This is a genomic window from Lentilactobacillus raoultii, from assembly GCF_900411375.1.
GTDB lineage: Bacteria > Bacillota > Bacilli > Lactobacillales > Lactobacillaceae > Lentilactobacillus > Lentilactobacillus raoultii.
Genome location: NZ_LS422984.1, coordinates 427,632 through 484,003 on the forward strand (window position 1 = coordinate 427,632; position 56,372 = coordinate 484,003).

The following is a 56,372-nucleotide window of genomic DNA, read 5'->3' on the forward strand; positions in this document are numbered from 1 at the left end:
GAATCCAAGCCCCAAAGAGGGTGTCATTGACCCAGTCACTGCCAATCGTGCCGATGGTTTGAATGGATAAATAATAAACTGCCCACATGACCAAGACAAAAATTGGTAAAGCCAACCAGCGATTGGTGACGATTTGGTCCACCCGGTCGCTAATCGAAACTGAAAAATCTTTTAAATCGACAACGGCCAATTGGATGATCTTGGCAATTAAATCATAACGGGCGTTTACAATAATACTGTCGCTGGAATCGTTGAAAATTTTTTCCGTACTTGCGATGATTTTTTCGATTTCATTTTTCTGATGAGGTGTCAGATGAAAGGCCTGCCAGGCAATCTGGTCCCGCTCAAAGAGTTTAATCGCCCAAAATCGGCGTTGACTTTGCAACAAACTGGTTGGCAGCAGGTCTAAAATCATCGAGAGGGCTGATTCAATCCGTGGGTCGTATTGCGGATAAGGATAGGCCTTGGTGGATGGTTCTTCAGTTGCCAAGTGGGTTAAATTATCCAAATGTTGGTGTTTTAACGCACTGATACTCACTGTCGGCACGCCGAGTATGTAGGCTAATTTTTGCAGATTAATTCGCCGACGATGCTGCTTTTTAACAAGGTCGATCATATTCAAGGCCAAAACTATTGGGACACCGGTTTCCATCAACTGCAGCGTTAGATACAGATTTCGTTCGAGATTGGTTGCGTCAATGACATCAATTAGGCGATCAGGCATTTGCTCAGTTAGGTAGCGTCGTGTAATGAGTTCTTCGGTACTGTATGGGGAAAGTGAATAAATTCCGGGAAGATCCTGGACCGTTACGTGTTTGTCCTCTTTTAGTTGACCGCTCTTTTTTTCAACGGTGACCCCTGGCCAGTTACCGACGTGTTGATTAGCACCGGTCAACACGTTGAATAAGGTGGTTTTGCCGCTGTTGGGATTACCAACTAGGGCGATTGAAATTGTTTTTGGCATGGTTACATCTCCTTAATCAAAACGCAACTGGCGTCATTTTTGCGCAAGCTTAATTTGTAATCGCGAATGAGCAATTCAATGGGATCCCCTAATGGTGCAATTTGGTTGACCTTGACCAGTGTGTTGTTGGTCAACCCCATATCTAATAATCGTCGGCGAAGTTGTTGGCTACCGACAATCTTTTTAACCATCCCCGACGCACCAATGGCCAAATCAGCCAAGGGGCGTAATTGGGTACTGGTTGGGGCATTAACTCCGGTTACGATCACACGTTGGGCAATGTCTTGACTCATAGCGAAGCGTTGTCCTTGGAAGTACACAACCATGCCATTGGTTTGATGAACTGGTGACATAACGGTTAATTGTTTGCCGGAAGTCAGGCCCATTTCAGCTAACCGGTGGACCAAGCGCTTCTCGCCTAAAACTTGTTGAATCAAATAATCACCACGTTGGGTGAGTTCTGCTAGTGATTGCATCAAATCACTCCTTATTTTTGTAAAAAGTAATTGTTACTATTTACATTTTGCTTGGTTTGATCGATCTTGTCAACATCAAGTTATTAGAATCGAAAATAAATTCTGATAAATCGCTAAAAGTTAGGATTGATCACTAAAAAATTGTAAATGGAAAACACCAATCACCAGCCGGAAAGAAATTCTTGCTATACTGGGATAAAAGAAATTAAGGAGGAATTGCAAGATGGATTATACAATTTCAAAGGAAACAGCCTTTCCGACGGTGACACTTCATTTAAAGAAGGGGGAACAAATCCAATTGGAGCGTGGCGCAATGATTGCGCATAATGGCCAAGTGAGATTGGAAGGTCATATGAATAGTAATGGCAAAAAAGGCCTTGGCGGTGTTTTAAGTGCGTTGGGCCGGTCAGTTACAAGCGGTGAGAGCTTCTTTATTACGACTGCAACTGGCGAAACCGATAATGGTCAGTTATTAATCGCACCAGCTAATCCTGGGGCAATTCGTGAATTACATACGGATGGGACAACTCAATGGCGACTTAATACCAGTGCTTATTTGGCTTCCGATGAAGGAACCGGTTATCAGATGGTTCGTCAAAAATTATCCGGGGCGTTTTTTGGTGGCACGGGTGGCTTATTTGTGATGGAGACCCAGGGAACGGGGACCTTTCTGGTTTCCGGTTACGCGGACATCATTTCGGTTGAGTTACAGGGAAATGATGAGTACGTTGTTGATAATAGTAACGTGGTCGCTTGGAGTCAGAACCTGGATTACAATATCGAAGTTGCTGGTGGCACCTTGGGCTTTAAAACGGGTGAAGGCTTAGTGAATCACTTTAAAGGGACCGGAACCATTTTGATTCAAACTCGGAGTATTGAAGGCTTAGCTAACTTATTGTTGCCCTACATGCCAGATAACAGTAGCAATAATTAAGCGGGGGAATTAACAATTAGAGACAAGTAAAGTAAAAAAGAATCAGTTTAAATCGAAAATCCGGTTTAAACTGGTTCTTTTAACTTTTTTGAACAGGTAGCTTAAAAAGCTGACTAGTTAAGGGTGATCCGACCGTTTTGATCGACAGTGCCGTTGACAAAGCCTGAAAGCGGTCGATGGCCATCTTCAGGATCGGTAACAGCGGCGTGTTGATCTTTTGGGTGTTCCAGTTGTGCCAAGTAGGCTTTCCCCTGGCTGGTTAGCCAATGGGTGCCTTGTAAGGCAAAAGTGATGTATTTGCGGGGAAAAGTTTGATAAACTTCAAGATTTAACATAACGTCGTGAATGGCGTCCAAGTTTTCCAGTTCTTTTAAAATATCTGAATCGGTGTAGTGCGCCTTTTTAGCAGCCGAAAAAAGTGCTTGAAGTTGTGCTTTCCCAGGTTGAGTCTGGTCATTATCCAAAAATTTTAGAATGAATAATTTGCGCTTTTCGTGAAGATCCAGTTTTGGTCCAAACAATCCCATAATGATTCCTCCATTTTATTATTCGTTTTAATGATAGAGCTAATTTAATCACCAAGCAAAATTGACTTGCAAAGGTAAGCATGATTGTGCCATTTGCCATGTCCCTGTGCTATTGTGAAAACAGGAATTGTTGGGAGGGATTTCTTTGGACAACAAAAAGTTATTCAATCGTGAAAAATCATTTCGTTATAATGGTGAGGATCATCTCAAACTAAAAAAGAAACCGACTGCCGCAACGGACGAACATTTAAGCAAGTCGGAGATTAAAGCCCGAATTGAAAATAATATTCTGACACTGCAGGATTTGCAGGGCAAACTTTATGCGCAGAATCGCTTCGGCATTCTGGTTATTTTTCAGGGAATGGACGGTTCTGGTAAAGACAGTATGATTCGCCATATTTTAAGTGGTGTCAATCCTCAGGGTTGTGAAGTCACAAGCTTTAAGGTGCCAACTTCAATTGAGCTGAATCATGATTATCTCTGGCGAGTTCATCGGCATATGCCGTCACGGGGAATTATCGGTATTTTTAATCGTTCCTATTATGAAGATGTGTTGGTTAGCCGGGTACATCCTCAGCTGATTTTGGATGCTCATATTGGCAACATTAGTAAAATAAAGCAGGTGAATGATCAGTTCTTTGAGGGCCGTTATCAGGATATCAAATTTTTGGAAGACTACCTTACCCGAAATGGCTTTATGGTGTTGAAATTTTCCCTGCATATGTCAAAGGATGAACAAAAGAACCGGTTTCGACGCCGAATTGAAATGCCGGATCATAATTGGAAATTTTCGGCGGCTGACATTAAAGAGCGTCAATACTGGGATGACTATGTCGACGCGTATGAGAAAGCTATCAAAAAAACGGCAACCAAGCAAAACCCTTGGTATATTATTCCATCAGATGATAAGTGGTATTCCAGATTGTGTGTCTCGGATATTATTGATCGCAGAATGAAGGAGTTACCATTAAAATATCCGGATTTGGATGCGGCAAATAAGGCCCAGCTGGAAAACGCGTTGGATGAGTTGGAAAAAAATTAGTGAGCGGATTCAAGCGATTAGACTTCGGAGTGTAAGGCGTTGATTCGGAAAATCCGGGGCTTGGATTTTTTGAATCAATCCCTTATGCGCAGAAGTCTGCTTGAAGGAGCTGTCCTAAAATTAGTGAGCGGATAAAAGCGGTTAACACCCGGAGGATAAGGCGTCGATTGGGAAAATCCCGGTTTTGGATTTTTTCAATCGATCCCTTATCTGGAGTGGTGTTGCTTTTGGTAGCTGTCCTAATAGAGTGAGCGTAACCAGGCGATTAATATACGAAGGCTAAGGCGTCAATTATGACGCACAAAAATGACCACCAAGTTGTTAGTTTGGTGGTCATTTTGAATTGCTTATTAGCGACTAAGAGCCAGCACTTTTAAATTAATCAACCGTTTTTAGGAGGGTTGTGTCGAAAATAGATCACGCCTAAAAAATCAACCAGCATGGTGCCAACAGCTAGAATGATGGCTGACAGTGACAGCCACCAATCAAATGAGCCGGTTGGTGAATGGCGAGAGAGCGGCACAAAAATGAGCATCAAAATTGTAAACAAACTGCCCCAGAATAATGGCTTTTGGTAAAAATGACGTTGCTGACGCATTATTCTCATCCCCTTCGGATTTGACCATTCAAATATATCCTGTCCCAATCATTATAAAATAAGTGTCATCAAAAACACATTAAAACGCTTACCAAAATCCCCTTAAAAAAGTTTGTAAAAAAAGCGTAATGACAACGTTTTCAGTGATTCTTTCGCTTGCAATTAATCATAACCTGATTACAATGAAAATTGGTAGATGAGATAAGAGTCTCATTTACATATCCCGGTTTTTGATAGAGAGAAAGAGAAAGGAAGCTTTATTATGGCTAAAGAAACTGAAAGCGAATGGAAAGAATCGTTGAAGTCAAAGGAAGCCTTTCGAGACTTTATCAGAGAATACTTTTCAAACCACAAGGAAATGAAGGGTCATTATGATGACTCCTATTACTTCGAGGACTATGATATCCATCTGGACAGTCGTGATGGCTTGGTTGTAACTTTGACAACTGGTTCATACAGTGGTCAAGGGGTACCAATTAAGGATACCGAGCACATTTCAATTGAAGACTTCCGTCAACTACTGCTTAACAAGCGATTTGCCAGCAAGGGTGTTTCATTGGCAAATGCCTTTCACATGGCAGCTGATTTAATTGCTTAAATATAGAAAGCTACTTTTGATTGAATTAAACTCATTTTCAAAAAGAGGTTGAGGCTTAAAAACGCCCACCTCTTTTTGTTTTGGAATTAACTGGGTCTCCTTTGATACAGCGAGCGGCTGCCATTTGTGAACGAACGTTCGTCAAATTGTGTTACAATAGGATTAATCAGGTAGTCGACTTGTTTGGATCGGGGGTGTCGATTTGAAACAGCAATCATTATTTTCTGGAAATGATTTAGCCAACCAACCACTTGCCTATCGGGTGCGGCCTAAAACACTCGACGAATTTGCTGGTCAACAACACTTACTGGGCAAGGGCAAGGTGTTACGGGAAATTATTGAAAGCGACCAACTTCCTTCAATGATTTTTTGGGGCCCACCCGGTTCTGGAAAGACGACGTTGGCGGAAATTATTGCCAGAAAAACGCAAGCTAAGTTTGTGACCTTTAGTGCGGTAACCAGTGGCATTAAAGATATTCGAAATTTAATGAAGGATGCTGAAGCTAATCGGGAAATGGGTGGTAAAACCATTGTGTTTGTTGACGAAATTCACCGCTTCAACAAAGCTCAACAAGATGCCTTTCTGCCGTTTGTCGAAAAGGGCAGCATTACCCTAATCGGGGCAACAACTGAGAATCCATCTTTTGAGATTAACTCGGCATTGCTTTCCCGCTGTAAAGTATTTGTGTTAAAGCCGCTTCAGGTTGCTGAGATTATCCAGTTAATCAAGCATGCGTTGGTTCATCCAGATGGTTTTGGTAAACAATCTGTTAACATCACTGACTCAGCAATTAAGCAGATTGCCGAGTTTGCCAATGGGGATGCCAGAGTGGCTTTAAATACCCTGGAAATGGCGGTTAACAATAGTGAAAAAGTTAATGGGCAAATTAATGTTTCAACCGATAATCTTCACCAATTGATGGCAACCAAATCATTTCTGTACGATAAAAATGGTGAGGAACATTATAATTTGATTTCTGCCCTTCATAAATCAATGCGAAACAGTGACGCGGATGCGGCTGTGTATTGGTTGTCTCGAATGATGAACGGCGGTGAAGACCCGCTCTATATTGCTCGGCGATTGGTCCGATTTGCCAGTGAAGACATTGGCTTGGCAGATACCAATGCTTTGAACGTTGCTGTAAATGTTTTTCAGGCCTGCCAATTTATTGGGATGCCTGAATGTGATGTTCATCTCACAGAGGCCGTGATTTATTTATCATTGGCGCCAAAATCCAACGCTGTCTATAAGGCAAAATTGAAGGCGGCTGAGGATGTCAAACATTCGGTAAACGAACCGGTGCCACTGCAATTACGGAACGCCCCGACGTCGTTAATGGCCAACCTGGGTTATGGTAAGGGGTATCAGTACGCTCATGAAGCTAAAGATAAGTTAACCACGATGCAGACGTTACCGGATTCGCTGATTGGTCATACTTATTACGAACCGACTGACCAGGGAAATGAGGGTCGGTTTAAACGGCGGCTAGCGCAAATTAAACAGTGGGAAGCTCAGCATCGAAATTAACAATTCTTAGTTGCCGTTAACTTTCCGGGCGTTATTTCCATGAACAAACTGCCTTTCAGCTATAATAATGAGCGAAAAAGAAAGGAGTCTTAACTCATGGAATTATCACAGACTGATTTTGACATCTTAAACGCCATTAAATCCGGCCGAGTTGAATCCGGGACGTTGATTAGTCATTTTGTTGACTACTGCGATAACGCGATTGGTGGGAACCCACGCCCATTGATCGAGGCTGGTTTGATTAAAAGCGAAAATGACTCGGTAGAGGGCTTAACCGAAGCAGGTTTGAAGGCGTGGGAGAATTATAAGAAGAAGTGAGCGGACAAAAGTCATTCCTAAGAATCTTTCCTACCCAAAAAATTAAGAACCGGATCAATTGTCAAAGGAAACTTTGCGATTGGTCCGATTTTTGGCTAAACTATTAATATTGATAATTTGAAAAGAGTTGGGCGGGAAATGATGTTTGCTTTGGTAGTTTTGATTGCATTGTTTGGGGCTTTGGTCCGGACAGTTTTTGGGTTTGGCGAGGCACTGGTAACGATGCCTTTATTGGCGCTCATTTCTTTTGATTTGAAAACGTCGGTGGCGTTAATCGGGGCCTTAGGACTGATTGTCGCATTACCGGGAGCAGTTCGATACCGGGTTCACATTAACTTTGCGATTGTTCGGCGGCTGGTAATCGGGTCACTTCTTGGTGTGCCGGTTGGGATCTTGGTGATTAAATATGTTAATCGGACAATCGTCATGCGCTTCTTAAGCCTTTTTCTAATGGCCTATGGCAGCTATTGTCTGATTAAGATTTTACGGCAAAAAATTGGTAAACCACATTTCCAGTCGCCGTTCTTTGATTATTTGGCTGGACTAATTTCCGGTGTCATGGGAAGTGCTTACAACAGCCACGGCGTGCCAATTGTCGTTTATGGGACGTTAAAAAAGTGGCCAGTGATGGCGTTACGTGGAATTTTGCAGGCTCACTTTCTGTTTGTGGGCTGTCTAGTGGTTGCCAGTCAGGCTGTAGCTGGTTTCTGGCAAAGTGAGGTTTTTGTTTTGCTGGCGGTAATTGTGCCGTTACTACTAATTGTGATCCCACTGGGAAACTGGCTGGCGGATCATATCGATAATGCGCTAATGGTTAAATACGTTTATGGATTACTAATTGTTTTTGGTGTGCTGCTATTTTTAAAAGCCTGAAAATGGATTGCCTAATGATAAAAATTGCGGTATCAATCACCAATCTGGTGATCGATACCGCAATTAATTCATTAAATCAGTGAATGACTGTTGTTTGTTAATCAACCTACCTCAGCACGAAAGCCAACTTTGTCCTCGGCCTCTTCATAATAACTGTTCAAGGCATCGATTCGTAGTTTATCTTCAATTGCCAAATCGAATTCTGCATCGGTATCAAACGGATCTTTGTCTGCTCGCTTCTTGAGCTTAACGAAGCGTTTACGGGCATCTTCTGGATAATTTGGTGCGAATAAGACTTTCTGACCACTTACTTTCAATACAAAAGGACGAACTTTCACCATGCTAACTTGAGTCATAGGAATGCCTCCGTTTCAAATAGGTTGAAGAAATCAATTTCCCTAAAAGTCTTGATGGCTTTAGGGAATTTCATTGTATTTCAAACTTGGTGAAAGTGCAAGCTGCTTTATCAATTTTTTGAAAAAGTTTCAGATCGGATAGAAATTAATGATCATTGTTTTCAAAACACCTTGACCAGTATTACGATAAATGTGTTTGCCGGTTGAATCAAACCGGGTCGTATCATCGGGGTTTAAGACTAAAGTTTGGCCGGAAACTTCCAAGGTGAGTTGGCCATTGAGGACCATAATGTATTCCTCTGAATGGCCAGCGGCGTTGGCTTTGGAATGGCCGATCGATGTGTAATCGGCTGCTTGATCCAGTTCCATTTGAAACAGCTCAAGATTGTGATGAGCTGAATCCGGATAGTAGCAATAAATGCGATAGTGGCCATCGGCTGAGGTCTGCTGCGCAGTGGCTGCTTTTGGGATGACAGTCATACTTTGAACTTGGCCTTCTAACAATGCGGTGTAGGGCACACCTAAGCCGGCACAAATTTTCCAAATAGTATTAATGGTTGGACTGGTTCCGTTATTTTCGATTTGAGACAACATTCCCTTACTGACACCGGCAAGTTCTGATAGTTTTGTTAAACTGAATCCTTTTTCAAGCCGAATTTTCCTTAAATTTGCGCTCACAATTGTACCGATATCCATTGCAAAAGCCCCCAAATGGTGTTGACATCAAATGAAAAATGCATTAAAATTCTTTTAATGTTCAATATATTATACGTTCGTCTCTTATTTTAAACAATCTTTGGAATTAAAGTCAATAATCAGTGTTGTTAAGCGATGCATGATAAAGCATTTTAGGGATCATTGATAATCTTCTAAATTAATAATGAAATGGGGGAATGGTGCATGGATAATGAACTGACAGTTTCCAGTGCAGCCAAGGAGACGTTGCCGACCGTATTTGGTTACATAGGAATTGGGTTGGCGTACGGTATTGTGGGTAAGGCTTCAGGAATCAGCCCATTGATGATCACGTTAATGTCGTTAATTACATATGGTGGTGCTTCGCAATTTATTATTGTCAGTATGTTGGTAACCCATAGTCCGATGGTGTCAATTATTTTGTCAGCATTCCTGGTCAATTCACGAATGATTTTGATGAGTACGACGTTAGCACCCTATTTTAAACAAGAAAGCTTACTGAAGAATATTATTCTTGGTGGTTTGGTAACCGATGAAAGCTTTGCTCTTGGAATGAATAAGTTAAACTATACCGGTCGAAAATTAAACTTTTCCTGGTTTAATACGGTGAACTGGTTTGCCTATTCAGCTTGGGCTTTGGCATCGCTGGTTGGTGCCTTGCTGGGAAATTTCATTAGCAATCCGGAAAAATTCGGCTTGGATTTTGCCTTGGTTTCCATGTTTATTGGCCTGTTATATTTGCAACTGATTAGTGATAAGTCAATCAAGTTTAAGTTGCAATTATTAGTAGTGGCGTTTGTTTTGGTGGCAACCTTTGTGGGAATTATTTTTATTCCGGCCAATCTATTAACATTAGTGGTGACACTTTCAGCTTGTGCGTTTGGGGTGGTGATGAAGCATGCCTTCTTCTAGTTTTGTTTTTTTAACCATTTTGGGATCCGGCATTGCGACTTGGTTGTCGAGAATTCTACCGTTTGTCATTTTAAAAAAATTTAGGCTGTCTTCGGGTGTGATTGAATTTTTAAGCTTTGTCCCAATTGCGATTATGTCGGCGCTGTGGTTTGAAAATCTGTTTATTCAGCATTTAGGACAATTACCCTCTCTAAATATCCCGAATTTAATCGCATCATTGCCAACTATTTTGAGTGCGATAATTTCTAAGAGCTTGTTAGTAACTGTTGTGGTTGGGGTAATTTCGTTGGGCTTTTTGAGACTGGTGATGGGAATGTAGAGTGAGCGAAGCCCGGCGGTTAACACCCGGAAGATAAGGCGTCAGTCAAAAAATTATCCCCAAGTTATGTAACTGGTTACTGGTATAATAGACTTAACTAACAACTTGGAGGGATGCCCATGCTTACATTAAAACCCATGTCACAAAAGGATTATGATGCTTATTTATCAACGGCAGTGACTAATTATGCCGGTGAAAAGGTTAAAGCTGGCACTTGGACGGAACAATTGGCGTTTCAAAAAGCAAGTGAAGAATATCAACGTTTGCTGCCAAATGGGATTCAAACCCCAAATAATTATTTCTATCGAATTGATCAGGACGATACTAGGGTAGGGGTCATTTGGTTGGCCAAGAGCCAGGACAATCCGGAAACCGCGTTTATATACGATATTCGAATTGTTAAGGATTACCAGAATCAAGGAATCGGCAAACAGGCTTTGAAGTTAGTTGATGCCGAAGCGGTTAAGCTGGGTTTTAAAAATATAGCGTTACACGTTTTTGGTGATAACCAACGGGCACGCCATTTATATGAAGAAAGTGGGTTTAAAGTAACGGATATTAACATGGAAAAAAAGTTATCAAACTAAGTTGACTTTAAAATCAATCCACTTGATCCAAAAGCGCCGATTAGTAGTCTTTTTTGCTGGACATACTAATCGGCGCTTTTGCTTTAATTAAAGGCTTGGACAATTTGTTTTAAACTTTTGTTGGTTGCTTTTTGGGCGACTTGTTTAACTTTAGCTTGAACTTCTGTATCGGTTGCCGGGTCCTTGATATTTTTGCCGGCGGCCTTTTGCTTTTGATATTGTTTTTGCAAATTATTGTTTAGCTGACGTTCATAATTTTTAAGTAAAACTGGTCGGGTGTGGCGGTTAGCTAAACGACTTGCTGGTGATTTAGCTGATTTGGTGAATGTATAGGTTTTACCACTGGTACTTGGCAGATAACTTTGGCCAATTTTGGCAAGTTTAACCCGATATTTGGTCTGGCTTAGCTTGGTCAATTTAAAGGAACGGGTCTTTTTAGTACTTGAAAGTTGGTACTTAGAAGTTAAAGTCCGTTTATTGGCACTAAGACTGTTCTTCAGTGGGATCCCGAGCTGAATCTTAGGTGTATTAAAGTCGCCAAAAAAGATGACGGTGTGAATGCCGCTGTTGGTTTTAATGTTTTTCCAATGAAAGGCAACCCCTTTGGTATCATTGGCAAAGTAACCGGATGGTCCGCTGACTTCGTTTTTAGAAAAAGTATTTGACGCGTGACTGATAGTTGGCGATTGAAAAACGCCTAAAAATAATGTTCCTAAAACAATCCCGCCCGTGATGAATTTACGAATATGCATGATAATACCCCTTTGTTTAGATTGATAAACACTAGTTGTTCTTAGTCTACACCATGTTGTAGTTTAACAAAAGCACTCAAATTATCGTTTACCCCAGATTTTCCAATTTTTAGACAAGTGGTGTAACTGACTGTCAATGAAATTTGACAATCAAAATGAGCACCCGTTTGATTAATCAGGGTGCTCATTCTGTCTTTTAAGGAGGTAACTATCCAATTTCCTTCCGCCTAATAAAACCAGGAAGTGGGAATGGCGGAAGGAGGATGCCGACTTCCCTTAATCTTTCGGGTGTTAAGCGCTGTGCTCCGCTCACTAATATTAGGACAGCTCCTTCAAGCAGACTTCTGCGCGTAAGGGATTGATTCAAAAAATCCAAGCCCCGGATTTTCCGAATCAACGCCTTACACTCCGAAGTCTAACCGCTTGAATCCGCTCACTAATATTAGGACAGCTTCGCCCAGCAATGTTCTGCATGTAAGAGACTGATTTTAAAAATCCAGAAGCGGGATTTCCAAAATCAACGTCTTACACTCCGAACATTAAGCGCTGTGCTCCGCTCACTATTTATAGTGCCGGGTCAATTAAAATCTTAACCTGTGATTTATCGGTTGCTAATGCCTTGATTCCTTGATCTAAAGCATCGTCAAGGCTGACTTTCTTAGTGACAATTTTCTTGAAGAGGTCTTTATGGTTATCGATAATTCCCAAAACATTTGGGAAAGAATTATTGTAACAGAGGGTGGTGATAATATCGAGCCCCTGCATAATTAAGTCATCGGTCATATTCATGGTTAATGGTTTGCCATAAAGTGCGACAATTTGTAAGGTCCCGGTTCGCTTGGTGATCTTTAATGCTGTATCGAAGGTCGCTTGAACCCCGGCACATTCAAATGTAATGTCGACGCCGTTTGGAAAGTCCTTTTTAATCTCTTTTTCAACGTCTACCTGAGTTGGATCAAGCGCATTTTCCAAACCAAGTTCTTTGGCTTTGGCAAGTCGAACCTTTGAAACATCCACAATGTAGACTTTAGTCGCGCCGGCAAGCTTTGCCAAGAGGGCTTCAAGTAATCCGATTGGGCCGGCACCCATTACACCAACACTTTGACCTTCACGCAGATGACTCTTTTTGATCGCTTCATAGACAACAGCGGTTGGTTCAGCCAATGCGCCAAGTTCAAAACTCATGTCTTCTGGCAGCTTGTGAGCAAAGACACCTTGGACGTTGGCATACTGTGCCATGCCACCATCTTCTGAGAAACCAAGGAAGTTACCAGCGCCATCCGTCGAAACAGCTCGGTTACAGAAGTTATAGTTGCCGGCCCGGCAGTTTTCACATTTGCCGCAAGCCAGTAGTGGTTCAACGGCAACGTGATCACCAACTTTCAGGTTGTCGACGTCTTTGCCGACCTTGACAACCTCACCTGAAAATTCGTGGCCTAAGGTAATTGGTACCGTTTTGCCGGTTAATGGATAAGGCACAGTTGGCAGTCCCCAACCTTCCAAGTAGGCATGCAAATCACTGCCACAAATACCACAATATTTAACCTTTAACTGGACCTGATCATCCTTGGGTTCCGGAATCTCAACATCTTCAACCCGAATATCTTTTTCACCATAAATCCGTACTGCTTTCATCATTAAACGGCCTCCTAAGTGAAAATGTTCTTTTTCTGTACACCTTTATTTTACAACTTTTAGAAAGCGCTAACAATAAAATACTTGGAGTTACTAGATAAAATTCACAAGGTAGTTCTGAGCGTTTATGAACGTTATTAGTTGTCCGAACGCATATGAAAAGGGTATCATGTGAATAAGCAGATTTGCACAAATTAGACTGGAGTGATCCATTATCGTTGAAAAAATTACTTGTGCCCAGACATTGGCTGTCCATGAAAGTTACATTTTTCCTGCTAACACCAATAATAGTCAAATTCAATTTGGTGGCCGGACTTTAGAAATTCTTGATGCTAATGCGGGGTTGGCAGCGGTCAAATTTTTGCCGAGTCACTTATCGTTTGTGACTGCCGGCTATGACTATACCCAATTTTTGTCGCCCATCGGACCGAGTGACATCAGTAAGTGTCTATCATATGTGACCGGTGCTGACCAAAAAGCAGTTGAAGTGTTTACCAAATTTGAAGCGTATGACCAACAAACCAAGAAAACCAGATTGGCGTTTATGTCATTTTGCACATTAGTTGTGACGAACCCACTTGAGGAAATTCATTTTCCAAAGTTGATGCCGGAAACCGACGAAGAAATCTATTTGGTTAGTCATTATCAGCAGCGACTGAAGCAGCGACAAAAGACCTTACGTGAAAATCGTGAGTTAATTACTCATCTAAATAATTAACAAGCATAAAAATGCACGTCATAGGAGTAATCCCGGATGTGCAATTTTAAGAATTAACTGATTTAGTCTGAAATGCCATGGTTAATAAGCAGTCCAACCGCCATCAACGGGGACAATCGCACCGTTAATGTAGCGGGCACCATCTGAAACCAGGAACAGGGCAACGTTGGCAATTTCGTCAGGAGTTCCCGGCTTTGGAGATGTTTGCATGCCGGTCATTTGACGCTTCATCCCGAATTGATTGACGTTTCCCATGCTTTGACTGATGTTGGTAGCAATCCCACCAGGGGCAATGGCGTTGACGCGAATGCCTTCGTTAGCGTACATATACGCTGTATTTTTCGTCAGACCAACAACCGCGTGCTTTGAGGCAGTATAGGCAGCACCGGCCCGGGCGCCATTTGTACCGCCAACTGAAGCAATGTTTAGGATAACACCGGTGTGCCGGGGAAGAAATTCTTGAATAGCGGCCCGCATGCCATACATCACACTATTGGTGTTAACGGTCATGACCTTTGTCCATTCATCGTCTTCCAAGTCACCCACGGCAGCCATATTATCCATAATACCGGCGTTATTAACCAAAATATCGACTGGTCCGTACTGTTCCTTGGCAGATGAGAACATGGCTGAAATGTCGGCTTGGTTGGCCACGTTAGCCTTGACTGCGATGGCCTGATTACCTGCTTTTTGAATATCACTAACGACTTCGTTTGCACGATCGAGATTTAAATCGGCTGCAACGACTTTGGCCCCTTCTGATGCGAACAGTTTGGCCATTGCGGCACCCATGCCTGATCCGGCGCCAGTAATGATTGTCATTTTTCCTGCTAATAATGGTTTATCCATTGAAATGACCTCCTTGATAATAAGTGATTTAACCCACATCTAGTTTAATCGATTTTGATGGCGCTTCCAATTTTTGAGCTTTTTAATTCTTCAGATGGTTGCTTTCAAACAGATAATGGTAAACTAAACTTGTAGAGTAAATAATGGAGGCGATAGAAAATGTATGAAACAATTTTGGTACCAGTTGATGGTAGTAAGAACTCAAGTCGAGCGGTTACGGAAGCAGCTAAATTGGCCAAGCAATTTGGCTCAACCCTTCAGATCGTTTCGGTGGCCAGTGATCAACGTTATGTTCAGTATGGGGTTACTTTAGGCCAGGATGTCATGCAATCGTTTCGGGAACGGGCTGAAGAGATTTTGGATGATGCCAGAGAAGCAGCCGAAAAATTAGGCGCAAAAGTGGAAACTCATTTTGTGGTTGGCATTCCTAAAATTCAAATCGCAAAGGACCTTCCGGAAAAATACGGCGCTTCCTTGATTGTCATGGGTAAATCAGGTGTTAATGGTCTGTCGCGGGCCATCTTAGGCTCAACGACTGCCTATGTTGTTCGCCACTCGACGGTCAATGTTATGGTGATTGATTATCCAAAGTGAACGTAACAGAATGCGTTAACACAGAACGTTGATTCTTTGAAAATTAAGGTATTAAGGAATAGCAACTCAAAAGTAGGCTTGATAAACCTGGGTAAAGTTGATACTTTGCTTAGGCTTTTTTGATTAGTGACTTTTTAAGGCCAATGCCGACTCTTTTATTTTTCTTAATATTCGGCTGACTAAAAGCATGATAAAATCATCAATGTTACAATAGTGCTAAATTTTAAGCGAAAAGATGTGGACCATGGCTTCTAAATTAATGAATAAAATGACCTGGATTCAAATCCTGGCGGTGATCGGATTTTGCTTGGTAGCGGTATTAATCACTGAACATAACGATCAACTCTATTCGGAACCGATTTTTCAGGTAACAAAGGTCGCTAAAGGGAAAGTGACCAAGATGAGTGATGAATTTCATAATGTTGATTACTACCATCAGCAGGTCCTTTTTGGCCATTTGACTAATGGTAAGTATGCTGGCAAAAAGATGAAAATTCAGAATGCCTATTCAAATTCGGGAGCCATGGATCACCAATATAAAGTCGGCCAGAAACTCTTCATCTCACTACATACCAAGCCTAAGCTGCACGCAACTGTTAATGATTTAAAACGAGATGCGCCGATTGTCTTTTTATTGGCACTGGCGGTGAGTTTGTTATTTGTTATTTTGAAGCTCAGAGGGGTCACAGTGATTGGGAGTATTGTGATTAATACCCTATTATTTTGGGCAGCCGTTAAAATTGATCATCACAATAACGGTGCCGCGGTGATTCCAATTTTTAGTGTGCTGGCGGTGATTTTTTGCTTCATCACCTTATTTTTGGTAATGGGCTGGAACCGAAAAATGCTGGTAACATTATCGGCAGTCCTTGCCGCGACGGCATTAACGATTCTACTCACATTGCTGGTGTTTGGGGTGACTCATGAAAAGGGAATGTATTATGAATCGATGCAATACGTCACCCAATTACCCAAGCCGCTCTTTCTGGCGGAAGTCCTCATTGGCGTTTTGGGTGCCGTAATGGATGAAGCGACCGATATCGTGGCTTCTTTGGCAACTTTAAAGCAGGAACGACCGCAACTCAGTAAGCTCCAGGTATTTAATTCCGGGCGTCAGATTGGTAAATCAATCATGGGGCCACTGATCAACGTCTTATTCTTTATTTTCATGGCGGAAACAATTCCAATGACACTGTTGTATTTGAAAAACGGGAATACTTGGAAATATTCGTTTTCAATGAACATGTCGTTGGGGATGACCTCAAGCTTGATTAGTGGCATCGGGATCGTACTGACCGTTATCCTATCCAGTCTGTTCGCCGGTCTGTGGATTAAGGGAGATGGTCGCTAATGGGCTCGTTGACCACTTTAGGCATTCTGTTATTGATTTTGATGATAATTGTTGGCGGTAAGCAGGGGATTGCCGCTTTCTTAAGCATGTTGATCAACTTTGGCATCCTTTTCTTTAGCATTGTCCTGATGGCCTTTCATTTGCCACCAATTGCGGTGACACTGGTGGCCAGCGTCATCTTACTTTCGATCACCATCTTTTGGAGCAGTGCCAGTGACAACGCGTCGGCCACTGCTTTTCAAGCCTCGGTTTTGATTTTGATCGTCTTGATTCTATTAATTATTCCAATTGAATATTGGGCGAGAGTTGGCGGCTTCGGCCTTGAAGATAGTGAAGAATTGGAGGGCTTGTCGTTATATGTCGGCATTAGTTTTACCAAATTGGTAATTTCAACGGCCATCTTGAGTTCATTGGGAGCGATTGCTGAAGCAGCCATTGCCATTGCGTCTGGGTTGGATGAAATTGTCACTCAACACCCTAAAATCAAGAGTTCACAGCTGTTTTTTGATGGCTTGGTGATTGGTAAGCAGATTATTGGAACGGCGGTCAATACGCTGTTCTTTGGCTTCTTCGGGAGTTCGATGGGGTTGTTTATCTGGTTTTATGGTTTACATTACTCACTTGGCGATATCTTGAATGATAAAGTTTTTGCGGCGGAATTAATTGCCATTATCATCTCATTAATCGGAGTGGTACTGACAATTCCCGGGACGACATTGATGATGAGCCGCCGGTTAAAACGTAAACAGGAAAAAGAGAAGGCTAAGTCTGATTAAATTGATTAACTAATTTTTGGGTGAGATAAATTAAATTATTGGGAGAAAAGGATAATGCGAAAAACAGGGCAACCATCACGGGGGAAACGCTTGTTAACTGGGATATTGATGACGATCTTAATTTTGATTAGTCTGGGGTTAATCTTTAACCGGCAGTTGGCGATGTTGTTGGTTAGACATAATCAAAGTCAGTTGGATCATTTACCCAAGACCACACTGGTTCAAAATAGTCAGCATCAGCATTGGCAAAAACATCCGGCCAAGGTGAAGAATTTTTCAAATGGGGATGCTGTTAAATCAATGAGTCAAACTAAGCAAAATCGTCAGGCAACGATTGCTTATCTGAATATTCCAAGGATTAACGTTCACTTGCCGATCCTGTATCAGGTCACTAACGCCCATTTGTCAGTCGGTGTGGCGACGCTGCGGGCAAGTGAAAAGTTGGGGCAGGGAAACTTTGTAATTTTCGGTCATAATTTTGAGAATTCGACTATGCTGAGTAACCTTCAGAAATTGCGAAAAGGTAATCAAATTGAGACGACTAACGGCCGACATACTTACCGATATCGGGTGACTCAAAACATCGTCATTAACGAATACAACTGGCACTATACCAAACCCAGCCACCAAAAAATCATCACGGTTATTACCTGTGCCGATGGTGGTGCTACCCGGCAGATAGTTCGGGGGAAGCTGGTTGCAATTTCATAAAATGGTGAAGATGACTTATTTAATTCATTGATGGTCGGTTAGATACACGTAGTTAGAATTGACACAATAAAAGCTTCCATAGTTAGATTCGGTTGGTGGGTCTAACTACGGAAGCTTTTTAAATAGTTTGAGTCATAGTAAAAGGGCAAACTTTATGACAAAATTATCTGGAATTCGCTTTATGATTCCTGGATGATTAATACTTGCAGGAAGTTTTAAGGGCGGTGGCTGTCAATTCTCGAAGAGGTGATTTCTATGGAGACATGGAAGAAACTGATGAAAGGACTCACAGCTGGTGAGTACGTTTCATGTACTGATGCTGCTATTTACCTTTGGTATGTTAGTGGCAAAGTTGTCCGACAAAAAGGACAAGTAACCAAAAAGCCGCCCTGCGTAACTTTGGTCGGTTACAGGGCGACTTTAAATAGTCTAATGTAATTTGCCACCGCCTTTAAAGCGGCTTGCGTAAGGAGATCCACAATCGCGGATCTTCTTTTTTATAGTTTCAATATACCATAATTAGCTGAAATTGACCAATTTGATTAGTCCCTAAAATTGAAAGGATGCTCTTTTTACTTGAGTAGCGGGAGAAAGCATTTGAGTGGGAAATCTTGTTGTATTTGACACAGCATCTGAAGACAGTTATTGATGATTATCGAGGCATGTAGCGCTTGGAAAATCGGACGAATAACGACCGGTTTTTCAAAGAATGAGACAAACCATCAAAAAGACCTCACAGTCGAAAGATTTCGCTGGTGAGGTCTTTTTGGAATTAATACTTGCAGAAAATTTTAAAGGCGATGGCTGTCTTTTCCTTGTGAGGTGAAGTCCATGGAAACATGGAAGAAACTATTGAAAGGATTCACGTCTGGTGAGTACGCTTCAGTACTGTTGTTTGGGCTGCCTCGGTATGCTAAGGAGGCCAGCTGCAACAAGGACAAGTAACCAAAAGTCGCCCTGATATAACTTTGGCAAATTACAGGGTAACGTTACTGTCGCCTGAATAACTTACCACCGTCTTTAAAGCAGCTTGCAAGAGAACTTGCTTTTGCAAGTAATTATACTATATCATAATGATTAACTTTTGACAACAATGTTCACTAATATATTAAACAAAAGCTATGTAATAAGCGATTATTAACTCATATTTGAGCATATGATTCATTGAATTTTCGATAATTGAGGATACCAATCCTAGTGGAGAAAATTTTTGTTTGATGCAATAGAAACACATCGTGATGAGGTGACTGATCAATCTTAGCGGATTAATGAAGTTGAGTAGATGACAGTGAGACATAAATCCAAAGTAATTTACTAAAGTTATAGTGAGTTTCCACTTCAAAACGATATTTTCAATGCTTAGCAATCTTAACCTGACCTATAACATAGTGTCCTTTTAGAGATATACTTGTGAATGGGGTTATGATTCTTAACGCCATATTCGGTCTAAAACTCCTATTTTAATAGATCATGTTTATGGGCCCTATTAAATGAAATGCGCTTTCAAAAAGCCGAATTTCTAAGCGTTTTTGCATGACTTACCCTTGCAGACGCTTTAAAATAATGCTTGTGGAAAAAACGTAATTTAGGGGGAGAGAGAAATGCCAAAATCACTAAGTCGATCCATTTGGGAAGTTGCAGGATTAGTTATTCTTTTAGAAATTCTACTTTTTACAATTGGATATGCTCTAGCAGATTTTAAACTAACCGATGCGGGTTTCATTGCAGCACAGGAAATTATCTTTTTTATTATTTTTTGGGTGATTAATGCATTAATTACGAAGGTTAAAGTAAGCTTAGTACCGACCGTTCCATGGCGGCAGATCTTCATACTGGCTTTGCCGATTTATTTGGTGTGGATTATTGGGATTGTTGCACTTGTTCGCGGTGCTAAGAATCTCCCGTTAGCTATTGCGGCTGGAATTGGCGCCGGTATTTTTGAAGAATTCTTTTACCGTGGCATTATTTTGGGAATTTTAGTCAAGATTTTCCGAAATCAGTCCTCTAAAGCTCATCGAATTTGGTATCCCGTTTTGATCACCAGTATCTTATTTGGGCTGGGTCACATGGGAAATGCCATGTCACAATCATTACCTAATACGTTGCTTCAAGTTCTTCAGGCTTTTTCACTCGGAATAATTTTTGCGGCGATTTATTTAAGGTCAGGATCACTGTTTATTCCGATGTTGTTACACGGAAGTTGGGATTTTAGCTTAACTGCAATCAATGGTGGAATTTCTTCAACTAATACTGTGACCTTCATGGCCGTTGTAAGTGGCATCATAATGGACCTGATTTTGTTCTTAATTGGTGCATATTTTCTCCGATCAAAGAAATTACAGCAAATTGAGTTGCACAATTTCAACAAATAACTTTGAAAACCTTTGAAGATTAAAGGGGCCATTCATTTTTTTGAGTAAGTGAAGGGCCCTTTTTGCTGAAAGTAATTGTTTTTTTAATCAGTGAAAAATCAATTTCGAATTTGCCCGTTGCCTCGAATCACGTATTTGGTGGTTGTCAATTCCTTTAAACCCATTGGACCGCGGGCGTGCAACTTTTGGGTACTAATGCCGATCTCGGCCCCAAAGCCGAATTGAAAACCATCAGTAAAGCGGGTTGACGCATTTACGTAGACACAGGCAGAATCAACTTGGTTTAAAAAGGTCTGGCTGTTTTGATAATTGTCGGTAATAATGACTTCCGAATGGCCGGTTGAGTAATGATTGATATGCTCGATGGCTGCCTGCTCATCAGGCACGATTTTAACAGCCATGATTAAGTCATTGTATTCGGTTGACCAGTCAGCTGGACTAGCCGGCTTGATTGTGTCAACAATCTTTCGGCTTTGTTCGTCGCCTCGTAGTTCGACCCCGTGGGCGGTTAGCGCTTTGGCAATCGGTGGCAATAATCTTTGGGCCACTGATTGATGAATTAGCAGTTTTTCAGCCGCATTGCAGACGGAAGGGCGTTGCACTTTGGCGTTGACGACAATGTCAACGGCTATTTTTTCTTCTGCGGATTCATCGACGTAAATATGGCAGTTACCGGCACCGGTTTCAATGACCGGAACCGTCGAATTTTTAAGCACGGCTTGAATTAATCCGGCACCACCTCGGGGAATCAACACGTCGAGATACTCGTTTAAATGCATTAACTCATCGGCGGTTTGGTGGCTGGTATCGTGAAGAATTTGAATCATGTTTTCATCAAGGTGATTTTTTCTTAAAACGTAACGGAGTGCGTCGGCAAGGGCCAGGTTACTATGGAGAGCTTCTTTGCCACCACGCAGAATAACGGCATTACCGCTTTTAAAAGTCAGAGCAGAGGCATCGACCGTGACGTTTGGCCGAGCTTCAAAAATCATGGCAATTACACCAATTGGGACTCGTTTTTGCTCGATCAGCAGGCCGGCTTCATTCGTCCAACCCCGATCAATGTTACCGATGGGATCCGGTAGGGCTGCAACTTGGCGCAGTCCTTCAGCCATGTCTTTGATTCGTTGCTTGGTCAGTTTTAATCGATCGGTGAATTTGGCCGGCATTTGAGTTGCAGCAGTCAAGTCCTGTTGATTGGCTGTTAAAATTTGGTCGGTTTGATTCATTAATTCATCCGCAAACTGAGATAAAATCCGATTTTTAGTGACGGTGTCCAGTTGGCTGATTTTGGTGGCAGCCTGTTTGGCTTGACGGCCGATTTGAATGAGTTCGTCGTTCATTTGAAAACCTCCTGAGGGTTATTTGAATTTACCAGAATTAATGGCCGGAAAGGTTCGAGGTTGTCTGTTTAGCTGTTAATGCCGATGATTTGGTAAATAATGTTCCAATTCGCTTGCCGGCTAAAATGTCGAGAATAATGCGGGGATCCTTGCCATTGGCTAAAACCATCTGGCGGTTTTCTGCCAACATCCGTTTGGCGGCCAATAACTTGGTCTGCATGCCGCCGGTCCCAAATCGACTGCCAGAACCACCAGCAACGGTAAACATGGTATCGTTAATCTCACTGACGACTGGGATCAGTTGAGCGTTAGTAACTTTCTTGGGATTCTGATTGTAGAAGCCGTCAATATCGGACAACACAATTAATAAGTCGGCGTTGACGTGACTGGCCACGATGGCGGACAGTTGATCATTGTCGCCAAAGGTTGTCTTGTGATCCAATTCATCGGTGGCAACCGTGTCGTTTTCGTTGACGATTGGAATAACATTGTCATTTAGGAGGCAGTTGAAAGTGTCCATAACGAACTTATTGCTTTTTGGATAGTCGAAGATATCGTGAGTCAAGAGGACCTGCGCGATATCTGTTAAGTAGTGATTAAATCGTTGGGTAAACAAGGTCATTAATTCAGATTGACCGATGGCAGCCAGGGCCTGTTGTGCCCCAATTTCGGTCGGTCGTTTTTTAAGGTGCATTTTATTTAACCCAACCCCAATGGCACCAGATGAAACTAAAATCAGTTCCTTTCCCTGGTTGTTTAAGGCGCTTAGGGTATAAGCCAACTGATCGAAAGTCTCCAGATTAATAGCACCGCTGGGATGAATCAGACTACTGGTGCCGACTTTGACAACGATGCGTTTTGCGTTCACAATTCGATTATCCATATTTGCCACCTGATTTTCTTTTCTTTAGACCTAAAAAAGCGTTACTTTGAATTGAGACACCCATTCAGGGCGGTACCATTCTCATTCAAAGCAACGCTTCACACTTTTGATTGTTTTTATAATGGAAAAATCCATATCTGATTGAAACAGTTTAATCGTGATGGAAGTTAGGGTTCGTGTGCTTAAGCGCCTTTCAGCAATTAGCGCCTTCTCTGAGGTGACACTACTTGGACTTCCAAATTAGAATTATCATATATAATTTACGTCAGAATGTCAAGACTTTTAAAAAGAGCCGAGAATTAGGTAAAAGGATAAACTTTATGCTAAAATTATCTGGAATTTGGTTTATGATTCCTGGATGATTAATACTTGCAGGAAGTTTTAAGGGCGGTGGCTGTCAATTCTCGAAGAGGTGATTTCTATGGAGACATGGAAGAAACTGATGAAAGGACTCACAGCTGGTGAGTACGTTTCATGTACTGATGCTGCTATTTACCTTTGGTATGTTAGTGGCAAAGTTGTCCGACAAAAAGGACAAGTAACCAAAAAGCCGCCCTGCGTAACTTTGGTCGGTTACAGGACGACTTAAACTGTCGTTAGTTACTCGCCACCGCCTTTAAAGCGGCTTGCGGAAGAGGGTCTGTGATTACGGATCCTCTTTTTTGTACTTTTAATATACCATACTTGTCAGAATCTGGTCAATGACAACCCAATTAAATTGAATGATCATAAACATCAATTAGTCTAAATTGAGTGCTTTACTGTAAACCCAATACTTTTGGGCATTAGAATCACTTGAAAAGCGAATTCGGTACCAAGTGCTACCGGAGGATTTGGTACCGATATCATCAATATAAACTTTTTTGCCAATAGTGGCACCAACCGAAGTCCATGAGTAAGTCTTGACATTGGCACGTGAATTCTTAACGTGGTTGTACAGCCTGTATGATTGGTATTTGTCTCCTAATAACGCTTTCTTATCGGCTGATTTGTATGAAACTTTATCAAATGCTTTCTTTTCATGTGAGGCGGTTAAGTTATTGTAAGTCGTTTTGACCAGTTGATAGAATTGGGCAAACGTGTAACCTGCTCCAAAGTAGGTTTTACCCATTGACGCATAGTAGGCAGTTGGATCCGTGTGGTCAGTTCCACCCAAAAATTTGGAAACACCTTTGTGTGACCAAACGGTACCTTTACCGTCATAAGCAGCATCGTTGGGCTTTAAGCCGTATTTGTTTAAGATATAAGCTGTGTAGTAAGCAGCATTGGCAATTTCATGTGCGAATGCGGATTTACTGTGAACGCGAACCTGTTCAAATTGAACAAAGCGGGCATTTGCCGGATACCCGGCGCCCCAAGCCAGGTAATTCGTGTTGGCAATGTTGATGATTCGACTGGCGTCCACAAATGTGTGAACAAATGCGGAGCGGTAGTTGCGTTTCATATAAGCGATTTCGTTATAAATGGTTGAATTTGGGTTAGCAGTTTCGTGAACCACGACCCCTTCAGGCTTCTCGGTACCATGTCGATAGCCATTCTTAGGAAAGCCACCCCAAATTGAAGAAGTCACACTGGCGTGATCGATGTTATGGTTGGCAATGTATGAATTGACGCTTTCGGCGTGGGCGTTGCCATTGAGGGCAAACATTCCGGTAACGGCAAAGGAAAGCGCACAGACCGCCTTAATTAAAATTCTTTTTTTCAAAACAGTTTTCCCCTTCAGAAATTGATTATTAATTTAAAATATTTTTGGTTATATTTTGGATAAAGTCAGTCTGGTTTATATATCAAATTTTTACATTCTTAGATTGATTACGCTTAGTAATATAAACGATTTAGGGAGGCAGATTCAAGCACTAAAAAAGCCCACAACCAGCGTTTTAACGCATGATTGCGGGCTTTTAGCGGTTACTTATCAATCATATTAAGAGTTGTTGACAAAATATTAAAAAAACGTTTTAAAACCTGTCACGTCAGCATTTCAAGCTTGTAATATTACTGAGTTCGCTTTTGTTTGGCGAGCTTTTTTTCGCACTTTGGGCAAATTCCAGTTACTTCTAATTGGGCTCCGGTCACTTCAAAACCGACTTTTTCGCGGGCCACCTTTTGGACATGGGCCACAATGTCTGGATAGGATTCATCGAAAATATCAAAAATTTTGCCACAATTTTCGCAAATCGCATGATAGTGGGGAACCCCGAAGAAGTCATACCGTAAGCCACCATCTTTGTTTGGCAATTCGATGACCAAGCCATTGTCCACGAATAATTTAAGTGTATTGTAAATAGTTGCAACACTTAAGTTTGGTAGTTTTTTATCAATGGCGTCTCGAATGGTGTCAACAGACGGGTGATTGTGATGGGTAATTAAGTAAGTTAGAATTATTTCTCGCTGAGGGGTAATTCGAACCCCTTTTTTCTTAAGTCGTTTTAGTGAAACGTCTAGTTGTGCATTAGTAGCCATAGCGCGATTCCTCCAATATCAAGTGGAAGTGGTCAACTGTCTAATTCCAGCCGGTTTCCAGAGCTACGTTGATTATCATCTTAGAATTATTCTAAACTATATTTGAAAATAAATCAACGAAGTTATCGATTTTTACTTACTTTTTGTCAATTTTTAGGATAATGTTAGTTGATTAGCAACCCATAACGGGTTTATTTGAAGGTGGTAAGAGCTAATTTAAACTGTCGTTGATCCGTCGTTTTAAACTGATTAGCGGTTAAAATTTTTGAAAGCTCAGGTAGTGGTTCATCAAGGGTCACGACTAATTGAGTAAAATTAAAATGATCGTTGGCGAATTCAATAGTGCGTTTGAGGACCTCACTTAAACCAGCAACGTCTTTTCTTAAAAAGGTGAAGTCCAAGTTGCCAATTTGGGAAGTTGATTTAAAGCCGGAGAGTGTCACAATTCCCTTGAAAGCTTGATGATTGGAATCCACAATTCCCCAAGTGAGTTCAGTTCCATTCATCACTCGCTGCATGATATGGTTGATGCCTTTAACGGTATCTAAAATTTGATTGGGTAACCATTCGGCGGAAACCGTCGTAAAAATTGGTTGGCTGAATAATGCGTCAACTTGTTTGACAGGCGTTTGAGTTAGCCAGTCCATGGTGTAATGTGCGGTTAAAACCGGATGAAACTTTTCGAACGATGCCATAAAATGGCCTCCTTTATCTGAAATTGCTTACATAATTGGTGTTGATTAGCGTCTATACTGTGGCATAATGAAAGTATCAATGAATGCGGAGGTAAAGCTTTTGATAGAAAAATATTTGATTGGAACCTATACCAGACGACTTAGTCAGGGTGTTTATCAGCTTGAATTGGACACGGTTCGGCAAAAGCTGCAGCACCTGCAGCTGGTCGGTAAGGCCATTGATCCGACCTATGTGGCGGAGTCTAATGCCAAGCGGATTTACGCAATTACCAAGGTTAAGGATCAAGCTGATAATGTCACTGGCGGGTTTAAGGAGTGGGACGGCCGCAGTGATGATTTTCCATTGGCTGACCAGGCAGTCATTCATGATCAGGAAACGTCACCAGCCTATATCGCCGTTGATGAAGCTCGTCACCTAGTTTTTACGGCAAATTATCACGCGGGGACGGTTTGTACTTATAAGATCGCGGATGATGGTGCCATCACCCGTGCTGATCGCATTATGGATAAGGGCACACTGGGCTTTCGTCCTGAGCAGCAGGATGGCCCGCATCCCCACTACATTAATTTAACTCCTGATAATCGGGTAGTGGTAGTTGATCTGGGTGTTGATAAAGTGTATCTGTATGATTTGGATAACAGTGGTAAATTAACGCCGGTCAGTGAACTCCAAATGGAAGATGGTTATGGTCCCCGTCATATCGCATTTGATGAGCAGAAGGGCGTGGCCTATCTGGTTGGTGAGTTAAGCAGTAATTTGGCTGTTTTGGATTATGATGAAAAAGCAGGCAAACTTACACTCAGGTGCATTTCGTCCACCATTCCGGATGATTGGACCGAGCATAACGGTGCGGCTGCTATTCGGATTTCAAAGGATGGTCGATTCGTTTACGTCTCAAATCGCGGCAACAACACCATCGCTGTTTTTAGTTCAGATGAAAAGGGAAATATTCAACTGATTCAGCGGATTTCAACTGAAGGAGATTTCCCCCGAGACTTTAATTTCAGTGATGATGAATCATTTGTGATTTGTGTAAATCAGAATTCCGACAATGGTACTTTGTATACCAGGAATGCTCAAAGCGGTAAGCTGACGCTGGTTCAAAAGGACTTTCAAGTGCCGGAACCAGTTAGTGTTTTAAGACGAAAGTAAATTTATTGACGCGGCTGGCTTAAAGTTGCTGCGAATGATCAGCTTTAATTAAAAGAAGAGGCCGAGACAAAAATCACTTTTGTTTCGATCTCTTCTTTTTTTATCGATAGATTTAATTAACTCTGGTTTCAATCGAGCCTAACCCATCAATTTCACTGGTGAAAACATCGCCGGATTTCAAAAAGACCTGTGGATTCCGGCCGACACCCGTCCCACTTGGAGTACCGGTAAAAATCAAGTCGCCTGGATATAGTTCAATGACGCCCGAAATGTAGGACACCAAGGTCTGGATATCAAAAATCATTTGGCCAATTGTCGCTTGCTGCATCACGTCACCGTTAACCTTGGTGATAACATGCTTTGAGACGATATCGTCAGTATCGGCAATTGTTGAAATGTAAGGGCCAACCGGTGAATAGTTGCGGAATGATTTTCCGAGATCAAACTGGGTGTTGGGACCGTCGATTGATTGAAGTGTTCGATCGGAAATGTCTTGGCCGACCATGTAACCGGCAATGGCATCCTCAGCATCTTCCCGACTAATATTTCGGCCACCGTTGCCGATTACAATGACTAGTTCGGATTCCCAGTCAACGGTGTCGCTGCTGAGATGAATCGAATTGTCCGGTCCAGCCAGTGAGCTGACAAATTTATTAAAAACGTTTGGCCGCTTGGGTCTGGCAGTTGACATCTCTTCCATGTGGTCAAGGTAATTAAAGCCGATCGCCGGTAACTGGCGTGGATGGACAACGGGTTGCTCAAATTTTTTAACATCGAGCGGCTCTGCGCGATCGTCGTTAATAATTGCTTTATCAGAAATATCGATGAGCACTTTGGATTCGAAGCCCTGCCAATCATTCAAAATATCGTCGATTGAATTATAGCCGTTAATTGGCACACCCCATAATTGATTGTTCTGTGGCGCGACAAACGTTGGCTTTTGATCATACATTGCTAATTTCAAACTGAATCCCTCCTGGCATATCGATGAACGAATGGTGATACTAGTATACACCTAAATTACGTTGACCAAAACTTTTGCAGTTGGTTTCCGAGCTGCTGAGCACTGTTGACAACTTGTAAATTTGTCCAATGGGGCGGAAAGATTTGCCGGTATCTTGATTGACTAAAGCGCTGATCCATCAGAACAACGACGCCCTTGTCAGTGCTGGTCCGAATGACTCTTCCCGCCGCTTGACTTACATTATTAAACCCCGGCAGTTGATATGCAAACGAAAAGCCCTGACCGTTGAGGGCGTCAAAGTAATCCCGAATTAAATCCGACTCGGCATTCATACCTGGCAAGCCAACACTGACAATGCCAACGCCAATTAGTTGGTCGTGCTTTAAATCAATTCCTTCAGAAAAAATACCGCCAAGAAGGGCAAAGCCAACTTTGGTTTGCTGCGGGTGATGCCTAAATTCGGCCAAGAAAGCCTGACGGGCGTCATGGTCCATATCGGCTGATTGGCGAAACGTTTGAATAGCCGGATAGGTTTCGGTAAATTGGGTTAATACCGCTTCGAGGTAAGCCATTGACGGCAAAAAGATTAGGTAGTGACCGACTTTTTGAGAAACCATCGCGTCAATCATGTCACAGATTGGTTGAAGACTGTTGTGGCGGTTAACATACCGGGTGTCGATATTGTTAGCAATAATGATTTGACAGTTTTTGGGCGGAAACGAGGAGGTGGAAATCATCGTTAAACTATCGGTTTCGTTGCCTAAAACCCGCTGGTAATAATTAATTGGACTTAGCGTTGCTGAAAATAAAATGGCGGCTCGCCCTAAGTCGAGGCTTTCCTTTAGATGTTGGCTGGGATCCAGACAAAATTGGCGGAAGGTAATCTCATGATGCACATCGTCAAGGATGATCCGGGTTCGGTAAGTGGTATCGTAGAGCTGAGAAATCAGATAATAACTGCGACATTGAAGATAATAATTGACCACTTGATCAACCGTATCGGTGGGTGTTTGGTGGGCCAACCAATCATGAGTTTCATTAATAAGTTCACCAAGGGTTTGGTTAAAATTAGTTAAGGGTTCAACTTGGGCGATTTGATGATCAACTGTGGCTTCAGCAACCTTACCGTAGCGTGTGAAAGAACGCTGGAGTGACCGCAATTTTTTAATTAATTTTTGATTAGCGGCTCGATGTTGGGAGAGCGCCTTAACTAACGGAGTAATGGGAGAACGGCTTAGGGTGGCCGAGTACATCTCGCGGGACCGGTGAACCAGATTGTGAACTTCGTCGATTAAAAAGCAGTTTGATTTATCTGGTGCAGCGAAAAATCGTTGCAGGTGAACTTGTGGATCAAATAAATAATTATAGTCGCAGATGATAATATCGCAAAATAAGCTCACGTCCAACGAAAATTCGAAGGGATCAACTTTGTGCTTTTCAGCATATGTTTCAATGACCGATCGGGTTAATTGATCCTCGTGAGTTAAGATATCCATCATTGCCGGGCGAACCCGGTCGTAATAGCTAATCATGTACGGATTCTTTTCGGGTGGTACGTCTTTTTCTGCCGGGAAGCTGATTTTATCTTTAGCGGTTAGGGTAATACTTTTAAGCTTCAAAGACTTTTGAGCCATTAACGAAATGGTTTCTTCAGCAACCTGGCGGGTACTCTGCTTGGCCGTAAAGTAAAAAATCCGGTTAATCAGGGACTCACCCATGGATTTAATTGCTGGAAACAACGTTGAAATGGTTTTCCCCGTGCCGGTTGGCGCTTCCACAAAGAGATGTTTTTCCAGTAAAATGGTTTTATAGACGTTGACTGCCAACTGTCGCTGACCCGGACGGTAATTCGGAAATGGAAATTTAAGAGCTTGAGCGGAGTTGATGCGCTGTTGGTCAAGTTTGTGTCGAAGTGCAAGCCATTCTTGATAATCAGTGATGAGGGCACTAAAAAAAGCCGTCGCTGCCTGCTTGGTGTAGGGCTTGGTTTTAGTCGTGATGGTTTCATCCGGTGTTTGAACATAAGTTAATTGTAAAGTGACTTCGGCCAAGGTTTCTTCCTGATGCATTAAAAGGTACGCGTAAACTTGTGCCTGAGCCCAATAAAGTTGACTAGTGCTTTCTGGAAGTGCTTCAAAGTCCAGATCGGAAGTCTTGATTTCTTCGATAAGAACACCGTCATCTCGGCGGTCAATGCCGTCGGCTCGACCTTCGATCACGTATTCATCTTCCAAAAATTCAAATGAGGTTTTTAAACTGACTTCAGCCTGATAACTTTTTGGTCGACGTTTTTGAAGCTTTCGGTGAATTCGGCTGCCTTCTTGAGCGGTATTGTCGCTGGAAGTAAGCGGATTCAAATCGCCGGTTCGTCGTAAAAATTCAATTAACTGCCGAATACCGATTCGATGAACTGTCATAAATTTCCCTTCAATCATGCACTACTAAGTACTTTCACGAATTAACCGTGTTTACCCGTTCAATTATACGTTAAAATAACGTTAACAGATATTTCTTTTTAAGAATAATCATGATCAAACTAAGTGGAGGGTTCTGGAAATGCAGCTACGATACGGGCAACTCGTCAAAAATAATCATCAAACCTATTTTTCTATCGGTTCGGTAGTGGTCAATAATCCACAATTAATTTTGGACAACGTTAACTACATTGGCAAAAAGAATTTCGTCATTCACATTAAGTTTGGGGCGGGGATTACCCGGCACGCGATCTTGTTAATTCCGTTTACCCAGCGTCAATTGCCGACTTACCTAACTCAAACCGATTTGGCAGCCTATCAAAAGCTGAGTGAAAGTGGCGATTGGTTGTTGTTGAATCCGGATGCTGATGAATTAAATCGTTTTCAATTGGTTGAAGAATTGGAAATTGAAGCACCGGCGGATGAACAGATCGCTAATTTGGCCAGTTTACGGGAAAATACGATTCAATATGTGACACAATGGGTAAATCAGCTTCAAGCCAAGATTGATAAGCTTTCACAGCGCAAGGCCAATCACTATTTCTCCAGTAAAGCGCATTACGAACAGGTAAAGGATTTTCTGTTGTCCGTGTCACCATTAATGGACTTACGATTGCAGGATCATCAGGTGCGCCAAGATGAATGGCGGCTTAAGATCAGGTTGGGAGGTCAGTAAAAATGATCGATCAAGCGAAATTACAGGTCATCGTTGAGACTTTTGCCCAATACCACGTGACCATTAAGACACACGGCATGCTGATAACGGCGATCAATGGTCAACCGGTCAATTTCGATGCTAAAACCTACATGCAGGATCAATTGATTGAGTTGATTTGTCAGGTGATGGCCAATCAGTTGGTTAAAGAGGTTTGGCAAAAGCAACAAGGGCTTGAATAAAAACGCCTTAAAGAAGTTCTGTGTTTATTTTTGATTTTATGTACAAATTAAAGTACAATATTAAGTACAAGGAAGGTGGTAGCATGACATTAGCACTTACTCAAAGCGATTTTCGTGCCAACTTAAAAAAATATTTAGATCAGGTTAATGATGACGATGAGACGGTTTATGTCGCAAGGTCAAATAGTCGGGCAGTCGCGATTGTATCACAAGAAAAAATGGATTGGCTAGAGCGGGCTTTAAAGGCCAAAGAAGGCTCGTTGGAATATGCTATTGCACGCGATCAACTTATTAAGCGGAATGTATTACCTGACGATGAGATCGTCAAATCTGATGACAACTACTGGGGCCAATTTAAACATGACGAAACTAAGATTTAAGCCCAGGGCCACTTTTAATGCCGACTTGAAGCGTTTGTCATGCTTAGATAAGACAATTATTGATGAAGTTCGGGCAGCAGTTGATCTATTACTTGAACAACAGAAATTACCACCAGAGTTTGAAGATCATGAACTTAAGCGACGTCTATCAGGTTACAATGAGTTTCATTTACGCGATACGCCTAAAGGACAAGAGCCGAATGAGATCAATGATGTTTTGGTTGTTTATCGCATTGACGAAGATGAATTAGTTTTAATAGGAATTCGAGTAGGCTCGCATGCACGGTTATTTCCTGGCCAAGCATGTGCAAAAGAGTACCATAGGAATGATAAATAGCAGAATTTGGCGTTAAAATTCTCGATTAAGATCGCTTCTTTTACTAGGGTAACCCAAATAATCCTCATACCATTCAGTTAAAAAACCGTCAGGCTCAACAAATTAATACTGTTGATCTGACGGTTTTTATTTGGCTTGCTGTAAAAAGCTAAACTTCCTGTTGCTTTAGTTGATTGACAAAGTTCAGATAATTCCGCTGTTCACCGGTGGCTTTAATTTTTGCCCGGTGTAATTGATGGACATGAAGGTCAGCATCCGGAATCGTAATCTGATGTGTAAAGGTGGCGTTACCGATTAAATCGATGTGATAGGTCCTGTTATCGTCATGCACCCGGGTCTTAACCATCCCGCCTGGGTTATAGACGGAAATCGGCTTTTCAAAGTCGGCAGTTTGTGGATAATTTAAGCAGAAGGCCAAACTAGTTGCCGACATGCCGGTTCCACAGGCATTGGTAAAGCCGACGCCGCGTTCGTATGTCCGCACAAATAGTTGATTATGATCCAAAATTTGGGCAAAGCTAACGTTGACGCCATCTGGAAAGTACTGATTTGGTTGATTCAATTGTTTGCCCAGTCGGCCAAGCAAATTGGAATGCAGTACTTCTGAAGAGACAAAGCTGATCAAGTGGGGATTTGGCACCGCAATCGCTGTGAATTTTAATTCCTGTGCAAAAGCCGGCGCTTCTTTATCGATCAATGTGTCGCCACCCAAGTGATCAAACGGCAGGCTGGCCTTATCAAATGACACTGGTGAAATTTCAACGCTGAAAGTCGGGACACCGGCAGCTAATTCGGCTTCACGATGAACTGACAAATCACTGTCCAACGTTTCAACCTTGAAGGTGTCCTGCTGATACTTATCCGACAGGTAGCGGGCAACGGTTCGCAAGCCATTGCCACACATTGAGGCGATACTGCCGTCCGTATTAATGACCTCCATACTGCCGAGTGCGCCGGGATGATCAGAATGGTCAATCACTAAGACACCATCGGCCCCGTCCAGCAGGCCTTTGGTTGGATCCGTTATTTGTTTGGTTAAGGCAACCAACTCCGGCTGGGTCAGCTTGGTTTTTAATTTAGTCTGATCCAAGATAAAAAATTGATTTTGTGAACCATGGACTTTAAGTAATTGCGCCATAATGAAGCCTCCATATTGTCAATAAGTTAAATAATTGTTGAATCCAGGCGAACCGTTGATGATGGTTTAGCGGCTTGACCCGACTTAAAAAAATGATCGTAAATGTATCTAATCGCATCGTCGGCATCGGATTCTCGGGTGCCCAACATGATCGAGATTCGCGAAGCTCCCTGATTAATCATATGAACTGCGATGTTGTGTTCGGCAAGCGGGCGGATAATGTTCTCAATGGTTCCTATTCTAGCACGCATGCCCTCACCGACAACCATAATGATGGCGTAATCGTCGATCCATTCCATATCATCGGGCTTAACTGTGTTTTGAATATCGTGACACATTTTATGAATTGTGTCGTCGTTGAGTTGATTACGATCAAAAATAATCGTTAAATCATCGATCCCGGATGGCATGTGTTCGTAAGAAACCCCGTACTTATACAGAATTTGGAGAATTTTAAGGGTAAAACCAACTTCTTTATTCAGCAGGTAACGGTGGAGGTAAAGGGCCGCAAATCGATTGGAACCGGTAATTCCGGTGACTGGTCGTTTAATTGACAATTCCTTTTCCGGTACAATCAGGGTTCCTGGTAATTCGGGGTGGTTGGTATTTTTAACGTTAATGGGCACTTGACCTTGAATCGCAGGGATAATGGCTTCATCGTTGAAAACTGAAAAGCCGGCATAGGAAAGTTCCCGCATCTCCCGGAAAGTCATTTTGGAAATTGGGATTGGATGGTCAACAATCTTTGGGTTGGCGGCATAAATAGCATTCACATCGGTAAAGTTTTCATAAAGGGAAGCGTGAAGTCCGCGTGCTAGAATTGAACCGGTAATATCCGAACCGCCGCGGGCAAAAGTGACAATTTCGCCTTGGGTCGTAAAGCCGAAGAAGCCGGGGAAGATCAATTTTTCGTCCCCGTATTTTAATTGCTTCAAGTGAGTATAAGTTGCTTCAAGAATGGACGCCCCGTTAGGATTATCCGTGAGTAAAATGCCGGCTTCTGATGGGTCAACAAAGCGGGCTTTAGTCCCCAGTTGATTTAAGCAGGCGGCAAATAGCTCGGCATTTAATCGTTCACCGTGGGCTTTGAAGGCTGCCATTAAGTAGTCGGCGTTGGGGTAGGTTTTGGTAGGCAAGGCGGTCAGTTTAGCTTTAATGTCATTTAAAACCTGCTGATCAACGTTAAAACCAGTGCCGATTTCTTGATAACGAGCAAAAATTTCCTCAGCATATGAATTTGGCTGATGGGCTAATGTTGCCTTGGCGTATTTAATCAATAAATCCGTGACCTTGATATCTCCCTCGAACCGTTTGCCGGGTGCTGACGTCACGACCACTTGTCTATCCGGATCGGCTAACACAATCCGAATGACCTTTTTAAACTGGGCGGCATCCGCTAGCGAACTACCACCAAACTTAACAACTTTCATCAACTGTCCACTCCCTATTTTCCCATTAACTGAAAATTTAGTTAAAAATCGTTAAGTCGAATTTTAGCACAATTTGGCAACTAGTAAAGCCCCTTTGTTAAAAAATAATCCGGGTTAGTGAGTGGCAAATCGGTACTGAGTAGCCATTTTATCCAGAAATAATATTTTTAACAGATAAATGTCAAATTAGTGTGAATTGATTAATCGATAAAAGAGCATGTCACTTGGCTGGCCTACTGATTTAAGGCGATTAAAGGGCACTTTTTAGTCGATTTCATCGGAATGTCAGCTATTAATTGATGGAGATTTGCCGCAAAAGGTTGACGAATCATGAGAAGCATTATAAACTAATTAGTAAATAATCATTAGAGGTCGCAACCAACAAGAGTAATCAGTGGAGTTTCTACTTGAACAAAGAAGCTGATGAAAGGGGCGGTTGCCGAAGCACCGGGGTAGGTAGACCTCGGCGCGCTGGGACTTGGCTTAAGAGGCTTTGGACTGTCGCAGCAAAAATCGTCAGCTGCGGGGCGCTAACGACGACAAAATTGATAAAGAATCTTTAGAGTAGTTAAAAAATTCCGAATCTCTTTGTTTAGTTAGTCGCTAAGCAAAGAGATTTTTTTGTTCCCTTTTTTGAAAATGAGTTGGAGGAAATTGAAAAATGAGTAGTGATATCAGTCAGATTCAAATTAACCAAGCTGGGCACCTGGCGATTGGTGGGGCAGATGCCTTGAAGTTGGTAAAAAAATATCAAACCCCGTTGGTCGTCTACGATGTTTCGGCGATTCGGGATCAAATCCACCATTTTCAGAAAGTCTTTGAAGATAATCACGTGGCTTACGCAGTCAGTTACGCCAGCAAAGCGTTTGCCTGTATTGCAATGTTTCAACTGATTAATCAGGAAAATGCCCACATCGACGTGGTTTCCGGCGGCGAACTTTACACGGCCATTAAAGCCGGCTTTCCAATGGATCACGTCAGCTTTCACGGCAATAACAAATCTCGTGAAGAACTGGAAATGGCCGTTGATTATCAAATCGGCGTGATCATTTTAGATAATTTCCACGAAATTGAGTTGCTAAAACAGATTTTGACCGCTAAGGATGCCCATATTAACGTGATGCTTCGGGTAACACCAGGAGTCTCAGCTCACACACACGAATATGATCAGACTGGGCAGACCGATAGTAAATTCGGCTTTGACCTCAAGAGTGGCCAGGCACGGCAAGCCTTGGATGAAGTGTTAGCCGACTCTCGGATGACGATGCTTGGCATTCACGCCCACATCGGGTCGCAAATTTTTGAAGTCAAGGGTTTTGAAATGGCGGCAACCAAGTTAATTGAAACTCTTGGGCAGTGGCGCGATGAGACTGGCTATGTGGCAAAGATGGTTAACGTTGGTGGGGGCTTTGGAATTCGATATACCGAAACGGATGATCCAATTGCACCGGAAATGTTTGTCGATGCCATCGTCAAAGCGATTAAAAAACGTGTCGGTGAACTGAATCTGCCAATGCCGGCTGTTTGGATTGAACCGGGCCGCTCGATTGCCGGGCCAGCGGGATATAATCTTTACACCGTTGGCAGTCGTAAAGATGTTCCCGGAATTCGTCCATACGTGACCGTTGATGGTGGCATGGGTGACAACATTCGCCCGGCACTTTATCAGGCGAAGTACGATGCCGTCTTGGCCAGTGATCCCAAGGCGCCGGCTGAAGAAACGGTCCGGATCGCCGGAAAATATTGTGAGTCCGGTGATATCCTGATTCAAAAACAGGCGTTACCAAAAACCAAACCCGGGGATGTGTTGGCAATGCTGGCAACCGGGGCTTATGGTTATGCCATGGCATCCAATTATAACCGCAATCCACGGCCGGCAGTGGTCTTCGTTGAAAATGGTCACGACCAACTGGCCATTCGGCGTGAGACCTATGATGACCTCATCAAACTTGATCAACCGCTTCAATAAAAACAACTACTTAAATTAAGGGAGAATAATTGTTATGGAACAACTAAGTGCACGAGAAATCATTGACTACATTGGCAATGCCAAAAAGAAGACGCCGGTGAAAGTTTACGTTAAAGGTCATCTTAAAGACGTCAAAATTCCCAAATCGATTCAAGCATTCGTTGAAAAACATACCGCGATATTATTTGGCGATTGGAAAGATGTCGCACCTTTTTTGAAAACTCATCAGGATCAAATTAAAGATACCCGGATCGAATCCGATGCAACCAACTCAGCTGTTCCATTATTAGATGCTAAAAATGTCAATGCCCGAATTGAACCGGGCGCGGTGATTCGCGATCACGTGACGATTGGTGATAATGCCGTCATTATGATGGGCGCCATCATTAATATTGGTGCTGAAATTGGGGCCGACAGTATGATTGACATGGGCGTTGTTATGGGCGGTCGGGCCATCGTTGGCAAGCATGCTCACATCGGGGCCGGCGCCGTTTTAGCCGGGGTCATTGAACCAGCTTCGGCTAAACCGGTTCAAATCGACGATAACGTCTTAATTGGCGCCAATGCCGTCGTGATTGAAGGGGTCCACGTTGGTGAAGGTGCAGTAGTCGCGGCCGGTGCTGTGGTAACTGAGGATGTCGCACCCTATACGATGGTGGCTGGAATGCCGGCCCGTAAGATCAAAGATGTTGACGCCAAGACCAAGTCCAAGACGACACTTGAAGACGATTTAAGAAAGCTGTGATTTGATGGCTCAACTAACAACTAGTGATTTAATTGCGATTCGTCGACATTTGCATGAATACCCGGAACTGGCGATGCAGGAAGTGAACACTCATCAATACTTATTATCAGTGATTAAAAAGTTTAACCAGGCCAATCTTGAAATTCGTGAACTTAAAGAATTACCAACCGCATTATTGGTCTATGTTCATGGTAGCGATCCTAAAAGAACAATCGGTTATCGAACCGATATTGATGCGCTACCAGTCACCGAGCAGACTGGCTTGCCGTTTTCTTCCAAAAATCCAGGGGTCATGCACGCTTGTGGCCATGACATCCATATGACCGTTGCCTTAGGCGTTCTTAACTGGTTCAGTGAGCATCAACCCAAGGACAACCTGATTTTCTTCTTTCAACCGGCTGAAGAAAGCCAAAACGGTGGAAAAGTGGCTTATGAAAAGGGCGTCTTTACCGGCAAGTGGCGACCGGATGAATTTTACGGGTTGCATGATAATCCTAATCTACCTACCGGTGCGATTGGCTGTCGAATGGGAACGCTGTTTGCCGGGACAACCGAAGTCAACGTAGATTTAATCGGTAAAAGTGGTCACGCCGCTTACCCGCAGGATGCTAACGATATGGTGGTTGCGGCGGCCCAGTTTATCAACCAGGTCCAAACCATTGTTTCCAGAAGCGTTAACCCGATTGAAGGCGGTGTGATCACCTTTGGTAAGCTTGAAGCCGGAACCATTCGAAATGTGATTGCCGGTCGGGCTCGAATTGAAGGGACAATTCGGGGACTGACCCAGAAGATGATCGAACACATCGTTATGCGGCTCAAACAGGTCGCCAATGGGGTGGCAACCAGCTATGGGGCAACGGTTAACATTGAGTTTAATCAGGGCGGTTATTTACCTGTTGAAAATAACGAAGCACTTACGAAACGGTTGATTGCGTTTGCCAAGCAGGACCCCAAAACCCAGTTTATCGAAACCCAGCCAGCAATGACCGGGGAAGACTTTGGCTACTTATTATCGAAAATTCCCGGCACTATGTTTTGGCTGGGAGTTGACGATGATTCACCTTTGCACGCGCCCACTTTAAATCCAAAGGAATCAGCTATTCCAAAGGGGATCCAATCAATTATCAGATTTCTCGAGTTTCGACAACAGGCAACAGATTAACTAATACTGAATTGATTTGTGATAGAAGAGTATTGAAATTAAACTTAAAGAAAGTAGGGATTTTTATGATTAATGCAGATATTATGACAGCGATTATTACCCCGTTTAGTGATGACGGCACGATTAACTTTGACGCACTTGAGAAGCTGACAAATCATTTGCTTGAAACCGGTAGCCGCGGCTTTGTCATTGGCGGGACGACTGGTGAGACGCCAACGTTGAGTCATGATGAGAAAGTCGAACTCTACACGCGGTTTGCCAAGATTGTCGACGGCCGCGGGGTGGTCATTGCCGGTACAGGCAGCAATAATACTTATGAGACGGCAAAGTTTACAGCTGAAGTTGGCCAGATTCCCGGCGTTGATTATGCTTTAGTGGTTGTGCCATACTATAATAAGCCGGATCAGCGGGGGATGATCGCCCACTTTACAGCGGTTGCTGAGCAGTCTTCTGTACCAATCATTATTTATAATATTCCTGGACGAACCGGCGTCACGATGGCGAATGACACGGTTGTTGAACTGGCCAAAAATCCAAACATTGCGGGTGTTAAGCAATGTACATCCATGGACGATTTTGAGTACATCGTTGAACACACGGCCGATGACTTTAACGTCTTCACTGGTGAAGATGCCCAGGCACTTTTTGCCAGAGTCGTTGGTGGCCGCGGCGTGATTTCAGTTGCCAGTCACATTTATGGCGAGGAAATGCGTCAAATGTACGATGATCTCTACGATGGTGATTATAAAGCGGCGGGCGATCTGATGCGGTTCTTGAGCCCGAAAATCAAGGCACTCTTCAGTTATCCATCACCGTCACCGGTTAAGGCGGTTTTGAACGCCCAGGGGTATCACGTGGGTGACTGCCGGTTACCGATTTTGTCATTAAACGATGACGAAAAAGCGATTTTGGCAAAGCGGCTGGGGATTTCCAGCTTGACTGCCCTACAGTCTGAAAGCTGATCGACTGGCTCTGATGATCAATCGGGGCCCTCATGATCAAATGAAAATAAGTATTCAACATAAAGGAGTTTGCGTTCACTATGATAAAAGTTCTGGTTGCTGGTTTTATGGGATCAATGGGTCAAAAAACGGTCCAAATGGTTAATGAAAGTGACAATTTCGAGTTGGTTGGTGGTTATAATCCCGGCATTGACGTTGCGCATCTGCAAGGAATGGGACTAAACGACAACGTGAAATTATTCAGCAACTTGGCTGATATCAAGACCGATGCGGATGTTTGGATTGATTTTACCGTTCCAAGTGCGGTTTTTAGCAACGTTAAATTTGCCATTGAACACGGGATTCATCCGGTGGTCGGCACTTCCGGAATGAAAGAGGATCAAATTAAACAGTTGCAGCAGTTAGCCGAAGAAAAGGGCGTCGGTGGCATCATCGCACCTAATTTCGGTTTGTCGGCCGTTTTATTGATGAAGTTTGCCAAAGAAGCAGCTAAGTATATGCCAGATGTTGAAATTATTGAGATGCATCATGATGATAAGTTGGATGCTCCTTCCGGCACGGCACTTTCGACCGCTCAGATGATTAGCGAAGTAAGAGGTGACCATCCGACACCTAAATCAGAAGAAACATTAAAGGGCGTTCGCGGTGGCGACTATCATGGCATTAAAATTCACTCAGTTAGACTGCCGGGTTACGTGGCCCATGAACAGGTTCTCTTTGGTGGTAAGGGTGAAGCATTGACGATTCGTCAAGATTCATTTGACCGCGGTTCCTTTATGAACGGTGTTAAATTAGCGGTACCGACTGCAGCTAAAGCCACTAAGTTGATTGTTGGCTTGGAAAATATTCTTTAAGACGAGACGGGAGATAGAGACTATGCCAAAATTAAAGCAGGGACTTTCAGAAGTTGTTAACAAACATGTCAAAGCGGTTGGCCCGTCTGGAATTCGTGAATTTGATCAAAAGATTTCATCAATTCCCGGGATTGTGAAGCTGACACTGGGTGAACCGGATTTTAACGTACCGGAACACGTTAAACAGGCAGCCATTCGCAGCATTCAAAATAACAAATCCCACTATTCATCTCAAAAGGGAATTCCTGAATTGCGACAAGCTATCAGCCGTTATTTAAAACGCAAAACGGGCGTGACGTATGATCCCGAATCTGAAATTGTGGTCACAATTGGTGCTACTGAAGCAATCTTTTCGTCACTGACAGCAATGCTAAATCCTGGTGATAAAGTTATCGTACCCACCCCGGCTTTTGCCCTGTACTTTCCGGTGATTCAGGTTGCCGGCGCTGAACTGATTACCATTGATACATCGGCTGACGGGTTTGTGTTGACACCTGAAAAATTGCAGAAAGCGTTAGATGAGAACGGGGATGCGGTAAAGGCGATTGTTTTGAATTACCCATCAAATCCAACCGGCATTGAGTATTCGGAGAAACAGTTACAGGCTTTGGCGGATATTATTGCCAAACATCGGCTATTTGTTTTAGCAGATGAAATTTACAATGAACTGACCTATGGTGTTGAACACCATTCGATTGCCCAATTATTGCCGGAACAAACAATTGTCGTTAATGGGGTCTCCAAATCCCATGCCATGACTGGGTATCGCATCGGTTATTTTGCGGCGCCAAAGGATTTCGTTACTAATGCAGCTAAAATGCATGGGTTTGCGGTAACCTGCCCTTCCAATCCGGCACAGTATGCAGCACTGGAAGCCCTGACAAATGGCTTGGAAGACGCGGTACCAATGCGTGAACAGTATCATAAGCGCCGTGATTACATTACCAAGCGGCTACAGGAAATGGGGATGGAAATGGCACTCCCCCAAGGTGCCTTTTATGTTTTTGCCAAAATCCCGGATGCCATTGATGAGTCACCAGTTGAGTTTGCGACTGATCTGGCTGAGAAAGCCAAAGTCGGCGTTGTCCCGGGCTCTGCGTTTGGTCCTGGCGGGCAACGTTATATCCGGCTATCATATGCGGCTTCAGATGATGATATTAAATTGGCAATGGATCGAATGAGTGCTTATATGCTGGAGCGGGTGAAGTGAGTGGTACACGCTAAATGAACAACTGTTAACTAATCATGATACTCGAGGGTTGTCATTTGTTCGAGATTAAAGTATGATTATATTATAATTAGAGCTTTTACAAATAAGGGAGTATTTTTAAATGACAGAATTTAATGTGGCAATTTTAGGTGCAACTGGTGCGGTTGGGACCCGGATGATCAGCCAGTTGGAACAATCGACGATTCCCGTGAAGAATGTCAAGTTGCTGGCATCTGCTCGTTCCGCAGGGAAAAAATTAAAGTTTAAGGGCCAAGAAGTGACGGTTGAAGAAGCTAAGCCGGAATCATTTGAAGGTGTCGACTTGGTATTGGCTTCGGCCGGCGGTTCGGTTTCTAAAAAGTTTTTACCCGAAGCTGTTAAGCGCGGGGCGGTTTGTGTTGATAACACCAGTGCCTTTCGAATGGAGCCGGAAGTTCCGCTGGTTATTCCAGAAGTTAACGAAGGCGCTCTCTATCGGCACCGGGGAATTATTTCCAACCCCAATTGTTCAACCATTCAAATGGTCGTTTGCTTAAACCCAATTTATAAAAAATACGGCTTGAAGCAAGTCATTGTTTCAACCTATCAAGCGGTTTCCGGTGCCGGTCAGTCGGCATTAAACGAATTAATGACCGAATCGCAACAAGTATTGAATGGTGAAAAGACCGACCCACAAATTTTGCCAACTAAGGGTGACAAAAAGCACTATCAACAAGCTTTTAACCTGTTACCCCAGATTGATGTCTTTGAGCAGGATGGTTACTATACTCACGAAGAGTGGAAAATGATCCACGAAACCAAAAAAATCATGTTGGATGACATGAATGCCAAGGATATTAAAGTGACGGCTACTTGTGTGCGGGTACCAATTCGGATTGCGCATGGCGAAACCGTTTATTTTGAAGTGGCTGACGACAGTGCCACAACGGATGAGATTAAGCAGATTTTAGCGGATGCACCGGGTGTTGTGCTTCAAGATGACACGGCTCATCAGCTTTATCCGCAGCCAATTGAAGCTGAAGGCAAGCGGGAAACCTTTGTTGGTCGAGTTCGACCAGATTACGAAAACAAGGGAAGTTACCACATGTGGGTAGTTTCCGATAACTTGTTAAAGGGTGCCGCTTGGAATACGGTTCAAATTGCTGAACGCTTGGTTGATCATGACCTGGTTCGGGTACCGGACAATCCTTATTTGGGCTAAGCTACTTTATTGAATAAACATTGATCGTTAAGTTTGAGAAATTAAAGATAACAAAAATCACGGTGGGATTCAAGCCGTGATTTTTTTGAACCGCTTGAATCCGCTCACTAACTTAGGACAGCTCCTTCAAGCAATCTACTGCGTCTAAGGGATTCATTGGCAAAAAGCCAAATGCGGGCTTTTCACCAATGAACGCCTTAGTCTTCGTAGATTAACCGCTTGAATCCGCTCACTAAACTTGTCGTTACGCCCTTAAATATCATATAATTGTTAAAACTGGATCTAAAAAATTTTTAGGCAGGTCTAATTAGTTAAAGAAAGGTTGAGACATTGAATGGATAAGGAAACAACTGAGGCGCCTCCCGAACAGAGGTTATGGCAACGTTCCACAGCAGAATTGGTTAAGCAGTACCAGACCGATTCGGAAAATGGCTTGGATGAACAAGAAGCGAAAAGACGGTTAACTCGAGATGGCTATAATGAACTGACGGCTAAAAAGCGCAGTAAATTACTTCGCTTTATTGCTCAGTTCAATAACAGTATTATTTATATCTTGATCGCTGCAGCCGTCATCACACTGTTGCTTCATCATTATTCAGATTCAGCTGTCATTGGAATTGTTATTATCGCCAATGCGTTTATTGGTTTTTTTCAGGAAATTCAAGCAGACAATGCTTTGACTAAGATTAAAGAGTTATTAGTCAGTCAAAATTACGTGATTCGAAATGGCCAAAAGATTGAGGTTCCAGCACGTGAATTGGTGGTTGGCGATCTGGTCAACTTGGAAGCTGGGGATGCGGTGCCAGCCGACATGCGGTTAATTTCAGCTGATAATTTGCGTATTCAAGAATCGACACTAACTGGTGAAAGCAACTCGGTTGAAAAAACTGAAGAACCACTTCATCGAGATAATGTGCCGCTTGCCGAGCGTTCAAATATGGCGTTTGCTTCGACGGCGGTTACCCAAGGTTCCGGCATGGGAATTGTAGTTGGCACCGGTTCACAAACGGAGATTGGTAACATTCAGCAAAGTGTTGCCGAAGTTAAAACACAGGTGACGCCACTTATGAAGAACTTGAATAAATTGGGACTCAATTTGTCAATCTTCATTGTCGTGGTCGCTGTATTGCTGTTCTTGCTGGGACTTTATACCCAGATTTATAGTTTGCCAACTTTAACGATTGCTGTCATTACAATGGTTGTTGGTTCAATGCCTGAAGGCCTACCGGCATCAACGTCGGTTGTTTTGGCTGGCGGGGTTCAGGTCATGACCAAACGCGGGGCGATCGTTAAAACCTTACCGGCCGTTGAAACGCTGGGGGCAGTTGATATTGTCGATACTGATAAAACCGGGACGTTAACCAAAAATGAAATGACGGTCACGGACGTCATTACCCATGATCATCATTATCAAGTTACCGGGACCGGTTTTGTCGATAGTGATAAAGGGGTTTCCGGTGACGTTTTACTGGATGGACAGCAGGTAGCCTGGCGGGATGACCAGAACTTTGTTGAACTAGTGAAGATTGCTGGGACGACGACCGATGCCGAATTGGTTCAAACTGATGGCGAATGGAGCCTGACTGGTGAACCGACCGACGGCGCGTTAACAACGCTGTTTCATAAACTGATGGGTCGTGCACCTGAAGTGGATGAATTAGATACGCTACCGTTTGATTCCGCTTATCGCTACAGTGCCCGGTTAATTAATGATGATCGACAACACAATGAGTTAATGGTCAAAGGAGCCCCTGGCACCATTTTTGATATGGTCAAAGCCAGTCATCCGGATTTTAAGGCGGATCACTGGTATGAACAGGTTAACCGGCTGACTAATCAAGGATTGCGGGTTGTGGCCCTTGGCTGGAAAGATGTTGCCAACGATGAGACCGAAATTGACATGGATCGCGTTGCTGACGGGATTCAGTTAAGTGGCATTGTCGGCATCATGGATCCGCCACGAGAAGAAGTGATTCCGGCTATTCAACATTTGCGTCAAGCCGGTGTGAAAGTTAATATGATTACCGGCGATCACCCGGATACCGCAACGGCAATTGCCAAGAAGCTGGATCTGGATGAAAGTGTGCACGCCATTACCGGGCCGGAAATTGATCAGATGTCAGATGAAGAGTTGAGCCGACAAATTGGCCACTATAACGTTTTTGCTCGGACAACACCGGCTGATAAACTCCGAATTGTCCGTGCCCAACAGGCGAATGCTAAAATCGTGGCAATGACGGGGGATGGGGTTAACGATGCCCCGGCCTTGAAGCAGGCCAACATCGGCATTGCCATGGGAATTAAAGGGACGGACGTTGCCAAAGAATCCGCGGATATGGTACTGGTCAACGATAGTTTTACGACGATTGTTGATGCGGTTGCGGAAGGCCGGCACGTCTTTGACAACATTCAAAAGACGATTCGCTTCTTATTGCCAACCAGTTTTGCGGAAGGCTTGGTGGTCTTGATTAGTATGATCATGGGCCAGGAGTTGCCGTTGTTTCCAACTCAGCTGCTTTGGATTAATACAGTTTCTGCGTTGACAATTCAATTTGCGTTTATCTTTGAACCGGCTGAAGAATCCATTATGGTTCGGGGGCCGCGGGATGTCACAAGGGGAATTTTAAACAAGGTGGACGTTTTTGAGATTGTTTATGTGTCGATTCTAATTTCGTCATTGGGCATCTTTACCTTTGATAAATTTGTGGATGCCAATATTTTAAACCCGGTTCTTGGGAGTACGATGGCCGTTAACATCATTATTTTCGGCAAGATCTTCTACCTGTTTAATATCCGGAATTCTTACCCGATTATTTCCAGACACTTCTTTGAAAATAAGATGGCCTTTGCGATTATCGCCATTTTATTAGCATTGCAGGCGATTCTGATTTACGTACCGTTTATGCAGGAAATTTTCCATACCGCCTCCATTGATCTTTACTATGGGTGGTTGGTGCCGGCAATTTGCGGCTTTGTGGTTTTGGTGGTCACGGAAATCATCAAATTACTGCGAATTCAATACCGAAAACGTACCGGGCAAGTTACCAAGATTCGCTAAAAATGATAGTTAAAAGGGACTTTCATTCATCAGTTAAGATGGGGTGAAAGTCCCTTTTTAAATCGATAACATGTTCAGCGATTATTTTAAATCGGCGGCCTTGACGTTTCGACCCTGGAGAATGGATAAAATTAGGGCACCAATGATGATTAACAGTGAAATGGTAAAGGCAATGTGCATGCCAGAAATAAAGAGTTCCGGACGACTTGGTAAATAAGTGGTGACGTGAAACCCGGCTTTTAAGCTCATGGCAATGAACAGCGAACTGGTCGACAGGGCGGTTCCCGAAATCATCCCAATATTTCGAGCCAGAGCGTTTAAGCTGCCGGCACTTCCAAGTTGATCCTTGGGGACCACTGACATGACAATGTCACTATTCGGTGACTGAAACAGACCGGTGCCGATCGCCATGATCACGGTGATGACAACATAGACCCATATTGGACTGCTTAACGTTAAAAAGTAGTAGAGTGCCTGGGCAACGGCAACGATGGTTAAGCCAACCGAAGCAACTTTGGCTTGTGAAAAGTGGTCAGCAAACCAGCCGCCAATCGGTCCGGCAAAGACCATTACCACTGGGAAAATTACCAATAAGGCACCGGCTTGGCCAGCAGTGAGGCCACGGGCATCTTCCAGATAAAACGGGATGATAATCACTGTGAAGAAATTGGAAAGAAAAATTAACACAGCAGCACCCAGCCCATAGGAGAAGGCTTTGATGCTAAACATTGAGAGCGGCATTAACGGGTTCTTGGTGCGGGCTTCGGTATGAAGAAAGCCCCAGAAAGTTAAAATGGCAACGGCAAATAAGATTAACGGGATTGGTTTGGCGTAACCGACCTCCTGGCCAAGAAAGACCCCTAAAAACAGGCCAAAAATTAAGGCTGAAAAGTTAATGAAGCCCCACCAATCGATGCCCTTACCAGTGGTTTGGTAATTTTTGGGCATGACAATGGCTCCTAAAATAATGGCAAAGATGCCAAAGGGCAGATTGACCCAGAAAATATAGCCCCATGAAAGGTTGGATAAAATCAAACCACCCAGGCCGGGACCGGCAATGGCGCCTAGGGCCACAAATGTACCGACAAACCCCATGGCGCGGCCCCGTTCCTTAACGCCAAAAGTGGACGTCGTAATGCCATAGGTATTGGAAAGGGTCATTGCAGCGCCAATGCCTTGAATGGCCCGACCGCCCAATAGCACGGGAAAGTTGATTTGTAGCCCGGAGATAAAGGAGCCCGCCAGAAAGACGACTGTCCCAATTCGAAAGACTTTGACTTTGCCGTAAAGGTCGCCCAATTTACCGAAAAACAGCAATAAGGCACTTAGAATGATCAGGTAAGCGGACACAACCCACTCAATCTGATTCATTGGGACGTGGAGTTGTTTGGCCATGATTGGCATGGCAATGTTAACAATGCTGGCATCCAAGTTAGACATAAAGGCAAACGTTCCAATGGAAACCAGAACCCACCAGCCATTCTTTTGCGTGGTGACGGGTGCACTTGGCGTTTTATTTGATGCATTCTTCAATGTTCTTCCCCCTCAAGCAACAAAAACCTCATGAATACAGATTTCATTATACGCAATTTATCAAAAAGTTAACGTGATTTGCTTAGCAGCATTGATTACGGTAAAATGCAGGCTATTGGAGGATTGAAATGATGTGAAAATAATTGGGATCAAGCCACAAGTTCAAGGAGTTGATCAACAATCTATCGAATTTTAATTTCCTTAGTGATCGGCGTGATATTTCTAGTGATTGCAGCTGACATTTGGAACGTTTTTAGTCAGTTTCAAAATGGGGTTGCTGCCGGGATGTTCAGTGTCGCTGCTTTTGTTGTCGCAGTCATTGCAGCCTATATCAAATTAACGGTTCGCGAAAATAAATCCAATCATTGAAAAGATTGATGTATCAAGAGATTTCATAACATTGCGTTAAAATACTAGTGCCTCAAAAAATCGATCCAATTAGAAGTTGACATGTTTCAGCTTCTAACCGGATCGATTTTAATTTGAATATAAAAAAAGTTTGTCAATTAGGATTGGTTCGTAAAGCCGGGTACTTTAATCTGTTCGCCAAGTTTCAAAATAATCGGCGTTTTTACCCAGATAGTCAATGGCATCCTTTGCCAACTGGTCAGCCTGCTGTTTAGCATCCGCTTCATCAAGGCCTTTCCAGTCACGCAAGAAACCTTCACCGATATTGACAAATTTATTTTGGCGACCAAAGCCGTTGTCCTTAAATAACTCATCCATTTTGGTCAGATCATCTCTGGCCGTTTCATAAATCAGTTTTGATAAGTTTTGGGATGGATCCAGCAACGTTGCCGCATACGTCACGATAAATTCGTCCATATCGATGATAATATCTCGTCTTCGATTTTTCTTTGCCATTCTCCTTTTCACCTCACCTTACAGTTTACGGCTTTTTAACGCTGGCCTCAACAACGTTTAGTTAATTTGTTGTTGAATTGATACTTTGACCGTTAATTAAGTGACCTTAATGATGCATCTTAAATTCTAGATATAAGTCGTTGTATTCCTGCACTTTTTGGGCACTTAAGTTGCGATAGACTTCTGATTTATCAATGACATTTTGGGGTGGATAAAATTGCTTATCGTCACGAACAGCCTTTGGCAATAAATGATAGGCATCGGTGTTGGGGGTTGAGTAACCGATGTATTTTGCGTTTTGAGCAGCGTTTTCGGGTCGGTTCATAAAGTTTAAGAAGGCATAAATAGCCTTAAAATGTTTGGCCGTTTTCGGGATGACCAGGTTGTCAAACCACATGTTACTGCCCTCGGTTGGCACAACGTAGTGCAAGTGGGCATTCTGAGTCATCATTTCACTGGCTTCACCAGACCAGTCAACGGCGATTGGCGCTTCGCCTTCCGCCATATACATCTTAATTTCGTCGGCGACCACCGCCTTAACGTTTGGCGACAACCGGTTTAACTTATCGCGAGCAGCTAATAGTTCCGGCGTACTGGTTGTATTAACCGAATGGCCTTGCGAAATTAACGCGAAGCCCATCACGTCCCGAGCTGAGTCAATTAACATAATATCATCGCGGTACTTGGACTGCCAGAGTTGGTTCCAGTGGGTTAGTGTACCGGGCTTGATCATCTGATCATTATAGATAATCCCGAGGGTGCCCCAAAAATAGGGGATCGAATAGCGGTTACCCGGATCAAATGACTTGTTCATAAACGAGGCACCATAGTGGTTCATTCCGGTTAATCGATGCTTATCCAACGGGATCAACAAGTGATCGGCCTTCATTTTCTGAACCATGTAATCGCTTGGCACGGTTAAATCATAGTTAGTACCGCCCTGCTTGATTTTGGTATACATTGCCTCATTACTGTCAAAAGTTTCAACGTTAACGTGATAGCCGGTTTCCTTTTGAAATTTCGTTAGTAGGGCCGGGTCAATATAATCACCCCAGTTATAGAGGTTGAGAACTTTATTGCCGTTGTCACCACTGGATTTGGTCAGTTCATGACTGCCAAAGCCGAGGCCGACACAAATTCCCAATAAAATGACCAGTGTGATAATCAATTTTTTCACTGATTAGGCACCCCCTAACTTGTCTTTCTTCCGGCGGGCCGAGACATTATGATTTTCAATGAAGTAGTAAATAATGACCAATACCAGCGAGAAGATAAACATAATCCCTGCCAATGCGTTAATTTCCAGACTAATGCCTTGACGGGCTCTGGAATAAATTTCAACTGACAAAGTTGTAAAGCCGTTACCGGTGACGAAGAAGGTCACTGCGAAATCATCGAGCGAGTAAGTAATTGCCATAAAGAACCCAGCGATGATACCAGGTTGAATAAAGGGCAGCACGACTTTGCTGAAGACTTGACCGGAAGTTGCTCCCAGATCGGTGGCAGCGTTGATCAGAGAAGGGCTCATTTCATCCAATCGGGGCAAGACCATCAACACAACAATCGGAATTTCGAATGCAATGTGGCTGAGCAGCACTGACCAAAACCCAAGTGGCACCCCTAACGACGTAAAGAAGATTAAAAAGCTGGCACCCATAATAACGTCCGGAGAAACCAATAAAATGTTGTTGAAGGAAAGTAGCGTCTGCCGGGAACGTTCCCGTTTAGCATTATTGACCCCAAGCGCGCCCAAAGTCCCGACGATGGTGGAAAAAATTGATGATAACAGGGCGATTAGGATGGTATTCAGAAAGATGGATAGCATTCGGTTATCGTGAAACAACTCGTTGTAATGGGTCAGACTGAAGCCATGAAAGTTGGCCATGGTTGTCCCCTTGCTAAAAGAATACACGATCAGATAAATAATCGGGATGTAAAGCAATAGAAAGGCAATGATAATGTAACTTCGGCCGAGTTTGGAAGCTTGCTGCCTCATTGACGCCGCCCCCTCTTTGATTTGGTATTCGTAAACAGCATGACAATGACCATCGAAATGATTAAGACCACGCCAATGGTTGATCCCATGCCCCAGTTCATGGTGGTCAGGAAGTGCTCCTCGACAGCCGTTCCAAGGGTGATAATCTTATTACCGCCAATTAATCTGGACAGCATGAAGAGTGACAGGGAGGGGATGAAAACAATTTGGACGCCGGACTTGATCCCCGGCATCGACATTGGAATGATGATTTTAGTCAGTGTCTGCCAATTGGTCGCCCCAAGGTCGTGGCTGGCCTTAATATAGGAATCACTGATATCAGTTAATGAGTTGTAAATTGGCAAAATCATGAACGGAATTTGGATATAGGCGGCTACCAGGATAAAGCTGGTATCTGTAAACAGCATGTGTTGCGCTGGTAGACCGACAAATTCAAACAGGCGGTTAACCAAGCCGTCATGGCTTAATAGACCAATAAAGGCGTATGCTTTTAACAACAAATTAATCCAAGTTGGCAGAATCACCAGCAAAATCCACAGATCTCGGTGTTTGAGTTTGCTGATGACCAGGGCCATCGGGTAGCTGATCAAAAGTGAGAATAACGTGATCAAAAAGGCGTATAGTACCGAATTGGCGGTCATGGTCAGGTAGGTGCCAGATCGAAAAAAGGTAACATAATTGTCTAACGTAAACTGATGGGCAATGTTAAAGAAAGAGTAGTAAATAATTAAGCCGACCGGCGCGATCACGAATAGGCCCAGCCACATTAAGTAAGGGGTGTAAAAAAGGGCACGAAAACTTTTTTTCAATGAGCCGGCCTCCTATTCCTCATAAGTTTCCAACCGGGAGTTGAATTTAGCTTCAGTTTCATTGTAGCGCATGACGTGCATGTCGTTGGGGCCAAATGTCAATCCGATCACTGCGTTGTCTTTGGTAGCGTTGGTTGAATGGATTAGCCATTCATTATCTTGGTTATCGTAAGCTAGGATTTCGTAATAGTCGCCACGGAAAAGTTGAGTACTGACCTTTACTTGTAGTTTCCCCTTTTCTGGGGTGGTAATGACTAAGTCTTCAGGGCGAATCACAACCTCGACTGGTTCGTTGGGTCGCATCCCGGCATCGGCACATTCAAAGGTGTGGCCGAGAAACGACACTTCATAGTCCTGAATCATGTGACCTGGAATAATATTGCTTTCGCCAATGAAATCTGCCACAAAGTGATTGATTGGTTCATCATAAATATCAACCGGATCACCTTTTTGAAGAATTTGGCCCTTGTTCATAACAAAAATCTGATCACTCATGGCCAAAGCCTCTTCCTGATCGTGGGTGACAAATAGAAAAGTGATGCCCAGGTTCTGCTGAAGACTGCGCAGCTCGTACTGCATGTCTTTTCTAAGCTTGGCATCCAGTGCGGAAAGCGGCTCGTCCAGTAAGAGAACCTTAGGCCGGTTAACAATCGCCCGGGCAATGGCAATTCGCTGCTTTTGGCCACCTGATAGTTCGGCGATTTCTCGGTTGGCGTATTGATCCAGCTGCACCAGCTTCAAAGCATCGTGGACCCGCTCTTCAATTTCGGCTTTTTTAACCTTATGCAGGACTAAGCCAAAGGCCACGTTATCGTGAACGTTCATATTTGGAAACAGGGCGTAGTCTTGAAAAACGGTGTTTAGTTGCCGTTTACTGGCGGGAATATCATTAATTTTTTGACCGTCGAACAGGACTTGGCCCGAGGTCGCATCGGTGAAGCCGGCGATCGTTTGTAGAATAGTGGTTTTACCACAACCGGAGGGGCCGAGAAGGGTGTAAAATTCCCCCTGGTTTAATTTGAAATTAATATCGTTTAAAGCGGTAAAGTCACCGTACTTTTTGTAAATGTGTTGCAGTTCAATAATGGTTTTGCTCAATTCCCCAATCCTCCTCGTATTGATAATGGGTGTGTTTTAATTAAATGTCGATTAGTGGCGGGATGCTCGGTGGCCACCGTTGCCTTTGATTTTATGCACGTGGCGTTTAAAGGTCGGCTTGGCCTGCTCATTCACATATTTGAAATGACTCATTTCACCGTTAAAGGGCTTGCCACTAAGTCGAATCTGCAGCCAACGAGTCATGACATTAATCATTGAGTTTAGATTTTCAAGCCTGGCTGGAATACCTTCCTGTTTGGCTGCCTGCATGATATCGGTTTTTAGCCGATTTACCAGATTTTGATGATAGTCGACTAATTCCTGAGTCAGCGGGGCGTCTTTGTACTTATTAAACAGCATTTCGATTTGACGCATGGCGTCCTTTGAGTTTTGAGGGGTATAATATCTTTCAGAATTCGACATCTGCTCACTTCCTTCGATTGTTCGGTTAGGTTACAATAGTATAGATTATCATTTTGGAGGCAAAAATTCTATGAAAACAATTTTAGCAATTCACACCGGCGGCACCATCTCAATGTCGCAAAACGAAAAGGGCGAAGTGGTGCCCAATGATGAAAATCCCATCGCCGAAGAACAGGTGATTTTAAAGGGCCAAATCAACCTGATTACCGATGAATTATTTAATCTGCCATCGCCCCACGTAACGCCAGCTATCATGTTAAAGATTAAGCAACGGATTATGCAGGCCATTGATGACGGTGTTGACGGGGTTGTGATTACACACGGCACCGATACCCTTGAGGAGACCGCTTATTTTTTGGATTTAACGTTGCCCAATACCATTCCGGTCGTCGTCACGGGAGCAATGCGCTCCTCAAATGAAATTGGGTCGGACGGCTTGTATAATTTTCGAAACGCGATTTTAGTGGCGGCTACCGATGAGTCCTACGGTAAGGGGGCACTGGTCGTGATGAACGATGAAATACATACGGCCCGGTTTGTGACCAAAACCCACACGACCAACGTGGCAACTTTTCGAACGCCGACCTTTGGACCCATTGGAATTGTCACCCAGAATAAGGCAAAGTATTTCCAAGAATTGATTCAAACCGAAGTCTCCGATATTGATCATGTGGTGAACGGCGTTTATTTGATTAAAGCCTATGCCGGGATGAACGGGGATCTATTTGAAGCCATTGATCAGCCAAGCACCCGTGGCTTAGTCATTGAAGGCCTGGGTGCCGGTAATTTACCGCCCCAAACACTGCCCGCAATCCAACATCTTTTAGATCGGCACATCCCAATTGTCTTGGTTTCCCGATGCTATAACGGGGTTGCTCAAGATATTTATGATTATGAGGGCGGTGGCATTCAGTTGAAGCGAATGGGCTTGATTCTATGCCAGGGGCTCAATGGCCAAAAAGCCAGAATTAAATTGCTGGTCGGATTAAGTGCCGGTAAATCCGGAAATGATCTGCGGGATTTTGTCAGTAATGCGATATCGTAGATTGCTGAGATTTAAATGCTTATAATAATGGTAACGAATAATTCTACAAATGTGAAAGAAGGTGGCTCTTTTGAAAACCATTTATGAACAACTGCGCTCAGCCCAAATTGACGAACAGTTAATTAATGCCTTCCAGAAGGATAGTGAAATTGTCTATACCGGCATCATTCAATACCTGAGTGCAACGGACTTTGTCATGCTGACGTATAACGACTACGGCATTCAAGATGGTGAAGTCTATTTGAAAATCAGTTCGGTGAAGTCCATTGAAACCGACAGTTATGATTTAGCCAGCATGAAGGAGCGAATTTCATTTGATGAAATGAATGATCTCTCCAGTAATCCGTCATTTGATATGCCGATTAAAATGAGTGACGATTTATTTGACCGGGTGATCAAAACGCTACACGAACAGCAACGGGTATCCCTGATGATGACGGTTGAAAATGGTCACTTGAAGTACAGTGAGGGTTTAATCACCGCTATCGGCACCGATCACTTGACGTTTTTAAACCTGAATAAATTTGATTTTTCCAAGCGCCACCAGTTTGACTTGGCCTTTGATGAGATTCGGGGCATCGAGTTTGGCGGCACTGAACTTCAGTTAGTTCAAGAAACGTTGACGATGATTAAACCGGAAAATCACTTAACCGATATTAGTGTGACTGATCCAAAGGCATTTAGAACCACCATTGCCAAGCGCCGGGCTGATCAAAAAGCCATCATCATTGATACAAATGATAGTCGAAAATACTTTTACGTCGGCCGGGTGATCGCTGAAAATGATCGGGAAATGGTCATGCTGGTAGTGGATATGAATGGTCGTTTTGGCGGGTACGTTTGGATTCGTTACGATGATATTCGAAAAATTTTGCTCGATAGTGATTACCTGAGATTAATTCATCAATTTGTTAAGCTCAATCAGGACGCCGGTCACTTTGCATTGCCGGTGTTAAATGCCGATCGAGCCTTTGATGATGCTGACAATCTGTTGGTTCACATTCTTTCTCAATCAATTCGATTTCACAAAATTATTCGCTTCGAATTAGCTGACAAGGAAAATTTTGCAGCCTTACCAACTAACCTTGATTCGAACAATGGTCTTTTAACAGTGGAATTGCTGGACGTGGACGAACAAACTGAGTCACCTGTTAAGCAGCTTGGTATCGAAGAAATTCGAGAAATGGCATTTGACTACTTTAAAGCATTTTTGTTGGAAAATCAGATTGACTGAGGGGGGCAGACACTGATGGCACAAAAACGGCATTTTAAATTACCAAAATGGCTTCGTGACACGATTGAGGCTGTGGTAATGATTGCTGTTTTGATGGCAATTTATAATTTCTTTGGCCCGATGGTTTTTCCAAAGGGGACTTACTTCCCATGGTGGACGTATCCGTATTCGGTATTAGCGGCGTTACTGGTCGTGGGCGCTTGGAATTTGGCTGCCCGGAAGTTTCGAATGATTAGTCAACAGCTAAAGGCGGATGAAGCAGCCGAACAGCAACGAAAACGGCAGGCTGACTTGAGGCAGGCTAAGTCCGTTCAGAGTCAGCAGGAAGCAGTTAAACGACGCCAGCGAAACCAGAGTAAGCAGCAATCGAGGCCATAATATGATGAAGCAAAGATTGGCGTTTTGCCCGTATTGTGGGACTAAGTTGACCGGCCAACCAGTAACGTGCCCGCATTGCCATCGTCAGTTGCCGACAGCTGATATCAAGTCAGATAAAGGATTATCATTGAATCGGTTGTTTGACAATCCTTATCGGACGGGGATGAAGCGGTACGAGTCAAGTTCGGCAGCGACTAAAAAGTGCCATGGACATTTTTGGCAGAAATGGTGGCATAAAAAATCATTTTAGCAGACATCTTTGAAACTGACTCACCAGCTGATAGATTAAAGAAACCAATCACAACGATTTGAAGTTATTTGGTTTCTTTTGTTCCATCTAGCTGGTGATTTGCCTTATAATAATCTATGGCATGGACTAATCAAGCTAATGTTTATTAGGAGGTAATCGTTTTATGAAATATGCTGTTACAGGATCAACCGGCCACTTTGGCAAGTATGCCATCGCCGATTTAAAAAAGCAGATTCAACCCGGGGATTCAATTGTGGCCCTGGCTCGAAACGTTGAAAAAGCCAAGTCGTTATACCCTGAAGGCGTTGAGGTGCGGCCGGGAACCTACGAGGACCCGGATCAGTTGACCGATTCGTTGAAAGGCATTGATCGGTTGCTATTTATTTCGTCACTGCCCGGAGCGGTTATGCCGCGGATCGACCAGCACAATAACGTTGTTCAGGCCGCTAAAGCAGCTGGCGTCAGCTTTATTGCCTACACTAGTTTTCCAAAAGCGGACACGACTGAAGCACCGCTGGCAGCCGATCATAAAGCAACTGAAGACTTAATTAAGAAGTCGGGTATTGCCCATGCTTTCTTACGCAATAATTGGTATTTGGAAGATGAAATGAACTTTTTCGAAGAAGCCAGCAATGGCGAACCGTTTGTTTACTCGGCTGGTGATGGTCAGGTTGGCTGGGCACCTGAAGCCTTATATGCGCAGGCAGCCGTGACAGTTTTGACATCCGAGAATCCCAAAGCCGTTTATGAATTTGCTGGACCAATGCATTCATATGATGATTTAGCCAAAGCACTTCAAAAGGTTACCGGCAAGCAGTTTGAAGTTGCCAGTGTTTCTGATGACGAGTTTATGGCTAACCTGAGGAAATACGTGCCGGATCAGGCAGACGCGGCGATGACGATGATCCAAAAGATGATTCGTCACCACGACTTGGAAG

General features: G+C 43.2%; 61 protein-coding genes and 1 riboswitch (1 of these 62 only partly in view). Of the genes, 36 read left to right on the forward strand and 25 right to left on the reverse strand.

What is annotated here, in order from left to right; genetic code table 11:
- Both ED605_RS03745 and ED605_RS03750 read right to left on the reverse strand, forming a co-directional pair.
- On the reverse strand, window positions 1-964 hold a 964-nt coding region (locus ED605_RS03745), incomplete at its 3' end, for a ferrous iron transporter B (RefSeq protein WP_162919738.1).
- A 2-nt stretch (window positions 965-966) separates the two neighbouring features.
- Window positions 967-1,440 (reverse strand): FeoA family protein, encoded by a 474-nt coding sequence (locus tag ED605_RS03750; protein WP_121977554.1) that lies wholly within the window; start codon window positions 1,438-1,440, stop codon window positions 967-969.
- A 223-nt stretch (window positions 1,441-1,663) separates the two neighbouring features.
- Between ED605_RS03750 and ED605_RS03755 the strand changes: the two genes are divergently transcribed.
- Window positions 1,664-2,374, forward strand: a complete 711-nt coding sequence (locus tag ED605_RS03755) for a TIGR00266 family protein (protein ID WP_121977555.1) — start codon at window positions 1,664-1,666, stop codon at window positions 2,372-2,374.
- A 113-nt stretch (window positions 2,375-2,487) separates the two neighbouring features.
- Here ED605_RS03755 and ED605_RS03760 read toward each other — a convergent pair whose 3' ends face one another.
- Window positions 2,488-2,901, reverse strand: a complete 414-nt coding sequence (locus ED605_RS03760) for a hypothetical protein (RefSeq protein ID WP_121977556.1) — start codon at window positions 2,899-2,901, stop codon at window positions 2,488-2,490.
- Window positions 2,902-3,046: 145 nt separating this feature from the next.
- Between ED605_RS03760 and ED605_RS03765 the strand changes: the two genes are divergently transcribed.
- Window positions 3,047-3,943, forward strand: coding sequence for a polyphosphate kinase 2 family protein (locus tag ED605_RS03765; RefSeq protein ID WP_121977557.1), 897 nt, complete (start codon window positions 3,047-3,049; stop codon window positions 3,941-3,943).
- A 382-nt stretch (window positions 3,944-4,325) separates the two neighbouring features.
- On the opposite strand, the gene ED605_RS03770 is transcribed toward ED605_RS03765, so the two are convergent.
- Window positions 4,326-4,541, reverse strand: a complete 216-nt coding sequence (locus ED605_RS03770; protein WP_121977558.1) for a hypothetical protein — start codon at window positions 4,539-4,541, stop codon at window positions 4,326-4,328.
- Between the two features lie 262 nt (window positions 4,542-4,803).
- Between ED605_RS03770 and ED605_RS03775 the strand changes: the two genes are divergently transcribed.
- From ED605_RS03775 to ED605_RS03790, 4 genes are all read left to right on the forward strand, one after another.
- Window positions 4,804-5,139 (forward strand): hypothetical protein, encoded by a 336-nt coding sequence (locus tag ED605_RS03775; RefSeq protein WP_121977559.1) that lies wholly within the window; start codon window positions 4,804-4,806, stop codon window positions 5,137-5,139.
- A gap of 202 nt (window positions 5,140-5,341) precedes the next feature.
- Complete coding sequence (locus ED605_RS03780) at window positions 5,342-6,667, forward strand: replication-associated recombination protein A (RefSeq protein ID WP_121977560.1); 1,326 nt, start codon at window positions 5,342-5,344, stop codon at window positions 6,665-6,667.
- A 96-nt stretch (window positions 6,668-6,763) separates the two neighbouring features.
- Window positions 6,764-6,985 (forward strand): hypothetical protein, encoded by a 222-nt coding sequence (locus ED605_RS03785; protein WP_121977561.1) that lies wholly within the window; start codon window positions 6,764-6,766, stop codon window positions 6,983-6,985.
- A gap of 138 nt (window positions 6,986-7,123) precedes the next feature.
- Entirely contained in the window at window positions 7,124-7,858 is a 735-nt protein-coding gene (locus ED605_RS03790) for a sulfite exporter TauE/SafE family protein (protein WP_121977562.1), read from the forward strand.
- A 101-nt stretch (window positions 7,859-7,959) separates the two neighbouring features.
- On the opposite strand, the gene ED605_RS03795 is transcribed toward ED605_RS03790, so the two are convergent.
- Both ED605_RS03795 and ED605_RS03800 read right to left on the reverse strand, forming a co-directional pair.
- A complete protein-coding gene (locus tag ED605_RS03795) occupies window positions 7,960-8,214 on the reverse strand; it encodes a hypothetical protein (protein ID WP_121977563.1) in 255 nt (84 codons plus the stop codon).
- 129 nt (window positions 8,215-8,343) lie between these two features.
- Window positions 8,344-8,910, reverse strand: coding sequence for a helix-turn-helix domain-containing protein (locus ED605_RS03800; protein ID WP_121977564.1), 567 nt, complete (start codon window positions 8,908-8,910; stop codon window positions 8,344-8,346).
- A 204-nt stretch (window positions 8,911-9,114) separates the two neighbouring features.
- Between ED605_RS03800 and ED605_RS03805 the strand changes: the two genes are divergently transcribed.
- The 3 genes from ED605_RS03805 to ED605_RS03815 all read left to right on the forward strand — a co-directional run bounded on the left by ED605_RS03805 (window position 9,115) and on the right by ED605_RS03815 (window position 10,728).
- On the forward strand, window positions 9,115-9,822 hold the full coding sequence (locus ED605_RS03805; RefSeq protein WP_121977565.1) for an AzlC family ABC transporter permease: 708 nt from the start codon (window positions 9,115-9,117) through the stop codon (window positions 9,820-9,822).
- Window positions 9,809-10,141: an AzlD domain-containing protein gene (locus ED605_RS03810; RefSeq protein WP_121977566.1), complete on the forward strand. Its 333-nt coding sequence runs from the start codon at window positions 9,809-9,811 to the stop codon at window positions 10,139-10,141. The genes ED605_RS03805 and ED605_RS03810 overlap by 14 nt, the downstream gene beginning before the upstream one ends.
- Before the next feature lie 119 nt (window positions 10,142-10,260).
- Window positions 10,261-10,728 carry a GNAT family N-acetyltransferase gene (locus tag ED605_RS03815; RefSeq protein WP_121977567.1) on the forward strand — a complete coding sequence of 156 codons (468 nt, stop codon included), beginning with the start codon at window positions 10,261-10,263 and terminating at the stop codon, window positions 10,726-10,728.
- Window positions 10,729-10,811: 83 nt separating this feature from the next.
- Here ED605_RS03815 and ED605_RS03820 read toward each other — a convergent pair whose 3' ends face one another.
- Window positions 10,812-11,480 carry a hypothetical protein gene (locus ED605_RS03820; RefSeq protein WP_121977568.1) on the reverse strand — a complete coding sequence of 223 codons (669 nt, stop codon included), beginning with the start codon at window positions 11,478-11,480 and terminating at the stop codon, window positions 10,812-10,814.
- 564 nt (window positions 11,481-12,044) lie between these two features.
- Complete coding sequence (locus tag ED605_RS03825) at window positions 12,045-13,115, reverse strand: 2,3-butanediol dehydrogenase (protein WP_121977851.1); 1,071 nt, start codon at window positions 13,113-13,115, stop codon at window positions 12,045-12,047.
- A 244-nt stretch (window positions 13,116-13,359) separates the two neighbouring features.
- Here ED605_RS03825 and ED605_RS03830 point away from each other — a divergent pair, with 244 nt between their 5' ends.
- Window positions 13,360-13,833: an acyl-CoA thioester hydrolase gene (locus tag ED605_RS03830; protein WP_121977569.1), complete on the forward strand. Its 474-nt coding sequence runs from the start codon at window positions 13,360-13,362 to the stop codon at window positions 13,831-13,833.
- An 81-nt stretch (window positions 13,834-13,914) separates the two neighbouring features.
- Here the strand turns inward: ED605_RS03830 and ED605_RS03835 are convergent, their stop codons facing one another.
- Window positions 13,915-14,682, reverse strand: a complete 768-nt coding sequence (locus ED605_RS03835; RefSeq protein ID WP_225419035.1) for a glucose 1-dehydrogenase — start codon at window positions 14,680-14,682, stop codon at window positions 13,915-13,917.
- Window positions 14,683-14,841: 159 nt separating this feature from the next.
- Here ED605_RS03835 and ED605_RS03840 point away from each other — a divergent pair, with 159 nt between their 5' ends.
- The 6 genes from ED605_RS03840 to ED605_RS03865 all read left to right on the forward strand — a co-directional run bounded on the left by ED605_RS03840 (window position 14,842) and on the right by ED605_RS03865 (window position 20,486).
- Window positions 14,842-15,276: a universal stress protein gene (locus ED605_RS03840; protein ID WP_121977571.1), complete on the forward strand. Its 435-nt coding sequence runs from the start codon at window positions 14,842-14,844 to the stop codon at window positions 15,274-15,276.
- A gap of 235 nt (window positions 15,277-15,511) precedes the next feature.
- Entirely contained in the window at window positions 15,512-16,627 is a 1,116-nt protein-coding gene (locus ED605_RS03845) for a YibE/F family protein (RefSeq protein ID WP_121977572.1), read from the forward strand.
- Window positions 16,627-17,403 (forward strand): YibE/F family protein, encoded by a 777-nt coding sequence (locus ED605_RS03850; protein ID WP_121977573.1) that lies wholly within the window; start codon window positions 16,627-16,629, stop codon window positions 17,401-17,403. The genes ED605_RS03845 and ED605_RS03850 overlap by 1 nt, the downstream gene beginning before the upstream one ends.
- 54 nt (window positions 17,404-17,457) lie before the next feature.
- Window positions 17,458-18,114 (forward strand): class A sortase, encoded by a 657-nt coding sequence (locus ED605_RS03855; RefSeq protein WP_121977574.1) that lies wholly within the window; start codon window positions 17,458-17,460, stop codon window positions 18,112-18,114.
- Window positions 18,115-18,369: 255 nt separating this feature from the next.
- The gene (locus tag ED605_RS03860; protein ID WP_121977575.1) at window positions 18,370-18,552 is read left to right on the forward strand and encodes a hypothetical protein; all 183 of its coding nucleotides are present in this window, start codon (window positions 18,370-18,372) and stop codon (window positions 18,550-18,552) included.
- Window positions 18,553-19,715: 1,163 nt separating this feature from the next.
- Complete coding sequence (locus ED605_RS03865; protein WP_121977576.1) at window positions 19,716-20,486, forward strand: CPBP family intramembrane glutamic endopeptidase; 771 nt, start codon at window positions 19,716-19,718, stop codon at window positions 20,484-20,486.
- 98 nt (window positions 20,487-20,584) lie between these two features.
- Here the strand turns inward: ED605_RS03865 and ED605_RS03870 are convergent, their stop codons facing one another.
- Window positions 20,585-21,829: a glutamate-5-semialdehyde dehydrogenase gene (locus ED605_RS03870; RefSeq protein WP_121977577.1), complete on the reverse strand. Its 1,245-nt coding sequence runs from the start codon at window positions 21,827-21,829 to the stop codon at window positions 20,585-20,587.
- A gap of 37 nt (window positions 21,830-21,866) precedes the next feature.
- Window positions 21,867-22,712 (reverse strand): glutamate 5-kinase, encoded by an 846-nt coding sequence (gene proB, locus ED605_RS03875; protein WP_121977578.1) that lies wholly within the window; start codon window positions 22,710-22,712, stop codon window positions 21,867-21,869.
- A 421-nt stretch (window positions 22,713-23,133) separates the two neighbouring features.
- Between proB and ED605_RS14555 the strand changes: the two genes are divergently transcribed.
- The gene (locus tag ED605_RS14555; RefSeq protein ID WP_162919739.1) at window positions 23,134-23,301 is read left to right on the forward strand and encodes a hypothetical protein; all 168 of its coding nucleotides are present in this window, start codon (window positions 23,134-23,136) and stop codon (window positions 23,299-23,301) included.
- Between the two features lie 150 nt (window positions 23,302-23,451).
- On the opposite strand, the gene ED605_RS03880 is transcribed toward ED605_RS14555, so the two are convergent.
- The 3 genes from ED605_RS03880 to ED605_RS03890 form a co-directional block, all read right to left on the reverse strand.
- Window positions 23,452-24,417 carry a peptidoglycan recognition protein family protein gene (locus ED605_RS03880; protein WP_121977579.1) on the reverse strand — a complete coding sequence of 322 codons (966 nt, stop codon included), beginning with the start codon at window positions 24,415-24,417 and terminating at the stop codon, window positions 23,452-23,454.
- A 290-nt stretch (window positions 24,418-24,707) separates the two neighbouring features.
- The gene (locus ED605_RS03885; RefSeq protein WP_121977580.1) at window positions 24,708-25,175 is read right to left on the reverse strand and encodes a Fur family transcriptional regulator; all 468 of its coding nucleotides are present in this window, start codon (window positions 25,173-25,175) and stop codon (window positions 24,708-24,710) included.
- A 191-nt stretch (window positions 25,176-25,366) separates the two neighbouring features.
- Window positions 25,367-25,870 (reverse strand): N-acetyltransferase, encoded by a 504-nt coding sequence (locus tag ED605_RS03890; RefSeq protein ID WP_121977581.1) that lies wholly within the window; start codon window positions 25,868-25,870, stop codon window positions 25,367-25,369.
- A 100-nt stretch (window positions 25,871-25,970) separates the two neighbouring features.
- Here ED605_RS03890 and ED605_RS03895 point away from each other — a divergent pair, with 100 nt between their 5' ends.
- Complete coding sequence (locus ED605_RS03895; RefSeq protein WP_121977582.1) at window positions 25,971-27,023, forward strand: lactonase family protein; 1,053 nt, start codon at window positions 25,971-25,973, stop codon at window positions 27,021-27,023.
- A 112-nt stretch (window positions 27,024-27,135) separates the two neighbouring features.
- Here the strand turns inward: ED605_RS03895 and ED605_RS03900 are convergent, their stop codons facing one another.
- Window positions 27,136-27,987 (reverse strand): fumarylacetoacetate hydrolase family protein, encoded by an 852-nt coding sequence (locus ED605_RS03900; protein ID WP_121977583.1) that lies wholly within the window; start codon window positions 27,985-27,987, stop codon window positions 27,136-27,138.
- Between the two features lie 56 nt (window positions 27,988-28,043).
- Entirely contained in the window at window positions 28,044-30,404 is a 2,361-nt protein-coding gene (locus ED605_RS03905; protein WP_121977584.1) for an ATP-dependent DNA helicase, read from the reverse strand.
- A 139-nt stretch (window positions 30,405-30,543) separates the two neighbouring features.
- On the opposite strand from ED605_RS03905, the gene ED605_RS03910 reads away from it, so the two are divergent.
- The 4 genes from ED605_RS03910 to ED605_RS03925 all read left to right on the forward strand — a co-directional run bounded on the left by ED605_RS03910 (window position 30,544) and on the right by ED605_RS03925 (window position 32,075).
- Window positions 30,544-31,137: a hypothetical protein gene (locus ED605_RS03910; protein ID WP_121977585.1), complete on the forward strand. Its 594-nt coding sequence runs from the start codon at window positions 30,544-30,546 to the stop codon at window positions 31,135-31,137.
- 2 nt (window positions 31,138-31,139) lie between these two features.
- The gene (locus tag ED605_RS03915) at window positions 31,140-31,358 is read left to right on the forward strand and encodes a hypothetical protein (protein WP_121977586.1); all 219 of its coding nucleotides are present in this window, start codon (window positions 31,140-31,142) and stop codon (window positions 31,356-31,358) included.
- A gap of 83 nt (window positions 31,359-31,441) precedes the next feature.
- Complete coding sequence (locus ED605_RS03920) at window positions 31,442-31,738, forward strand: type II toxin-antitoxin system Phd/YefM family antitoxin (protein ID WP_121977587.1); 297 nt, start codon at window positions 31,442-31,444, stop codon at window positions 31,736-31,738.
- Window positions 31,719-32,075, forward strand: a complete 357-nt coding sequence (locus ED605_RS03925; protein WP_121977588.1) for a type II toxin-antitoxin system YafQ family toxin — start codon at window positions 31,719-31,721, stop codon at window positions 32,073-32,075. Before ED605_RS03920 ends, ED605_RS03925 begins: the two co-directional genes overlap by 20 nt.
- A gap of 148 nt (window positions 32,076-32,223) precedes the next feature.
- Here ED605_RS03925 and dapF read toward each other — a convergent pair whose 3' ends face one another.
- Window positions 32,224-33,213 carry a diaminopimelate epimerase gene (gene dapF, locus ED605_RS03930; protein ID WP_121977589.1) on the reverse strand — a complete coding sequence of 330 codons (990 nt, stop codon included), beginning with the start codon at window positions 33,211-33,213 and terminating at the stop codon, window positions 32,224-32,226.
- A 26-nt stretch (window positions 33,214-33,239) separates the two neighbouring features.
- On the reverse strand, window positions 33,240-34,643 hold the full coding sequence (locus ED605_RS03935; protein ID WP_121977590.1) for an aspartate kinase: 1,404 nt from the start codon (window positions 34,641-34,643) through the stop codon (window positions 33,240-33,242).
- 358 nt (window positions 34,644-35,001) lie between these two features.
- Window positions 35,002-35,184, forward strand: a riboswitch (Lysine riboswitch).
- 120 nt (window positions 35,185-35,304) lie between these two features.
- Between ED605_RS03935 and lysA the strand changes: the two genes are divergently transcribed.
- The 8 genes from lysA (at window position 35,305) to ED605_RS03975 (ending at window position 45,804) form a co-directional block, all read left to right on the forward strand.
- The gene (gene lysA / locus ED605_RS03940; protein ID WP_121977591.1) at window positions 35,305-36,612 is read left to right on the forward strand and encodes a diaminopimelate decarboxylase; all 1,308 of its coding nucleotides are present in this window, start codon (window positions 35,305-35,307) and stop codon (window positions 36,610-36,612) included.
- Between the two features lie 34 nt (window positions 36,613-36,646).
- Entirely contained in the window at window positions 36,647-37,357 is a 711-nt protein-coding gene (gene dapD / locus ED605_RS03945; RefSeq protein WP_121977592.1) for a 2,3,4,5-tetrahydropyridine-2,6-dicarboxylate N-acetyltransferase, read from the forward strand.
- 4 nt (window positions 37,358-37,361) lie between these two features.
- Window positions 37,362-38,519, forward strand: coding sequence for an N-acetyldiaminopimelate deacetylase (locus ED605_RS03950; protein WP_121977852.1), 1,158 nt, complete (start codon window positions 37,362-37,364; stop codon window positions 38,517-38,519).
- A 65-nt stretch (window positions 38,520-38,584) separates the two neighbouring features.
- Window positions 38,585-39,481, forward strand: coding sequence for a 4-hydroxy-tetrahydrodipicolinate synthase (dapA, locus tag ED605_RS03955; RefSeq protein ID WP_121977593.1), 897 nt, complete (start codon window positions 38,585-38,587; stop codon window positions 39,479-39,481).
- Between the two features lie 80 nt (window positions 39,482-39,561).
- A complete protein-coding gene (dapB, locus tag ED605_RS03960; protein ID WP_121977594.1) occupies window positions 39,562-40,335 on the forward strand; it encodes a 4-hydroxy-tetrahydrodipicolinate reductase in 774 nt (257 codons plus the stop codon).
- A gap of 22 nt (window positions 40,336-40,357) precedes the next feature.
- Entirely contained in the window at window positions 40,358-41,545 is a 1,188-nt protein-coding gene (locus tag ED605_RS03965) for an aminotransferase class I/II-fold pyridoxal phosphate-dependent enzyme (protein ID WP_121977595.1), read from the forward strand.
- 121 nt (window positions 41,546-41,666) lie between these two features.
- The gene (locus ED605_RS03970; RefSeq protein ID WP_121977596.1) at window positions 41,667-42,746 is read left to right on the forward strand and encodes an aspartate-semialdehyde dehydrogenase; all 1,080 of its coding nucleotides are present in this window, start codon (window positions 41,667-41,669) and stop codon (window positions 42,744-42,746) included.
- Between the two features lie 334 nt (window positions 42,747-43,080).
- Complete coding sequence (locus ED605_RS03975; RefSeq protein ID WP_121977597.1) at window positions 43,081-45,804, forward strand: HAD-IC family P-type ATPase; 2,724 nt, start codon at window positions 43,081-43,083, stop codon at window positions 45,802-45,804.
- 81 nt (window positions 45,805-45,885) lie between these two features.
- Here ED605_RS03975 and ED605_RS03980 read toward each other — a convergent pair whose 3' ends face one another.
- Entirely contained in the window at window positions 45,886-47,337 is a 1,452-nt protein-coding gene (locus ED605_RS03980; protein ID WP_121977598.1) for an MFS transporter, read from the reverse strand.
- Window positions 47,338-47,562: 225 nt separating this feature from the next.
- Here ED605_RS03980 and ED605_RS14560 point away from each other — a divergent pair, with 225 nt between their 5' ends.
- Window positions 47,563-47,706, forward strand: coding sequence for a hypothetical protein (locus tag ED605_RS14560; RefSeq protein ID WP_162919740.1), 144 nt, complete (start codon window positions 47,563-47,565; stop codon window positions 47,704-47,706).
- Window positions 47,707-47,871: 165 nt separating this feature from the next.
- Here the strand turns inward: ED605_RS14560 and ED605_RS03985 are convergent, their stop codons facing one another.
- From ED605_RS03985 to ED605_RS04010, 6 genes are all read right to left on the reverse strand, one after another.
- Complete coding sequence (locus tag ED605_RS03985) at window positions 47,872-48,201, reverse strand: hypothetical protein (protein WP_121977599.1); 330 nt, start codon at window positions 48,199-48,201, stop codon at window positions 47,872-47,874.
- Between the two features lie 106 nt (window positions 48,202-48,307).
- The gene (locus ED605_RS03990) at window positions 48,308-49,378 is read right to left on the reverse strand and encodes an ABC transporter substrate-binding protein (RefSeq protein WP_121977600.1); all 1,071 of its coding nucleotides are present in this window, start codon (window positions 49,376-49,378) and stop codon (window positions 48,308-48,310) included.
- Window positions 49,379-49,381: 3 nt separating this feature from the next.
- Entirely contained in the window at window positions 49,382-50,197 is an 816-nt protein-coding gene (locus ED605_RS03995) for an ABC transporter permease (RefSeq protein WP_121977601.1), read from the reverse strand.
- Complete coding sequence (locus tag ED605_RS04000) at window positions 50,194-51,006, reverse strand: ABC transporter permease (RefSeq protein ID WP_121977602.1); 813 nt, start codon at window positions 51,004-51,006, stop codon at window positions 50,194-50,196. Before ED605_RS04000 ends, ED605_RS03995 begins: the two co-directional genes overlap by 4 nt.
- 12 nt (window positions 51,007-51,018) lie before the next feature.
- Window positions 51,019-52,104: an ABC transporter ATP-binding protein gene (locus ED605_RS04005; RefSeq protein ID WP_121977603.1), complete on the reverse strand. Its 1,086-nt coding sequence runs from the start codon at window positions 52,102-52,104 to the stop codon at window positions 51,019-51,021.
- A gap of 51 nt (window positions 52,105-52,155) precedes the next feature.
- Window positions 52,156-52,527 carry a hypothetical protein gene (locus tag ED605_RS04010; protein WP_121977604.1) on the reverse strand — a complete coding sequence of 124 codons (372 nt, stop codon included), beginning with the start codon at window positions 52,525-52,527 and terminating at the stop codon, window positions 52,156-52,158.
- 70 nt (window positions 52,528-52,597) lie between these two features.
- Here ED605_RS04010 and ED605_RS04015 point away from each other — a divergent pair, with 70 nt between their 5' ends.
- The 5 genes from ED605_RS04015 to ED605_RS04035 all read left to right on the forward strand — a co-directional run.
- Entirely contained in the window at window positions 52,598-53,572 is a 975-nt protein-coding gene (locus ED605_RS04015) for an asparaginase (protein ID WP_121977605.1), read from the forward strand.
- A 61-nt stretch (window positions 53,573-53,633) separates the two neighbouring features.
- Window positions 53,634-54,806: a hypothetical protein gene (locus ED605_RS04020; protein ID WP_121977606.1), complete on the forward strand. Its 1,173-nt coding sequence runs from the start codon at window positions 53,634-53,636 to the stop codon at window positions 54,804-54,806.
- Between the two features lie 15 nt (window positions 54,807-54,821).
- A complete protein-coding gene (locus ED605_RS04025; protein WP_121977607.1) occupies window positions 54,822-55,184 on the forward strand; it encodes a hypothetical protein in 363 nt (120 codons plus the stop codon).
- A 1-nt stretch (window position 55,185) separates the two neighbouring features.
- Window positions 55,186-55,434 carry a zinc ribbon domain-containing protein gene (locus ED605_RS04030; protein WP_121977608.1) on the forward strand — a complete coding sequence of 83 codons (249 nt, stop codon included), beginning with the start codon at window positions 55,186-55,188 and terminating at the stop codon, window positions 55,432-55,434.
- Window positions 55,435-55,597: 163 nt separating this feature from the next.
- On the forward strand, window positions 55,598-56,372 hold the 5' portion of the coding sequence (locus ED605_RS04035) for an SDR family oxidoreductase (RefSeq protein ID WP_121977609.1). It continues 92 nt past the right edge of the window; 775 of the gene's 867 nt are visible here — the first part of the coding sequence; it begins with the start codon at window positions 55,598-55,600; its stop codon lies off the right edge, out of view.

What these genes read in the sequence shown, in the direction of transcription:
- ED605_RS03775 (WP_121977559.1), top strand. Translation starts at nt 4,804, where the DNA reads ATGGCTAAAGAAACTGAAAGCGAATGGAAAGAATCGTTGAAGTCAAAG.
- ED605_RS03885 (WP_121977580.1), bottom strand. Translation starts at nt 25,175, where the DNA reads ATGGCTACTAATGCACAACTAGACGTTTCACTAAAACGACTTAAGAAA.
- ED605_RS03835 (WP_225419035.1), bottom strand. Translation starts at nt 14,682, where the DNA reads ATGGATAAACCATTATTAGCAGGAAAAATGACAATCATTACTGGCGCC.
- ED605_RS03750 (WP_121977554.1), bottom strand. Translation starts at nt 1,440, where the DNA reads ATGCAATCACTAGCAGAACTCACCCAACGTGGTGATTATTTGATTCAA.
- ED605_RS03870 (WP_121977577.1), bottom strand. Translation starts at nt 21,829, where the DNA reads ATGAACGACGAACTCATTCAAATCGGCCGTCAAGCCAAACAGGCTGCC.
- ED605_RS03790 (WP_121977562.1), top strand. Translation starts at nt 7,124, where the DNA reads ATGATGTTTGCTTTGGTAGTTTTGATTGCATTGTTTGGGGCTTTGGTC.
- ED605_RS03935 (WP_121977590.1), bottom strand. Translation starts at nt 34,643, where the DNA reads ATGAAAGTTGTTAAGTTTGGTGGTAGTTCGCTAGCGGATGCCGCCCAG.
- ED605_RS03785 (WP_121977561.1), top strand. Translation starts at nt 6,764, where the DNA reads ATGGAATTATCACAGACTGATTTTGACATCTTAAACGCCATTAAATCC.
- ED605_RS04010 (WP_121977604.1), bottom strand. Translation starts at nt 52,527, where the DNA reads ATGTCGAATTCTGAAAGATATTATACCCCTCAAAACTCAAAGGACGCC.
- ED605_RS03915 (WP_121977586.1), top strand. Translation starts at nt 31,140, where the DNA reads ATGATCGATCAAGCGAAATTACAGGTCATCGTTGAGACTTTTGCCCAA.
- ED605_RS03890 (WP_121977581.1), bottom strand. Translation starts at nt 25,870, where the DNA reads ATGGCATCGTTCGAAAAGTTTCATCCGGTTTTAACCGCACATTACACC.
- ED605_RS03910 (WP_121977585.1), top strand. Translation starts at nt 30,544, where the DNA reads ATGCAGCTACGATACGGGCAACTCGTCAAAAATAATCATCAAACCTAT.
- ED605_RS03815 (WP_121977567.1), top strand. Translation starts at nt 10,261, where the DNA reads ATGCTTACATTAAAACCCATGTCACAAAAGGATTATGATGCTTATTTA.
- ED605_RS03865 (WP_121977576.1), top strand. Translation starts at nt 19,716, where the DNA reads ATGCCAAAATCACTAAGTCGATCCATTTGGGAAGTTGCAGGATTAGTT.
- ED605_RS03855 (WP_121977574.1), top strand. Translation starts at nt 17,458, where the DNA reads ATGCGAAAAACAGGGCAACCATCACGGGGGAAACGCTTGTTAACTGGG.
- ED605_RS03920 (WP_121977587.1), top strand. Translation starts at nt 31,442, where the DNA reads ATGACATTAGCACTTACTCAAAGCGATTTTCGTGCCAACTTAAAAAAA.
- ED605_RS03965 (WP_121977595.1), top strand. Translation starts at nt 40,358, where the DNA reads ATGCCAAAATTAAAGCAGGGACTTTCAGAAGTTGTTAACAAACATGTC.
- ED605_RS03760 (WP_121977556.1), bottom strand. Translation starts at nt 2,901, where the DNA reads ATGGGATTGTTTGGACCAAAACTGGATCTTCACGAAAAGCGCAAATTA.
- ED605_RS03995 (WP_121977601.1), bottom strand. Translation starts at nt 50,197, where the DNA reads ATGAGGCAGCAAGCTTCCAAACTCGGCCGAAGTTACATTATCATTGCC.
- dapF (WP_121977589.1), bottom strand. Translation starts at nt 33,213, where the DNA reads ATGGCGCAATTACTTAAAGTCCATGGTTCACAAAATCAATTTTTTATC.
- ED605_RS03985 (WP_121977599.1), bottom strand. Translation starts at nt 48,201, where the DNA reads ATGGCAAAGAAAAATCGAAGACGAGATATTATCATCGATATGGACGAA.
- ED605_RS03860 (WP_121977575.1), top strand. Translation starts at nt 18,370, where the DNA reads ATGGAGACATGGAAGAAACTGATGAAAGGACTCACAGCTGGTGAGTAC.
- dapD (WP_121977592.1), top strand. Translation starts at nt 36,647, where the DNA reads ATGGAACAACTAAGTGCACGAGAAATCATTGACTACATTGGCAATGCC.
- ED605_RS03820 (WP_121977568.1), bottom strand. Translation starts at nt 11,480, where the DNA reads ATGCATATTCGTAAATTCATCACGGGCGGGATTGTTTTAGGAACATTA.
- ED605_RS03810 (WP_121977566.1), top strand. Translation starts at nt 9,809, where the DNA reads ATGCCTTCTTCTAGTTTTGTTTTTTTAACCATTTTGGGATCCGGCATT.
- ED605_RS03805 (WP_121977565.1), top strand. Translation starts at nt 9,115, where the DNA reads ATGGATAATGAACTGACAGTTTCCAGTGCAGCCAAGGAGACGTTGCCG.
- ED605_RS04015 (WP_121977605.1), top strand. Translation starts at nt 52,598, where the DNA reads ATGAAAACAATTTTAGCAATTCACACCGGCGGCACCATCTCAATGTCG.
- ED605_RS03925 (WP_121977588.1), top strand. Translation starts at nt 31,719, where the DNA reads ATGACGAAACTAAGATTTAAGCCCAGGGCCACTTTTAATGCCGACTTG.
- ED605_RS04025 (WP_121977607.1), top strand. Translation starts at nt 54,822, where the DNA reads ATGGCACAAAAACGGCATTTTAAATTACCAAAATGGCTTCGTGACACG.
- ED605_RS03755 (WP_121977555.1), top strand. Translation starts at nt 1,664, where the DNA reads ATGGATTATACAATTTCAAAGGAAACAGCCTTTCCGACGGTGACACTT.
- ED605_RS03840 (WP_121977571.1), top strand. Translation starts at nt 14,842, where the DNA reads ATGTATGAAACAATTTTGGTACCAGTTGATGGTAGTAAGAACTCAAGT.
- dapB (WP_121977594.1), top strand. Translation starts at nt 39,562, where the DNA reads ATGATAAAAGTTCTGGTTGCTGGTTTTATGGGATCAATGGGTCAAAAA.
- ED605_RS03970 (WP_121977596.1), top strand. Translation starts at nt 41,667, where the DNA reads ATGACAGAATTTAATGTGGCAATTTTAGGTGCAACTGGTGCGGTTGGG.
- ED605_RS03800 (WP_121977564.1), bottom strand. Translation starts at nt 8,910, where the DNA reads ATGGATATCGGTACAATTGTGAGCGCAAATTTAAGGAAAATTCGGCTT.
- ED605_RS04030 (WP_121977608.1), top strand. Translation starts at nt 55,186, where the DNA reads ATGATGAAGCAAAGATTGGCGTTTTGCCCGTATTGTGGGACTAAGTTG.
- ED605_RS03845 (WP_121977572.1), top strand. Translation starts at nt 15,512, where the DNA reads ATGTGGACCATGGCTTCTAAATTAATGAATAAAATGACCTGGATTCAA.
- ED605_RS03825 (WP_121977851.1), bottom strand. Translation starts at nt 13,115, where the DNA reads ATGAAAGCAGTACGGATTTATGGTGAAAAAGATATTCGGGTTGAAGAT.
- ED605_RS03950 (WP_121977852.1), top strand. Translation starts at nt 37,362, where the DNA reads ATGGCTCAACTAACAACTAGTGATTTAATTGCGATTCGTCGACATTTG.
- ED605_RS14555 (WP_162919739.1), top strand. Translation starts at nt 23,134, where the DNA reads ATGGAGACATGGAAGAAACTGATGAAAGGACTCACAGCTGGTGAGTAC.
- lysA (WP_121977591.1), top strand. Translation starts at nt 35,305, where the DNA reads ATGAGTAGTGATATCAGTCAGATTCAAATTAACCAAGCTGGGCACCTG.
- ED605_RS03850 (WP_121977573.1), top strand. Translation starts at nt 16,627, where the DNA reads ATGGGCTCGTTGACCACTTTAGGCATTCTGTTATTGATTTTGATGATA.
- proB (WP_121977578.1), bottom strand. Translation starts at nt 22,712, where the DNA reads ATGGATAATCGAATTGTGAACGCAAAACGCATCGTTGTCAAAGTCGGC.
- ED605_RS03975 (WP_121977597.1), top strand. Translation starts at nt 43,081, where the DNA reads ATGGATAAGGAAACAACTGAGGCGCCTCCCGAACAGAGGTTATGGCAA.
- ED605_RS03795 (WP_121977563.1), bottom strand. Translation starts at nt 8,214, where the DNA reads ATGACTCAAGTTAGCATGGTGAAAGTTCGTCCTTTTGTATTGAAAGTA.
- dapA (WP_121977593.1), top strand. Translation starts at nt 38,585, where the DNA reads ATGATTAATGCAGATATTATGACAGCGATTATTACCCCGTTTAGTGAT.
- ED605_RS03770 (WP_121977558.1), bottom strand. Translation starts at nt 4,541, where the DNA reads ATGCGTCAGCAACGTCATTTTTACCAAAAGCCATTATTCTGGGGCAGT.
- ED605_RS03905 (WP_121977584.1), bottom strand. Translation starts at nt 30,404, where the DNA reads ATGACAGTTCATCGAATCGGTATTCGGCAGTTAATTGAATTTTTACGA.